This is a genomic window from Bartonella elizabethae F9251 = ATCC 49927 (genome assembly GCF_000518165.1).
In the GTDB taxonomy this organism is placed as follows: domain Bacteria; phylum Pseudomonadota; class Alphaproteobacteria; order Rhizobiales; family Rhizobiaceae; genus Bartonella; species Bartonella elizabethae.
This window is the reverse complement of sequence record NZ_JADB01000010.1, coordinates 1-52,939: the sequence shown is the minus strand read 5'-3', so window position 1 is coordinate 52,939 and position 52,939 is coordinate 1. Positions and strand designations below refer to the sequence as shown.

At 37.5% G+C, this 52,939-nt stretch carries 46 protein-coding genes, 1 tRNA gene and 1 pseudogene; 12 read left to right on the top strand and 36 right to left on the bottom strand.

What is annotated here, in order from left to right:
- From T429_RS0107115 to T429_RS0107105, 3 genes are all read left to right on the top strand, one after another.
- Window positions 1-311: YqaJ viral recombinase family protein (locus T429_RS0107115; protein ID WP_026500930.1), on the top strand; the 311-nt coding region annotated here is incomplete at its 5' end.
- Window positions 312-380: 69 nt separating this feature from the next.
- Entirely contained in the window at window positions 381-845 is a 465-nt protein-coding gene (locus T429_RS0107110; protein ID WP_005773348.1) for a DUF488 domain-containing protein, read from the top strand.
- Window positions 846-946: 101 nt separating this feature from the next.
- Window positions 947-1,222 carry a helix-turn-helix transcriptional regulator gene (locus T429_RS0107105; RefSeq protein WP_005775060.1) on the top strand — a complete coding sequence of 92 codons (276 nt, stop codon included), beginning with the start codon at window positions 947-949 and terminating at the stop codon, window positions 1,220-1,222.
- 3 nt (window positions 1,223-1,225) lie between these two features.
- Here the strand turns inward: T429_RS0107105 and T429_RS0107100 are convergent, their stop codons facing one another.
- On the bottom strand, window positions 1,226-2,398 hold the full coding sequence (locus tag T429_RS0107100) for a tyrosine-type recombinase/integrase (protein ID WP_005775059.1): 1,173 nt from the start codon (window positions 2,396-2,398) through the stop codon (window positions 1,226-1,228).
- Between the two features lie 161 nt (window positions 2,399-2,559).
- A tRNA-Leu gene (locus T429_RS0107095) sits at window positions 2,560-2,642 on the bottom strand.
- Between the two features lie 169 nt (window positions 2,643-2,811).
- Here T429_RS0107095 and trmFO point away from each other — a divergent pair.
- Window positions 2,812-4,224, top strand: a complete 1,413-nt coding sequence (gene trmFO / locus T429_RS0107090) for a methylenetetrahydrofolate--tRNA-(uracil(54)-C(5))-methyltransferase (FADH(2)-oxidizing) TrmFO (RefSeq protein ID WP_005773672.1) — start codon at window positions 2,812-2,814, stop codon at window positions 4,222-4,224.
- Between the two features lie 1,143 nt (window positions 4,225-5,367).
- Here trmFO and T429_RS0107085 read toward each other — a convergent pair.
- The 8 genes from T429_RS0107085 to T429_RS0107050 all read right to left on the bottom strand — a co-directional run bounded on the left by T429_RS0107085 (window position 5,368) and on the right by T429_RS0107050 (window position 16,555).
- Window positions 5,368-5,646 (bottom strand): HU family DNA-binding protein, encoded by a 279-nt coding sequence (locus T429_RS0107085; RefSeq protein ID WP_005773674.1) that lies wholly within the window; start codon window positions 5,644-5,646, stop codon window positions 5,368-5,370.
- A gap of 232 nt (window positions 5,647-5,878) precedes the next feature.
- Complete coding sequence (gene lon / locus T429_RS0107080) at window positions 5,879-8,305, bottom strand: endopeptidase La (RefSeq protein WP_005775057.1); 2,427 nt, start codon at window positions 8,303-8,305, stop codon at window positions 5,879-5,881.
- Window positions 8,306-8,489: 184 nt separating this feature from the next.
- Window positions 8,490-9,764 (bottom strand): ATP-dependent Clp protease ATP-binding subunit ClpX, encoded by a 1,275-nt coding sequence (gene clpX, locus T429_RS0107075; RefSeq protein WP_005775056.1) that lies wholly within the window; start codon window positions 9,762-9,764, stop codon window positions 8,490-8,492.
- A 185-nt stretch (window positions 9,765-9,949) separates the two neighbouring features.
- A complete protein-coding gene (gene clpP / locus T429_RS0107070; RefSeq protein ID WP_005773677.1) occupies window positions 9,950-10,582 on the bottom strand; it encodes an ATP-dependent Clp endopeptidase proteolytic subunit ClpP in 633 nt (210 codons plus the stop codon).
- Between the two features lie 147 nt (window positions 10,583-10,729).
- Window positions 10,730-11,539, bottom strand: a complete 810-nt coding sequence (locus T429_RS0107065; RefSeq protein ID WP_005773679.1) for a glycosyltransferase family 32 protein — start codon at window positions 11,537-11,539, stop codon at window positions 10,730-10,732.
- 10 nt (window positions 11,540-11,549) lie between these two features.
- Window positions 11,550-12,926, bottom strand: a complete 1,377-nt coding sequence (gene trkA / locus T429_RS0107060; protein WP_005775055.1) for a Trk system potassium transporter TrkA — start codon at window positions 12,924-12,926, stop codon at window positions 11,550-11,552.
- 4 nt (window positions 12,927-12,930) lie between these two features.
- Window positions 12,931-14,289 (bottom strand): nitrogen assimilation response regulator NtrX, encoded by a 1,359-nt coding sequence (gene ntrX / locus T429_RS0107055; protein ID WP_005773681.1) that lies wholly within the window; start codon window positions 14,287-14,289, stop codon window positions 12,931-12,933.
- A gap of 1 nt (window position 14,290) precedes the next feature.
- On the bottom strand, window positions 14,291-16,555 hold the full coding sequence (locus T429_RS0107050) for a sensor histidine kinase NtrY-like (RefSeq protein WP_026500929.1): 2,265 nt from the start codon (window positions 16,553-16,555) through the stop codon (window positions 14,291-14,293).
- Between the two features lie 169 nt (window positions 16,556-16,724).
- On the opposite strand from T429_RS0107050, the gene rirA reads away from it, so the two are divergent.
- From rirA to T429_RS0107035, 3 genes are read left to right on the top strand one after another with little or no spacing between them, the layout of a single operon-like run.
- Complete coding sequence (gene rirA, locus T429_RS0107045; protein WP_005773683.1) at window positions 16,725-17,156, top strand: iron-responsive transcriptional regulator RirA; 432 nt, start codon at window positions 16,725-16,727, stop codon at window positions 17,154-17,156.
- A 32-nt stretch (window positions 17,157-17,188) separates the two neighbouring features.
- Window positions 17,189-18,379 carry a bifunctional 2-C-methyl-D-erythritol 4-phosphate cytidylyltransferase/2-C-methyl-D-erythritol 2,4-cyclodiphosphate synthase gene (locus tag T429_RS0107040; RefSeq protein ID WP_180376396.1) on the top strand — a complete coding sequence of 397 codons (1,191 nt, stop codon included), beginning with the start codon at window positions 17,189-17,191 and terminating at the stop codon, window positions 18,377-18,379.
- Window positions 18,376-18,864, top strand: a complete 489-nt coding sequence (locus T429_RS0107035) for a CinA family protein (RefSeq protein ID WP_005773685.1) — start codon at window positions 18,376-18,378, stop codon at window positions 18,862-18,864. The genes T429_RS0107040 and T429_RS0107035 overlap by 4 nt, the downstream gene beginning before the upstream one ends.
- A gap of 365 nt (window positions 18,865-19,229) precedes the next feature.
- Here T429_RS0107035 and T429_RS0107030 read toward each other — a convergent pair whose 3' ends face one another.
- From T429_RS0107030 to tpiA, 15 genes are all read right to left on the bottom strand, one after another.
- Complete coding sequence (locus tag T429_RS0107030) at window positions 19,230-19,691, bottom strand: type II toxin-antitoxin system RatA family toxin (RefSeq protein ID WP_005775054.1); 462 nt, start codon at window positions 19,689-19,691, stop codon at window positions 19,230-19,232.
- Between the two features lie 2 nt (window positions 19,692-19,693).
- Window positions 19,694-20,656, bottom strand: coding sequence for a lipoyl synthase (lipA, locus tag T429_RS0107025; protein ID WP_005775053.1), 963 nt, complete (start codon window positions 20,654-20,656; stop codon window positions 19,694-19,696).
- A 68-nt stretch (window positions 20,657-20,724) separates the two neighbouring features.
- A complete protein-coding gene (gene lpdA, locus T429_RS0107020; RefSeq protein WP_005775052.1) occupies window positions 20,725-22,185 on the bottom strand; it encodes a dihydrolipoyl dehydrogenase in 1,461 nt (486 codons plus the stop codon).
- 215 nt (window positions 22,186-22,400) lie between these two features.
- The gene (locus T429_RS0107015) at window positions 22,401-23,744 is read right to left on the bottom strand and encodes a pyruvate dehydrogenase complex dihydrolipoamide acetyltransferase (protein ID WP_005773690.1); all 1,344 of its coding nucleotides are present in this window, start codon (window positions 23,742-23,744) and stop codon (window positions 22,401-22,403) included.
- 14 nt (window positions 23,745-23,758) lie between these two features.
- Window positions 23,759-25,123, bottom strand: coding sequence for a pyruvate dehydrogenase complex E1 component subunit beta (locus T429_RS0107010; RefSeq protein ID WP_005773691.1), 1,365 nt, complete (start codon window positions 25,121-25,123; stop codon window positions 23,759-23,761).
- Between the two features lie 16 nt (window positions 25,124-25,139).
- Window positions 25,140-26,180 carry a pyruvate dehydrogenase (acetyl-transferring) E1 component subunit alpha gene (gene pdhA, locus T429_RS0107005; RefSeq protein WP_005773692.1) on the bottom strand — a complete coding sequence of 347 codons (1,041 nt, stop codon included), beginning with the start codon at window positions 26,178-26,180 and terminating at the stop codon, window positions 25,140-25,142.
- Between the two features lie 135 nt (window positions 26,181-26,315).
- Complete coding sequence (locus T429_RS0107000; RefSeq protein WP_005773693.1) at window positions 26,316-26,627, bottom strand: FtsB family cell division protein; 312 nt, start codon at window positions 26,625-26,627, stop codon at window positions 26,316-26,318.
- A 187-nt stretch (window positions 26,628-26,814) separates the two neighbouring features.
- Window positions 26,815-27,255, bottom strand: coding sequence for a TM2 domain-containing protein (locus T429_RS0106995; protein ID WP_005773694.1), 441 nt, complete (start codon window positions 27,253-27,255; stop codon window positions 26,815-26,817).
- 383 nt (window positions 27,256-27,638) lie between these two features.
- Window positions 27,639-28,049 (bottom strand): TM2 domain-containing protein, encoded by a 411-nt coding sequence (locus tag T429_RS0106990; RefSeq protein ID WP_005773695.1) that lies wholly within the window; start codon window positions 28,047-28,049, stop codon window positions 27,639-27,641.
- A 370-nt stretch (window positions 28,050-28,419) separates the two neighbouring features.
- Complete coding sequence (locus T429_RS0106985) at window positions 28,420-28,827, bottom strand: TM2 domain-containing protein (RefSeq protein WP_005773697.1); 408 nt, start codon at window positions 28,825-28,827, stop codon at window positions 28,420-28,422.
- Between the two features lie 114 nt (window positions 28,828-28,941).
- Window positions 28,942-30,210 (bottom strand): phosphopyruvate hydratase, encoded by a 1,269-nt coding sequence (gene eno, locus T429_RS0106980; RefSeq protein ID WP_005773698.1) that lies wholly within the window; start codon window positions 30,208-30,210, stop codon window positions 28,942-28,944.
- A gap of 71 nt (window positions 30,211-30,281) precedes the next feature.
- The gene (gene kdsA, locus T429_RS0106975; RefSeq protein WP_005773699.1) at window positions 30,282-31,118 is read right to left on the bottom strand and encodes a 3-deoxy-8-phosphooctulonate synthase; all 837 of its coding nucleotides are present in this window, start codon (window positions 31,116-31,118) and stop codon (window positions 30,282-30,284) included.
- A 27-nt stretch (window positions 31,119-31,145) separates the two neighbouring features.
- Window positions 31,146-32,774, bottom strand: a complete 1,629-nt coding sequence (locus T429_RS0106970; protein WP_005773700.1) for a CTP synthase — start codon at window positions 32,772-32,774, stop codon at window positions 31,146-31,148.
- Between the two features lie 127 nt (window positions 32,775-32,901).
- Window positions 32,902-33,354, bottom strand: coding sequence for a preprotein translocase subunit SecG (gene secG, locus T429_RS0106965; RefSeq protein ID WP_005773701.1), 453 nt, complete (start codon window positions 33,352-33,354; stop codon window positions 32,902-32,904).
- An 82-nt stretch (window positions 33,355-33,436) separates the two neighbouring features.
- Entirely contained in the window at window positions 33,437-34,201 is a 765-nt protein-coding gene (gene tpiA / locus T429_RS0106960) for a triose-phosphate isomerase (RefSeq protein WP_005773702.1), read from the bottom strand.
- Window positions 34,202-34,355: 154 nt separating this feature from the next.
- Between tpiA and T429_RS0106955 the strand changes: the two genes are divergently transcribed.
- Complete coding sequence (locus T429_RS0106955; RefSeq protein ID WP_005773703.1) at window positions 34,356-36,245, top strand: peptidyl-prolyl cis-trans isomerase; 1,890 nt, start codon at window positions 34,356-34,358, stop codon at window positions 36,243-36,245.
- Window positions 36,246-37,071: 826 nt separating this feature from the next.
- On the opposite strand, the gene T429_RS0106950 is transcribed toward T429_RS0106955, so the two are convergent.
- The 3 genes from T429_RS0106950 to yajC all read right to left on the bottom strand — a co-directional run bounded on the left by T429_RS0106950 (window position 37,072) and on the right by yajC (window position 40,021).
- Entirely contained in the window at window positions 37,072-37,932 is an 861-nt protein-coding gene (locus T429_RS0106950; protein ID WP_005773705.1) for a phytoene/squalene synthase family protein, read from the bottom strand.
- A 782-nt stretch (window positions 37,933-38,714) separates the two neighbouring features.
- On the bottom strand, window positions 38,715-39,101 hold the full coding sequence (locus T429_RS0106945; RefSeq protein WP_005773706.1) for an Mth938-like domain-containing protein: 387 nt from the start codon (window positions 39,099-39,101) through the stop codon (window positions 38,715-38,717).
- A gap of 458 nt (window positions 39,102-39,559) precedes the next feature.
- Window positions 39,560-40,021: a preprotein translocase subunit YajC gene (gene yajC / locus T429_RS0106940; RefSeq protein ID WP_005773707.1), complete on the bottom strand. Its 462-nt coding sequence runs from the start codon at window positions 40,019-40,021 to the stop codon at window positions 39,560-39,562.
- Window positions 40,022-40,730: 709 nt separating this feature from the next.
- Between yajC and T429_RS11295 the strand changes: the two are divergent.
- Window positions 40,731-40,862 (top strand): annotated as a pseudogene (locus tag T429_RS11295) (antA/AntB antirepressor family protein); the annotation flags it as partial.
- 88 nt (window positions 40,863-40,950) lie between these two features.
- Here the strand turns inward: T429_RS11295 and T429_RS0106930 are convergent.
- From T429_RS0106930 to tatA, 6 genes are all read right to left on the bottom strand, one after another.
- A complete protein-coding gene (locus T429_RS0106930; RefSeq protein ID WP_005773708.1) occupies window positions 40,951-42,120 on the bottom strand; it encodes a M23 family metallopeptidase in 1,170 nt (389 codons plus the stop codon).
- A gap of 168 nt (window positions 42,121-42,288) precedes the next feature.
- Entirely contained in the window at window positions 42,289-42,948 is a 660-nt protein-coding gene (locus T429_RS0106925) for a protein-L-isoaspartate(D-aspartate) O-methyltransferase (RefSeq protein ID WP_005773709.1), read from the bottom strand.
- Between the two features lie 135 nt (window positions 42,949-43,083).
- Window positions 43,084-44,361: a serine--tRNA ligase gene (gene serS / locus T429_RS0106920; protein ID WP_005773710.1), complete on the bottom strand. Its 1,278-nt coding sequence runs from the start codon at window positions 44,359-44,361 to the stop codon at window positions 43,084-43,086.
- 76 nt (window positions 44,362-44,437) lie between these two features.
- Window positions 44,438-45,220: a twin-arginine translocase subunit TatC gene (tatC, locus tag T429_RS0106915; RefSeq protein ID WP_005773711.1), complete on the bottom strand. Its 783-nt coding sequence runs from the start codon at window positions 45,218-45,220 to the stop codon at window positions 44,438-44,440.
- Window positions 45,217-45,651, bottom strand: a complete 435-nt coding sequence (locus T429_RS0106910) for a Sec-independent protein translocase family protein (RefSeq protein WP_005773712.1) — start codon at window positions 45,649-45,651, stop codon at window positions 45,217-45,219. Before T429_RS0106910 ends, tatC begins: the two co-directional genes overlap by 4 nt.
- A gap of 71 nt (window positions 45,652-45,722) precedes the next feature.
- A complete protein-coding gene (gene tatA / locus T429_RS0106905; RefSeq protein ID WP_005773713.1) occupies window positions 45,723-46,034 on the bottom strand; it encodes a twin-arginine translocase TatA/TatE family subunit in 312 nt (103 codons plus the stop codon).
- A gap of 679 nt (window positions 46,035-46,713) precedes the next feature.
- On the opposite strand from tatA, the gene T429_RS0106900 reads away from it, so the two are divergent.
- From T429_RS0106900 to pgsA, 3 genes are all read left to right on the top strand, one after another.
- Window positions 46,714-47,574 carry a 23S rRNA (adenine(2030)-N(6))-methyltransferase RlmJ gene (locus T429_RS0106900; protein ID WP_005773715.1) on the top strand — a complete coding sequence of 287 codons (861 nt, stop codon included), beginning with the start codon at window positions 46,714-46,716 and terminating at the stop codon, window positions 47,572-47,574.
- Between the two features lie 699 nt (window positions 47,575-48,273).
- Window positions 48,274-50,259, top strand: coding sequence for an excinuclease ABC subunit UvrC (gene uvrC / locus T429_RS0106895; protein ID WP_005773716.1), 1,986 nt, complete (start codon window positions 48,274-48,276; stop codon window positions 50,257-50,259).
- A gap of 72 nt (window positions 50,260-50,331) precedes the next feature.
- A complete protein-coding gene (gene pgsA / locus T429_RS0106890) occupies window positions 50,332-50,913 on the top strand; it encodes a CDP-diacylglycerol--glycerol-3-phosphate 3-phosphatidyltransferase (RefSeq protein WP_005773717.1) in 582 nt (193 codons plus the stop codon).
- Window positions 50,914-51,229: 316 nt separating this feature from the next.
- On the opposite strand, the gene ndk is transcribed toward pgsA, so the two are convergent.
- Entirely contained in the window at window positions 51,230-51,652 is a 423-nt protein-coding gene (gene ndk / locus T429_RS0106885) for a nucleoside-diphosphate kinase (RefSeq protein ID WP_005773719.1), read from the bottom strand.
- A gap of 397 nt (window positions 51,653-52,049) precedes the next feature.
- Window positions 52,050-52,939, bottom strand: an 890-nt coding sequence (locus T429_RS0106880; RefSeq protein ID WP_026500928.1) for an autotransporter outer membrane beta-barrel domain-containing protein, incomplete at its 5' end; no start/stop codon positions are given.

Here is a 52,939-nt window from a genome sequence, read left to right as displayed (position 1 = left end):
TGATTGATGAAGATGGTCTAATCGAAATCAAATGCCCTAGATCAACTAATCATATGCGTTTCATTATCGATAACGAAATCAAACCTGAATATCTTGCACAAATGCAATTCCAAATGGCTTGTACAGAGCGCAAATGGTGTGATTTTATCAGTTATGACCCACGTTTTACGGGCGATTCATCTCTCTTTCGTATGAAAATCAAACGCATCCACCGTGATGAAAAGAAAATTGAAGAGATTAATCAAGCGGTTGAAAGCTTTTTAGCAGAAATAGAACGAGAGATACAAAGAATCTCAACTAAAGCCGCCTGAACTTTTGGGGGGCTTTGTTCTAGGTTCCAGCATATTTTCTAGCCCCCCACCCATATAAGGAAATTAAACATGTGTAATACCAAAGATGAGAAGCCTTGTTTTTTTACCATTGGTTATGAAGGAAAATCATTAGACCATTATCTGAATTGTCTTATAGAAAATAATATCAAAGTTTTGTGTGATGTTCGTAAAAATCCAATAAGTAGAAAACATGGTTTTTCAAAAAGACAATTAGAGAAAGCTGTAAGCAACATTGGCATTGAATATATACACTTGCCTGAACTTGGAATCGCCTCTGAAAAAAGACGCAATCTGAAAACACGAGAAGATTATGAACATCTTTTTAAAAATTACCAAAATACAACTCTTAGGGATAATCTTCATGCAATAGAAAAATTATACCAGCTTTTTTTAGATAAAAAATATGTTGCAATTACTTGCTTTGAATCTGATGTGTGCATGTGTCATCGGGGAGAAATTACGAAGGCTCTTACACAACTAACAAATTGGAAATATGAAATTAAACACATCTAATAAATAACTTACAACTTTAAAAAATGAAGGTGTTCTATAACACCTTTGTCCCCACCCATTTGTAATTATTCTCAACACTTAGATAATAAGGAAAGTTTTAAATGAAAGAAGAAAAATTAATAGATTCAATAAAAAAAGTAAGTTTATTTGAACAAGCTTTATTATCAATGCGCATACAAAGGCTGGTCAGTATACAAGATCTCTCAATTTATCTTGGAATGTCTATAACCTCTATTAGAGAGCTTGTAAAAGCTGGAGTTTTTCCTAAACCAATACAAGAAGGACGATACTTAAAATGGGATATCGTTGAAATCGACCGCTATATTGAAAGCAAAAAAGCCGAAAGAGACTCTATAGAATTACCATCACTATCGTAATAATCAACGCCCCGTTATAAAAGACGCCCACTGTTCTAAAAGAACACGGCGCTGCTCTAAAAAATCAGTCCTCATATAAGCTTTTGTGACTGAATTCCCCACTGAATGAGACAACGTAAATTCCGCAATTTCAAATGGTGTTGACGTTGTCTCTGCTATCCAATCACGAAGACTAGATCTGAAACCGTGTGGACGATAAGTAATCCCTCTATCTTTCATAAATTTAGAAAGCGTCATATCAGATATAGGCTTTCCAGAATTTCCAACAAATAAAAATCCATTTTTTTCGATTGTTTTTGCTTTTTCAATAATAGCAAGCGCTTCATCTGTAAGCGGTACGCGAAAATCAAAAACCTTTCCAACTATTCCCTTCATATTCTCTTTAGGAATCGTCCATATGGATTGATTAATTTCCTCCAACCGTATATGCCGAATTGGCATTGAACGAACACCGGTTAAAATTAAAAGCTTTAAGGCTAAGTTTGATACAATATTATCATTTAAAGATTGATAAAAAGCCGGAACTTCTTGCCATGGCATAGCGGGAATATTTTGAACATTTTGGATAAACTTTCCTAATAAAGCTTTTGCTTTTGGTACCAATTGCATATCCACATCTATACCACGTGCTGCCGCATGTTTTACAGCAATATTCAAACGCGATAAAGCTTTGCTTGCCGTTTCATTTTTTGTTTTCCAAATAGGCGATAAGCACTCTTTTATATCAATCTGCGTCAATTCAGTAATTGCTATATCTCCAAGCTTTGGAAAAACATGCAATGTAAGAGGCGTTAACCACCTTGCGGCTGTACCTTCATTTTTCAATTCGCTTTTTTTGGCTTCAAAGGCGCTTAAAACAATTTCTCGTAAAGAAATACTATCAATCGACCGCTGTAATTTTTCATTATTCCTTTTACGAATCGGGTCAATACCTTGGTGCAAAAGATCACGGCAAGCAGTAGCTTTAAGCCTTGCTTCTTTCAACGATACAACGCTACAAGAGCCTAATCCCATTTCACGACGTTTTTTATTGAAATCGAATCGAAAAACCCAACGTCCTTGATTTTGTGCTGTTTTGATAAGCCATAGCCCAGCTCCATCTGCATATTTACCTTTAGGCAAATTTTTTACAGATAAAGCAGATAATCTATCACGTGTTCTTGTTTTCCTAGTCACTTTTCAAACCACCTTTTGAACCACCTTTTGAATCGCGCTTTTGGCGGTTTCATCAGATATCAAAATCGTATGTAAAAAACAATTAAGGAAATAATAACAATCACTTATAAATGAAATGAGATAAACAACGATATCAAGTGATATTGTAGAGAATCTATAAGTGGTGCGGATGGAGGGACTCGAACCCCCACGGTCTCCCGCCAGAACCTAAATCTGGTGCGTCTACCAATTTCGCCACATCCGCTCAAACTTAGAAAGCTAATAACCTTATACAAGCGGCGTTTCTATACCATTAATTATAGAAAAAAAGCAAACAAATATATTAAAAAAAACTCAATACACCTCTTTCTTACAAAGAACAAAAACAAAATCTATGCTTTTCATACAAGGCGACTTACGTTAATAAGTCAACTATGTTAAAGACATTTGATACTCCAATTCATATTATCGGTGGCGGTCTTGCAGGGTGTGAAGCAAGCTGGCAAATCGCTCAATCAGGAATTCCTGTTATTTTGCATGAAATGCGTCCCGAAAAAAAATCAGATGCCCATAAAACCGATAAATTGGCAGAACTGGTTTGTTCAAATTCCTTTCGTTCTGATGATTCATCAACAAATGCCGTAGGACTTTTACATGCTGAAATGCGATTAGCAAAATCGTTAATTATGAAAGCAGCTGATGCCAACAAAGTCCCCGCTGGGAGTGCTCTTGCTGTTGACCGCAATGGATTTTCAAAAACCGTGACATCAGCCCTTGAAAACCATTCGCTTATAACGATCAAACGTGAGGAAGTTCAAGAGATTCCTAAAGATTGGCAACATGTTGTCATTGCAACGGGCCCCCTGACCTCGCCTGCACTTGCTCAAGAGTTACAAGCAATAACCGGTATAAAAGCCCTTTCTTTTTATGATGCTATTGCACCTATTATCCATACCGATAGTATTGATATGAATATTTGTTGGTATCAGTCTCGCTATGATAAAATTGGTCCTGAGGGAACAGGGAAAGATTATCTTAATTGTCCCCTTAATAAGGAACAATATGAAGCATTCGTTGAAGCATTAAAAAATGCTGAAAAAACAGAGTTTCGTGATTTTGAAAAAACACCTTATTTTGATGGATGCCTCCCTATTGAAATTATGGCTGAGCGCGGACTAGAAACTTTAAGACATGGACCTATGAAACCTATGGGCTTAACCAATGCCTATAATCCCACCGTTAAACCCTATGCTGTCGTTCAATTACGCCAAGATAATAAACTCGGAACACTTTACAATATGGTCGGTTTTCAAACAAAATTGAAATATGGTGAACAAGTTCGCATTTTTAGAATGATTCCCGGTCTTGAAAAAGCAGAATTTGCACGTCTTGGTGGTCTTCACCGCAATACCTATCTCAACTCTCCAATCATTCTTGATCAAACCCTTCGTTTAAAACAAAAAAAACAACTACGCTTTGCAGGGCAAATTACCGGATGTGAAGGTTATGTAGAATCAGCCGCTATAGGGCTTCTTGCTGGGCGTTTTTCTGCTGCCGAATATCATCACAACTGTCCTTGCCTCCCCCCACTAACCACGGCATTCGGAGCTCTTTTGAATCATATTACGGGGGGCCATATTATAGATGAAGAAGCAGAAAGACCGTCTTTTCAACCAATGAATATCAATTTTGGACTCTTTCCCCCTATTGCGTCTCTTAAAAACTCAGGAAAACGCTTGCCAAGTAAAGAAAAAAAATTAGCAAAAAAACAAGTTATAACAGCAAGGGCTCTCAATGATTGTATTCAGTGGTTAATGGATGAAAAATCAAAAAGCTCCTGTTTATAAAAAACACACGATTCGTCATTCATCCCATCTACTGAAAAATCTCTATAACTGTCGTGAAAAATCATTCTAAAGCCTTGTTAAAAATACTCTCTCAATCAATATAGGCTGCTTTACACTTCATCATTTATTTAATAATGTAGGAGTAAAATATTTTGTGTCTATAGAAAAAACTTTATTCTCATACACAGTTTAATATATTATCAACGATAAAAATGAAATAACAAGTAAACATATTATAAGAAACAATTAAATAATAATTTAATTTTTATTACTATTAATATTTTATACTCTATATATTATTTAATCATAAGATTTTTTAATTACTTAATATTTATAATAGTATCTTATTTTTAATTTTTGTATTATGAAGAAAAAATATTCTCTTGCATATCAGAAGTGAAATAAAGATATAAACCTAAAATATTTAAAACAGAACTGAATATATCTCTTCTATCTCAAATGCCACGAAAAATCACAATATTGAAATGACGAAGCCGCTTTATAACGTTACAATGCATTCATTCATCATAACAATTTATTGTCTTTCTATAGTGAATGAGAAACTTAAATATCGTAAAATTCTTTTATTTCAGACTTTATTATAGTCAATCAATAAAGGTGATTTGCTTAGTCAGTTAAGTACTGGCGCACACAAGCGAAGTTAGTGTTGTAAGTTAAGAGAATTATTAAAAAAGGAATAAAACTGTCCTTTATGCGCCTGCCTCACATGCCGCGAGCTGATCGAACCATTATAAAACTAAGAAAATAATATGATGGCGTTAATATGCACTTCTATCAAGCAAAAAAGGTGGTTTAGTAGGCTTTATACATTTTAGAGCATTTTTTTGTCTTATATTTATAAGTACTGTTTCTGAATAAAAGCTTTAGCCCTTCCACATAAAAAAAGCTAACGTCATATTTTATAAGCTATGTAATGACTTATTATTAAAGTGGAATATTTATTGAAATGGCTAAAAATATATATTTCACGCCTAGGGCATTTTATGTAATTTATGAAATGAGAAAAATGATACAAAGAATCAAAATTTTTATATGAAAAACGTGTATAATATCCCTGTCTAAAAAAATATCTGTAAAAAAACCCGCTTATAAATAAATCGGGTTTTTTTAATGTTGTTTAAATTATTTTTTATTAACTGCTTCTTTAAGGCTTTTTCCTGCAGAAAATTTTGGTACAGAACGTGCTGGGATATCAATTTCAGCGCCAGTTGAAGGATTACGCCCCTTTGTCGCAGCACGATGAGAAACTTCAAAAGTGCCAAAACCTGGAAGACGCACATCCCCCCCTGAAGCTAAAGCTTCTGTTACAGAAGCCATAAAAGCATCAACAACAGCACCAGCTTGCACTTTCGAAACACCTGCCTTTTCAGCAACGGAACTAACCAATTCACTTTTATTCATGAGATATTTCCTTTCCCTATATTAGCTGACAACATGAGTTAATCATGTTATTGGTCAGTTTATTGAAAAGTACAGCAAACAGAAGTCTTATTTTTATCCAATACATTGTTTTTTTAGCAATAATCACAGTTATTCACGGAATTTTTCACTTTTTTTCAATAAAAAACAAAATAATAACCGTCACATCACCTTCTACACCTAAAAAAATGCTGTTATAAGTGAAATGAGTGAATCAGTGCGCAATCTGTATTCCTTCACTATCGCTGTTCTCTGAACAGATAGGAACAGCCACTGTAGAAGGTTCTTTCCATTCAATAGTGTCAGGAAAACGAACTAAAGCGTGTTTCAAAACTTCACTCACATGATTTACCGGAATAATTTCCATGTTATTTTTGACATCGTCAGGAATATCAACCAGATCTTTTGCATTTTCTTCAGGAATAAGTACTTTTTTTATCCCTCCTCGAAGTGCAGCTAAGAGTTTCTCTTTTAATCCACCAATTGGTAAAACACGTCCACGTAAAGTAATTTCACCAGTCATTGCAATATCTTTATGTACAGCAATCCCTGTAAGGACCGAAACAATTGCTGTCACCATTGCAATCCCAGCAGATGGACCATCTTTTGGTGTCGCTCCCTCTGGAACATGAACATGGATATCGCGTTTTTCAAAAAGTGGAGGTTCAATCCCAAAATCAACAGCACGAGAACGCACATAAGATGCTGCCGCGGAAATAGACTCTTTCATAATATCACGCAAATTTCCAGTTACAGTCATCTTGCCTTTGCCGGGCATCATCACACCTTCAATGGTCAATAACTCTCCACCCACTTCTGTCCACGCAAGGCCTGTCACAACACCAATGTGATTTTCTCCTTCAATCTGATTATAGTGATAGCGTTTAACACCCAAGAAATCATCGAGATTATTTTCTGTAACTTTTACAGATTTTTGATGCGTTTTGAGAATTTTTGTAACAGATTTACGGGCAATTTTCATGAGTTCACGCTCAAGATTACGAACACCTGCTTCACGTGTGTAAAACTGAATAATCGATCTTAGTGCTCCATCAGAAATGCTGAGTTCTTTTTTAGACAAACAGTGGTCTTTGAGTGCTTTTGGTAAAAGATGCTGCTTAACAATTTCCATTTTTTCACATTCAGTATAACCAGCAATACGAATAATTTCCATTCGATCCATTAACGGACCTGGAATATTAAGCGTATTCGCAGTTGTGATAAACATGACATCAGAAAGATCATATTCAACTTCCAAATAGTGGTCGATGAATGTACCATTTTGTTCAGGATCAAGAACCTCTAATAAAGCAGAGGAAGGATCTCCACGAAAATCTTGTCCCATTTTATCAATTTCATCAAGCAAGAAAAGCGGATTAGATTTTTTTGCTTTTTTCATAGATTGAATAATTTTTCCAGGCATCGAACCAATATATGTTCGGCGATGTCCGCGAATTTCTGCTTCATCCCGCACACCTCCCAACGAGATACGAACATATTCACGCCCTGTTGCCTTTGCAATAGAGCGCGCTAATGATGTTTTTCCAACACCAGGAGGACCTAACAAACAAATAATGGGACCTTTTATCTTTGACGCACGACTTTGTACAGCCAAATACTCAATAATTCGTTCCTTAACTTTTTCAAGACCGAAATGTTCATTATTCATGATCTTTTCAGCAAAATCTAAATTGTTTTTAATCTTAGATTTTTTACCCCAAGGCATTGCTAATAACCAATCAAGATAGTTACGGACAACTGTCGCTTCCGCGGACATAGGAGACATATTCCGTAATTTTCTCAATTCTGCTCCAGCTTTTTCCTGTGCTTCCTTGGAAAGTTTTGTACTCTTAATACGGTCTTCTAGTTCAGAAAGCTCATCGCGGTTATCATCTCCTGCTCCTAACTCTTTTTGAATAGCTTTCATTTGCTCATTGAGATAATATTCCCGTTGGTTTTTTTCCATTTGCCGTTTAACGTGCGAACGAATACGTTTTTCAACCTGCAAAACAGAAATTTCTCCTTCCATGAAAGACAGAACACGTTCAAGACGGGCTCGTACAGGTAAGAGCTCTAATATTTCTTGCTTTTCTGCAAGTTTAATCATCAAATGAGAGGCAATCGTATCCGCAAGCTTAGATGGATTATCAATCTGCCCTCTTGCATTGACCACTTCAGGAGAGATTTTTTTGTTAAGCTTTACATAGTTTTCAAAATAAGCATTCACGGACCTTGAAAGAGCTTCAATCTCAACATCACCTTCTCTAGGCTCTTCTGTAACAGCTGCAAAAGCCTGATGATAACCATCACTTAAAGTAAATTGACTAATTTTTGCACGCGCAGTCCCTTCAACCAAAACCTTTACAGTGCCATCAGGAAGCTTTAAAAGTTGGAGAATATTTGCAAATGTACCAATATGATAAATATCCTCTGATTTTGGATCATCATCAGAAGCGTTTTTTTGTGTCACCAAGAGTATTTGCTTATCAACCGCCATCGTTTCTTCAAGAGCACGAATTGATTTTTCGCGGCCCACAAAGAGTGGAACAATCATATGGGGGAAGACAACAATATCACGAAGAGGTAAAACAGCATAAACCCCATCTCTTAACTCATCTGTCTTTTCATCAATATATTGCATAACTCTCCTTTCTGGAGCCTATGAGCTATCTATAACACCAAGCCCACCCTTAGAAAACCTCAGCTCTCCACAATACATGAAATGGCAATTGCTAACACATAAATCAAGCATTATAATGATATTATTAGAAATGCCTATTAAACACCGTTCGTTACCCACTTTTTATATTGTATATCGCACAATGTCATGCTGATACATTTTCTTTATCTTCTGTACGTTCTGAGTAAATATAAAGAGGACGCGCTTTCCCATCGACAACATCGCTCGAAATAACCACTTCTTGAACCCCTTCAAGAGCCGGTAATTCAAACATCGTCTCAAGAAGTATCTTCTCCATAATAGAACGTAAACCACGTGCACCCGTTTTACGTTCAATAGCCTTCTTCGCAATAGCGCGTAAAGCATCTTCGTGAAATGCTAACTCAACATTTTCCATTTCAAAAAGACGCTGATATTGCTTTACCAATGCATTTTTAGGTTGTGATAAAATTTGTACGAGAGCGTTAATGTCTAAATCCTCTAAGGTAGCCACTATAGGAAGACGCCCAATAAATTCTGGTATTAAACCAAACTTTATAAGATCTTCAGGCTCTAAATCACGAAAAATTTCACCAACACAACGTTCATCAGGAGCCTTAACAGTCGCAGAAAAACCAATAGAAGTTTTTTCACCACGCCCTGAAATAATCCGCTCTAAACCTGCAAAAGCTCCTCCACAAATGAATAAAATGTTTGTGGTATCAACCTGAAGAAACTCTTGTTGCGGATGTTTACGTCCACCTTGTGGAGGAACGGAAGCAATCGTTCCTTCCATAATTTTTAGCAATGCTTGCTGAACCCCTTCTCCAGAAACATCTCTTGTAATAGAAGGATTATCAGCCTTACGAGAAATCTTATCAACCTCATCAATATAAACAATACCACGCTGTGCACGCTCAACATTATAATCCGCCGCTTGAAGAAGCTTTAAAATAATATTCTCAACATCTTCACCCACATAACCTGCTTCAGTCAAAGTGGTCGCATCCGCCATCGTAAAAGGGACATCAATAATACGTGCTAATGTTTGTGCGAGATAAGTTTTACCGCAGCCCGTTGGACCAACAAGAAGAATATTTGATTTAGCCAACTCAATATCACTTCTTTTAGACTGATGCGCCAACCGTTTATAATGATTATGAACTGCGACAGAAAGAACACGCTTTGCATGCTGCTGACCAATAACATAATCATCAAGAACGGATATAATTTCCTGTGGAGTAGGGACTCCATCACGCACCTTAACACCAGAAGACTTATTTTCTTCCCGAATAATATCCATGCAAAGCTCTACACATTCATCACAGATAAATACAGTAGGCCCCGCAATGAGCTTACGCACCTCATGCTGACTCTTGCCGCAGAACGAGCAATAGAGAGTATTTTTTGATTCGTTCCCGCTATTGCTAATTTTGCTCATTTTTCTTTCCTTTCACCACGATATATGAATACTTCGCCTTTTCAAAGGAAGCTTTTCATCATGAAAACTAAAAGACATATAGAAAACCATGGATGTCTCAATATTTTTAGGTGTTTCTCTTAACTTTTTGCGATACTTTTTACAAAACTCTTTAATTAAAATAGCTGTTTTTTCTATAAAAATTCTTAATCTTTTTCTTCTTTTTCAGTTTCTGCACGATACTGTATAACATCATCAACTAAACCAAACGCTTTTGCTTCTTCTGCTGTCATAAAATGATCGCGATCAAGCGTTCTCTCAATAACCTCGTAATCTTGACCTGTATGTTGAACATAAATTTCATTTAAACGCCGTTTCATCTTTATAATATCTTGTGCATGTCGCTCAATATCTGAAGCTTGACCTTGAAAACCACCAGATGGCTGATGCACCATAATACGCGCATTTGGCAATGTAAAACGATGACCTTTTGCTCCAGCTGTGAGCAATAATGACCCCATAGATGCCGCCTGCCCCATGCAAAGCGTAGAAACAGGAGGGCGAATAAATTGCATAGTATCATAAATAGCCATACCAGATGTCACGACCCCCCCTGGCGAATTAATATAAAGACTAATTTCTTTTTTAGGATTTTCCGCTTCCAAGAAAAGTAATTGTGCACAAACAAGCATTGCCATACCATCTTCAACAGGACCATTAATAAAAATAATCCGCTCCTTTAAAAGACGGGAAAAAATATCATAAGCCCGTTCACCACGATTGGTTTGCTCAATAACCATAGGAACAAGGCTTAATGCTGTTTTCATTGGATCACTCATATTTTTACTTTCCTTGTCATATAACAATCGCTTTTTACACATTCAATATTTTTATCCATAGGCTAATATTACTCTCTTGTGCAAGCGACAATCAAGAGCCCTTTAGGATAGATTAAAATCCCAATGGTTAAAATAGCGATAATAACTCTACCTAAACAAATTATGAGCTTCAGGAATGCGGGAAACCGCCCAATGATAAAAACTTCCTTCCTGAGGTCTTTGCGTGGTCTTGGTCTTTCTGTGAATATGAAATCCTATCAAGCGTGAATCTGTAAGCGGTCTTACGCCAAAAGCTGGTTCAAAGATGTGCTCAGTTTTTCGCCCAGTCCAATAATAAAAAGTTTCCTTTTCCTTTGCCTCGTGAAAAAAACCATATTGTTTTGCTAACCGTGAAATACCGTCATTGCCAAATATCGTAACGCCAAGATTTCTCGGTAAAATTGGAATTTTTTTTCTCTTTAACCAGAATGGTCTCCAAACACGACGCTTAAACCCAAGCCAATGAGGAATCATTTCTGTGCCGGCCCAATAATCTTCAAACACTTTTATGATAGGGTTATCTGGAGGAAAATAAAGGGCAGAAACGCCTACTCTTCTCTTATTTTCTCTTGCCAACCAAACCTTATTCGCATCTGGATGAAACTGTCTAACGAGATAAACATCTGTATCTAACCACACACCTTGTTGATATTTCATCAGCATAACACGAAAAAAATCCGAGAACTGAACAATTGTACATCCTAGTTTATCATCAGAAAAATGGGGGTCAAGGCGATAAATTGCTGAACGTGGTAAAATTGATTCGGCTTTATGCAACTCAACACCAGCAGGGAGATTATCTATTTCTTTATCATAACTAAAAAGCTTAACGCGCTGTCCAGTTTTGACCATTGAGGACAAACAAAGCCTATCCACCAATCTTAACTGTCCACTATACCAAAAAGTACAAATATCCATCAATAATATATCAAAAATATTCCAAACTTACGCGAAAAAGTTGTTCAACATCACGAACTCTATCAGCAAGAGCAAAAATCACTATTCTATCACCAGACAAAATACGCGTCTCTGCAGAAAGCTGTATAATTGTCTTATTACGATAAATTGCTCCAATCCTCAAACCATCTGATAAATTGAGCTCTGATAATGATTTACCAACCAATGAAGATGTTTGCATCACTTCAGCTTCGATAATTTCTGCTCGACCATTAAAAACTGAATGAACAGAACGAATACGCCCACGGCGCATTTGTTGCAAAATTTTCGATATTGTAACGCTATGGGGATTAAGATAGGCATCCACACCAACGGCGCGGCTAAACTCTTGATAAGCAACATTATTAATCAACACCATATTAGCTTTACAGCCCAATCTTTTCGCAATGATAGCACTTAAGAGATTAACCTGATCCTGATTGGTCAATGTAATCATTAAATCGGCCTGATCAATTCCCGCATCTTGAAGAATGACTGGATCTAATACGTTACCATATAAAACAGTTGTTTTTTCAAGCTGATCAGCAATTGTGAGAGCTCTTTCTCTTTGCGATTCTATAATCTTTAATTTTAATTTATGGAGACGCTTTTCAATCGCCTGAGCAACATAAAGGCCAATGTGCCCGCCTCCTGCAATAATCATGCGGTGGGCGTCTTGTTCTTTATGACCAAAAAGCCCAACAGCACGACGCATCTGCTCACGAGCAACAACAAGATAGGTTATATCACCAACGCGTAATTGCGTTTCTGAATGTGCAATTAATAATTCCGAGCCACGTTTAATAGCGGTCACCGTCGTGTGAAGATCTGGAAAAAGCTCTGTTAATTGACGCAAAGGTGTATTAATAACGGGACAATCTTCCATACACTCCAAAGCGAGCGCAACAATATCATCATTACAAAAATAAAGAACATCTATTGCACCAGGCAGAGCAATACGACGTAAAACCATTTCCCCGACTTCAACTTCTGGCGAAATAACCACATCAATGGGAATATTCTCTCTGGAAAAAAGCGTCTTATAGCGGGGTTCTAAATAGGATTGTGAGCGAATACGAGCAATTTTTGTGGGAACATCAAATAATGAATGGGCGACCTGACAAGCGACCATATTCACTTCATCAAACAAAGTGACAGCAATCAACATATCAGCCTTGTCTGCATCTGCAGCCAAAAGAACTTCAGGACGAGAACCGTGACCAACAAAACATCTCACATCCAATGTATCGCGAATTTTTTCAATTAACCTGGTCTCAATATCAATAACAGTAACATCGTGATTTTCAGCAGCAAGACGCTCTGCTATTCCATAACCAACCTGTCCTGCACCGCAAATAATAACACGCATTGTTTTAAGAAACTCCAAGTGCTTTTAGCTTACGGTGTAAAGCGGAACGCTCCATACCTATAAATTCAGCGGTACGTGATATGTTTCCACCCAAACGCCCAATCTGCGCTACTAAGTATCTCTTTTCAAACAATTCTCGTGCTTCACGCAATGGTAAATCCATGATACTTTCATCCGAATCCATTTGAAGACGTGGCAAAGGATCACTCACTTCACTAGGAAGAAAGTCCGCTGTTATAGGACCATCACCATCCCGCACAAGAATAAGAAGACGCTCAATATTATTGCGTAATTGCCGTACATTACCCGGCCAAGCATGTGTTTGCAAAATAGCGATCACATCATCACTGATTTCACGTGGCTTAATTCCAACCTGCTGTGATATTGTTTTTACAAAATAATGCACAAGTTCTGGAATATCTTCACGACGGGCTGAAAGAGGCGGAACAGTGATAGGAACAACAGAAAGGCGGTGGAAAAGATCTTCTCTAAAGCGCCCGTCAGAAATAAGATTTTCAAGATTTTGCGCTGTTGAAGAAATGATACGAACATCCACCTTAACACGTTTTGTACCACCAACTCTCTCAAATGCCTGCCCCGTTAACACCCGCAGAATCTTACCTTGAGTTTCACGCGGCATATCAGCAATTTCATCAAGATAGAGTATCCCACCATGGGCTTCCTCTAAAGCACCGATCTTGCGCTCTCTTCCCTCCATTTCGCTGCCAAACAACTCTATTTCCATTCTGTCCGGCGTAATCGTTGCTGCATTTATTGTAACAAATGGCCCATTCGAACGTGTTGAGAGCGCATGAATCGTTCGGGCGACTGTCTCTTTTCCAGCCCCTGAAGGACCTGTTATCATGATTCGACTATTGGTTGGCGCTACTTTTTCTATGATGTGACGCAAATTTCTTATAACGGTTGATTTTCCCAGCAGCTCCAATGTCTCATTTGAACGTTTTCGCAACTCTGAAAGCTCACGTTTTAAATTTGAGTTTTCAAGTGTTCTTTCTGCAACCAATACAAGTCTATCAGCTTTAAAAGGTTTTTCAATGAAATCATAGGCCCCACGCTTTATAGCTGAAACAGCCGTCTCAATATTACCATGACCAGAGATCATAACCACCGGAAGAGCTGGATATTGTGTTTTAATTTCATCAAGCAGTGCTAAACCATCGAGGCGACTCCCCTGTAACCAAATATCTAAAAAAATGAGCTTTGGAATACGCTCACTAATTTGCGCTAAAGCTTCATCAGAGTTACAAGCAACACGCGTTTCATAACCTTCATCATCTAAAATACCAGCAACAAGCTCACGAATATCTGCTTCATCATCAACAATCAAGATATCTGATACCATACTATTCCCCTATCTTATGATTTATGGCTTGTATAACACTACCCTGCTTCCCTCCATCTGAGGGAAATATCAAACGGATCATCGCACCACGACCTTCATAAAAACTCTCCGGTGCATCATGGAGCTCCATGGAGCCTCCGTGATCTTCAACAACTTTGCGCACAATGGCTAGGCCTAGTCCTGTTCCTTTCTCCCGTGTTGTTATATAGGGTTCTAATAACTTTTGTCTTTGCTCTTTAGGAAGTCCTTTCCCGTTATCAACAACATCCACAACCACCCATTCTTCTTGCCGGTAAGAACGGACAAGAATATGACCGTGAATATTTTCCTCTCGCATGACCGAATCAATGGATTCGCTCGCATTTTTGATAACGTTGCAAAAAGCCTGGACAATAAGACGATTATCAAATGCACCCATAAGAGGGAGATTTCCTAAGTCTTGCTCAAATTGAATATCATGTCGCGTCACTTCTATCAAGAAACATGCTTCACGCAATAATTCACGTATATCTAAAACATGCATTTGTGGTTTTGGCATACGTGCAAAAGAAGAAAACTCATCAACCATACGCCCAATATCTCCAACTTGGCGAATGATTGTGTCAATACACCGCTCAAAAACCTCTCTATCTTGTATAATAACTTTGTTATAACGTTTGCGAATACGTTCAGCCGATAACTGAATAGGTGTGAGGGGATTTTTAATTTCGTGTGCAATCCGTCGTGCAATATCCGCCCACGCCGCTGTCCGTTGCGCTGCAACGAGGTCTGTAATATCATCAATTGTTAGCACCCAAGATTGTCCCTGTCCATCATCTTCTTCCATCGTAACTTGGACATTACAGACCCGCTCTTTTCCTGCAACGTTTAAAGTGACCTGCTCACGATGATTTTTACGGCCCAATGAACGCGCAAACTGAAAAACCTGCCAAATTTCAGCACTTAAAGATAAAAGACTTTGTCCAACAACCTGTTCAAAGCGAATATCAAACATCGTTTCAATAGATCGATTGATAATTGTAATATCACCATTATCATCGATACCTGCGACTCCCGCTGTTACACCCGATAACACAGCTTCAGAAAAACGCCGTCTCTCGTCAATTTGATCACGCACTGCAATCAACTCATTGCGCCGACTTTTCAATTCACTGACCATGTAATTAAAAGTTTTGGATAATTGCCCAATATCCCCATCTTTTGCTCGCACTGGCACAAAAATCTCCATATTCCCAGACGCAACATCATCAGCAGCACTAATGAGAAGACGAATAGGACGAACTAAGCGATCAGCAACAGCAATAGCTGCCCAAATAGCAGATAAGAATAAACTAAAAAAAAGACATAAATAAAGCATACCAAATGCAATTTGTGTCAACAGGCGATTTTCATTTAAATCACGGTAACGATCTGTATTAACTTCTGTCAAACGCAAAGCCGATAAAACACCTTTATCAACGTCACGCACCAAATATAAAAATGTGTTTGGAATATTGTTAAATTTTAAAATAATACCAAAATAATCGTGAACGCCTGGTTGAAAAGAAAAAGGCCTCGCACTGGTTGCACGCTCGATAAGGTGCGAAGGAGGAATTGGGAGTTTATCCTCATCCCCAAGAGCACTTGATACAAAAATCGTTCCGCTAGAACTTAACAAAAATGCACCACGCAAATTGCGTCCTAAAGCATGACGCGTTAATTGCATTCGATATTCAGCCGGATTACGCTCTAAAAGTTTTTTGTTATCAAGAGCAAATGCCATCGCGTAGGATAAATTTTTTAAATTTTGAAGCATTTCATCCGCATAAGCATTTGCTAAATCAATAGAAGAACCTACAATTTGCCGCGTTGTGGTATCAAACCATCGATCAAGTCCTAAATTTAAGGCTGGACCCGATACAAGAGCGACAGCAACAGCTGGCATGGTCGCAACAAGTGCAAACAATGAAATAAGGCGCACATGAAGACGCGAGCCTGCACGCCTTGAACGCCAAGCTCGAATGATGGGAATCATCTCATAAAAAACGATGACAACAAGCCCTAAAACCCAAAAACTATTGATCCCTATAAGAATAAGGGTGACTGTTCTACTCGGAACAACAGGGGTCAATCCAATAAGAATAATAAACGAAATAGAGGCTGTAAATAAAGCCAATACAATAATTGCAATCCCTAAAAAGATATATACCTTACTTAAACGATACAACTCATCATTATAAGCATTCTTATCAAGATCTTGAGGATTCGTCACAGATGTTACATTCATCATAAGCTTACAGACCCTTATCTTATTATTCTCATATAACCTTTTGTGACAAAAATTGACAATAATAATACTCCATTTAAAATAGAGCAAATAAATATAATCACTTCTGCATTTTGCAAAATATCTTTAAAATAAACTGCGCTCAATGATACGTTACAAAGGAAATGAGATGCGATTAACAAAACAAACAAATTATGCTCTTCGAATGCTCATGTATTGTGCAGATAATCAGGGATCACTCAGTCGCGTTCCAGAAATTGCTAAAACATATGCCGTTTCAGAACTTTTTTTATTTAAAATCCTTCAACCGCTTGTTCAAGCAGGTTTTATACAAACAGTGCGTGGACGCAATGGTGGTGTTAAATTGGCTAAACCCGCAGAAGAGATTTCTGTTGCTGATGTTTTGAAAGTAACAGAAGATAACTTTTCCCTCGCAGAATGTTTTGATAATGCAGAACCCAATTGTCCATTGATTGATTTTTGTGGTTTGAATACCGCCCTTCAAAAAGCATTAAATGCTTTTTTTGAGGTGTTATCCGTGATATCTCTTGCTGATCTACAACGACCATCCTTTCACAATCATTTTAAAATGAATAAATAATAAACTAAAGTTATAATATAAGGAGATTCAGTATTTCTATTGCAGCAATCATATTAGCCGCTGGACGTGGTGAAAGAGCAGGACCTCCTCATGAAATTCCAAAACAATATCGGCTTCTAGGACAAAAGCCGATTATTTATCATACCGTACATTGTTTTTTGCAACATCCAGCGCTCACAACAATTATTCTCGTTATTCATCCAGAAGATCATCAAATCTGTGAACAAGCACTCGCCGAATTTAAAGAACGTCTCATTATCGTTGAAGGAGGCAATACACGTCAAATCTCTACCTTACATGGACTTCAGGCACTTAAAAAATTCAATCCCCAATACGTGCATATTCATGATGGTGCACGTCCCTTTATAGAAAAGAAGCTTCTTGATAACATTCATAACACACTCACACCTCAAGAAGGCGTTCTTCCTGTTCTCCCCATTTCTGATACCCTTAAACGCGTTAATCATCAGCATGTTTTAGAAACAATTCCCCGTTCCCATCTTTATCGTGCACAAACACCACAGTGTTTTCCCTTTGAACATATCTTAGCGGCCCATAAACAAGCAAAAAAAGTTTGTAAAGAAGACTTCACTGATGACTGTGCAATTGCCGAATGGTTCGGGATTCCTATGCTTACTGTTCTAGGTGATCCTCATAATATAAAAATCACATGGAATGAAGATTTTGATACCGCCCATTTATATCTCCAGAAAAAAATGCAAATGTTTCCTGATATCCGTACTGGCAATGGTTATGATGTTCATTCTTTCGAAAAAGGAGATTGTCTTATATTATGTGGTATAAAAATTCCTTTTCATAAAAAATTAAATGGACATTCCGATGCAGATGTTGCTCTTCATGCATTAACAGATGCTATTCTTGCAACTCAAGGTGCAGGAGATATTGGTACACATTTTCCTCCCTCTGATCCTCAATGGAAAAATGTATCATCAGAAATCTTTCTTCGTCATGCTCTTGATCTTGTTACACAAGCAGGTGGTCGTATTGCTAATGTGGATATCACCTTAATCGCTGAAGAACCTAAAATCGGTCCTTATCGTCAAACAATGACGGAAAATCTTATGCGCATTCTCACAATTTCATCCAATCGAATTTCCATCAAAGCAACAACGAACGAAAAGCTTGGATTTATTGGTCGTGGTGAAGGCATTGCAGCTTTGGCAACAGCGAGTATTCTTTATCCAGGAGAAATTCCCAAATGACATATTTTTGTGAAAAACAAGCGCGTGAAGTTCTTAATACCTGTCGCCAAAAGGGTTTACTTTTAACAACTGTAGAGTCTTGTACAGGAGGACTCATCGCTGCAAGCCTTACAAATATTGCAGGTTCATCAGATGTTCTCGATTGTGGATTTGTTGTCTATTCAAATGAATCCAAAACACGCCTTGTTAGCGTGTGTGCTAAACTTATAAAAACCTATGGTGCCGTTTCAAAAGAAGTTGCTCTTGCAATGGCTGAGGGCGGATTAAAACATTCACAAGCTGATATTGCGGTTTCTGTAACAGGAATTGCAGGTCCAGGAGGTGCTAGTCTGAACAAACCTGTAGGACTTGTGCATTGTGCCGTTGCTTACAAAAATCACTCCCCCCTGCACAAAGAAATGCACTTTGGTCATCTTGATCGCGAAGCTATCCGCCATGCAACTGTTGAAAATGCTTTTCAAATGATTCTGAAACGACTTCACTGAATTCCCATACCAATTTCAAAACTCTCTATTTTACATTAGAGTTCATAATCATCAATATCTTGAAAAAATAATTTATTGTCTCCCAACTTAAGAATGAAAGACCTGAATATCATTAAATCATCTCCAGTTCTTTTTTATAATGGATCAAACGAATTTGGAACGAGAGAAACCTACATAAAAATTTTAATTCAATATAAATAACACTAAATTATGATTATAAATCAATATTTTGTCTAATAATATTTGTGATGCTCTGTTTAAAAGATGTGCCCCTAAAAAAGAAAAAAATCATAAAAACGGACATCAATTTTTATCTTTACACCTTTATAAGCAATATGGCTATTGTTCAAAAATAACGGAATAGATCATGTGACCGTAGAACCATAAATCTGATGGGCGCGCTTCTCAAAAGCATCGGTAAATTTACGAAATGCAATATCAAACATGGAGCCCATCAAACGTCCGAGTATTTTACTTTTAAATTCATAATCAATAAAAAACTCTACATTACAAGTATTGGTATTTTCAATATTATGAAAGACCCAACGATTTTCAAGATATTTAAATGGCCCATCAATATAGTTAACCTCTATCAAACCTTTCTTTGGCTGAAGAAAAACTTGGGTCGTAAATGTTTCTCGAATAACCTTATAGCCAACGGTCATATCTGCAAGAAGCAATGTCTTTTCCTCACATTCCTTGCGAGAACGTATTATTAAAGCCTCACACATGGGTAAAAACTCAGGATAACGTTCAATATCTGACACAAGGTCAAACATTTCACGAGCACTATGGGCAACTTGCCGATGTGTTGAAAAAGTTGGCATCATTATCTCTGTAAGGCAAATTTTTCTTCACGCGCTTTTTGCAAAATGGCAAAATCATCTCCTGCATGATGAGATGAACGCGTCAAAGGATTGGAAGCCATATGTAAAAATCCTTTTACTTTACCAATTTTGGCAAAAGATTCAAACTCTTCAGGAGGCACAAAACGAATAACGGGATGATGTTTTCGCGTAGGTTGCAAATATTGTCCAATTGTCATAAAGTCCACATCAGCAGAGCGTAAATCATCCATCAATTGCAGAATTTCATTTCGTTCTTCCCCAAGGCCAACCATAATTCCCGATTTTGTAAAAATTGTTGGATCCAGTTCTTTAACACGTTGTAATAAACGAATTGAATGAAAATAACGTGCTCCTGGACGGACCTTTAAATATTTAGAAGGAACTGTTTCTAAATTATGATTAAAAACATCAGGCTTAGCAGCAACAACAATTTCTAAAGCACCATCCTTATGACGAAAATCAGGTGTAAGAACTTCAATTGTTGTTTTAGGTGTTTTTCGACGAATCGCATAAATAACTTTTGCAAAATGCTCAGCGCCACCATCCGCAAGATCATCACGATCAACCGATGTAATGACGACATGTTTTAATTCCATCCGCGCAACAGCATCGGCGACACGTTCTGGCTCGTTATCATCAACAGCAAGCGGAATGCCTGTTGCAACGTTACAAAAAGCACACGCACGCGTACATATCTCCCCTAAAATCATAAAGCTGGCATGCCGCCTGCTCCAACATTCGCCAATATTAGGGCAACCTGCTTCTTCACAGACAGTCACTAATTTATGGGTGCGTACAATACCATGCGTTTCCTTATAGATCGGAGATGTTGGCGCTTTTACACGAATCCAATCTGGCTTTTTCTGAACGCTTGTATCCGGACGATAAGCCTTTTCAGGATGACGCAAACGTCTATTCGTAACTCTATCAACAACCGTAACCATTTAAGCCTTTGCCTTATCAATACGAAGGAGCAATGAAAAATTTAAGATTCCTCACGCAAACCCAATCATCAAGCATTTAAAACTTGACCATAAGCATCCAATACACTTTCTTTCATCATTTCCGATAAAGTCGGATGTGGAAAGACAGTATGCATCAATTCTTCCTCTGTTGTTTCAAGATTCATGGCAATAACAAAACCCTGTATCAGTTCTGTTACCTCTGCCCCTACCATATGGGCGCCAAGAAGCTGTCCTGTTTTTTTATCAAAAATGGTTTTTACTAATCCCTGATCTTCACCCAAAGCAATCGCCTTGCCATTGGCAGAAAAAGAATAACGACCAATACGTATATCATACCCTGCTTCTTTTGCTGCTGCTTCTGAAAGTCCTACAGAAGCAACTTGCGGTGTGCAATAAGTGCACCCTGGAATTTTTTTCTTATCAAGCGGATGAACACTCTTTAAACCAGCAAGACGTTCAATACATATCACGCCTTCTTCTTCTGCTTTATGAGCTAACATAGGAGGACCAGCCACATCACCGATAGCATAAATACCTGCAACTCCTGTCCAACTCCACTCATCAGTTACAATACATCCACGATCCGTTTTTATACCCAACGCTTCTAAACCAAGATTCTCAATATTACCCTGTACCCCAACAGCGGAAATCACCCGATCAACCGTCATTGTCTCTGTTTTTCCCTCAACATCAAGATGTACCGTCACGGAATTGGAAGCTTTTTCAACCTTTGTTACTTTTGCTTGGCAAAGAATACGTAAACCTTTTTTTTCCAACTGTTTACGAACAAATGTTGAAATTTCAATATCTTCAGCGGGCATGATATGGGGCATCATTTCAACGACAGTAACCTTTGCTCCCATATCACGATAAAAGGAAGCAAACTCAATACCAATTGCTCCAGACCCTATAACCAAAAGTGATTTCGGCATTTCTGTCGGTATCATCGCTTCAAAATAAGTCCAAATGAGCTTTCCATCTGGCTCAATACCAGGAAGGAGACGAGGACGTGCACCCGTTGCAATAATGATATGCTTTGCTTGATAAGTCCCCTTCCCTAATGTTCCTTTAGGAATTGGATTTTGCGGTTGCATAACCGGTTTGGAGGACGAAGAAACTATAATTTCCGCAGGTTGGTTTGCCTTCGCTTCCTTCGTAAGCTTTGCTTCACCCCAAATAATATCAATCTTGTTTTTTTTCATTAAAAAACCAACACCAGCATTTAAACGAGCTGAAACGCCGCGTGAACGTGTCACAACATCTTTGATGCTTGCTTCAATTGAACCATTAATTTTGAGTCCATACTCTTTCGCATGTTCAGCAAAATGTTTCATTTCTGCCGAACGTAAAAGAGCCTTTGTTGGAATACACCCCCAATTTAAACAAATCCCTCCCAAGTGTTCACGCTCAACAATTGCAGTCTTAAAGCCACACTGCGCGGCACGAATTGCGGTCACATATCCGCCTGGACCTGATCCAATTACAATTACATCATAAAGATTTGCCACAGTCATTCCTCCATGGATATATATAAAATGGATATGCACTTTTAAACTTAAGATTGAAAATCAACATCATAAAATCGGCTTATGTTTTTTATTCTACGCTTCACATCAATGCGTTATCCAAACCAGAAGCAGCAATAGCATTGCTCTTCAAACTTTTTAAATTTGCTTCCACTCTCTTAACATACCCTTTCATAATTTAAGTAAAGAGCGGTCATTCAAACCAACATTGCTAATGGATTTTCAATTATCTTCTTAAAGGTCCGCGCAAGCTCTGCCGCTAAAGCACCATCGACAGCGCGATGATCAACAGAAAGTGTAACCGACATAACTGTCGCAACAGCTAATGCACCATTTTTAACAACAGCGCGTTGCTCTCCTGCACCAATCGCAAAAATCGTCGCATGGGGTGGATTAAGGATAGCAGAAAAACTTTTCACACCATACATTCCCATATTTGATACAGCTGTTGTTCCTCCCTGATATTCTTCCATTTTCAATTTGCGTTCACGCGCACGCTTTGCAAAATCCTTCATCTCTTTGGAAATAAGCGATAACGGCTTTTCCTCTGCATGGCGAATAATCGGCGTAATTAATCCATTGGGAATAGAAACAGCAACCCCAACATCACAATGTTTATGATGAAGCATTCCACCTTCAAGCCAAGAGACATTCGCATCAGGAACCGCTTTCAAAGAAAGTGCAACCGCTTTGATCACCATATCATTAACAGAAAGCTTATAAGTAGGCTTAGCTTCTTCCAGTGTCTTAACCATTGGTGCTGCAGCATTCAATTGTGTCCGCAACGCTAATAGCGCATCAAGTTCACAATCTACGGTCACATAGAAATGTGGAACTTTTTGCTTTGATTCCACCAAACGTGTGGCGATCGTTTTACGCATATTATCATGGGGTGTGAAGAGATATTCATTCTCTTTGAAGAGTTGCAATATCTGTTTGTCAGAATCACCTGCTGCAATCAGCTCGCCGATTGATGACGAATAAGAAGCTTGAGAGATATCCCCGCTCATAGCTTTTTCTACATCGCGCTTGATAATACGTCCATGGGGACCACTTCCAGAAATAAGGGATAAGTCAAGACCTGCCTGAGAAGCTAACCGCCGCGCTAAGGGAGAGGCAAAAAGACGAGCTCCCTCTTTATCTTGCTGTATTAATTGCTGAGCGGATGATTCATGAGACATTTTTATCCCCTTTGTGTCCGTCTGCTTCAGAGAATCTGCTTGTTTTTCGCCCTCTGATTCTTGTTTTATAGAAGAAGAATTCTCTTCTGCAACTTTTGCAGCTTCAGCTAAATCTTCTCCCTCTTCTGCTAAAACAACAATCAAAGAATTCACTTTAACCCCTTGTGTTCCGGCAGGAACAACAATTTTAGCAACTGTCCCCTCATCGACGGCCTCGACCTCCATCGTCGCTTTATCCGTCTCAATTTCAGCAATAACATCCCCAGAGGAAACCTTATCGCCTTCCTTAATATTCCATTTTGTTAAATTTCCCTCTTCCATCGTAGGGGAAAGCGCTGGCATTGTAATTTTAATGGGCATTGTGCTTTCCTCCGTTATGCTCTGTATGTCACAGCCTTAACGGCCTCAATAATTTCAGCAGTATCAGGCAAAGCCAACTTCTCAAGATTAGCCGCATAAGGCATTGGAACATCTTTGCCGGAAATCGTCGCAATTGGTGCATCAAGATAATCAAAAGCCTGTTGCATAACACGCGTTGCTATTTCAGTTCCTACAGATGACTGAGGAAAACCCTCTTCAATTGTTACCAAACGGCCCGTCTTTTTAACGGAAGAAAGAATTGTCGGAAGATCCATCGGACGAATGGTTCGTAAATCAATTAACTCAACGTCAATACCAAGTTTTTCAATTTCTGGTAATGCTTGAACAGCGTAATGCATACCAATCCCACAGGCAACAATCGTCACATCTTGTCCAGACTTATGAAGTCGTGCCCGCCCAATAGGCAAAATAAAATCATCAAGTTGAGGGACCTCAAATTGATGCCCGTATAAAATTTCATTTTCAAGGAAAATAACAGGATTATCATCACGAATAGCCGCTTTTAGCAAACCCTTTGCATCTGCAGCATTATAAGGCATGACAACTTTCAACCCTGGAATATGACTATACCAAGCAGCATAACATTGAGAATGTTGAGCACCAACACGAGCAGCCGCGCCATTGGGACCACGGAAAACCATAGGAGCCGTCATTTGTCCACCAGACATATAACGTGTTTTTGCTGCTGAGTTAATAATTTGATCCATTGCCTGCATGGCAAAATTAAATGTCATAAACTCAACAATGGGACGTAGACCTCCAAAAGCAGCTCCAACAGCCAGTCCAGCAAAACCATGTTCTGTAATTGGCGTATCAATAACGCGCCGTTCCCCGAATTCTTCCAACAAACCTTGGCTAACCTTATAGGCTCCTTGATATTGCGCAACTTCTTCCCCCATGAGAAAAACCTTTTCATCACGCCGCATTTCTTCGGCCAAAGCCTGATTAAGCGCTTCACGAACTGTCATTGTCACCATTTCTGTTCCCGCTGGAATATCAAAATCAGGAGGCGGTGCAAAAGTAAGAGATTGCGGAACTGATGAAGGAAGAGAAGGAGAGGACACTTCAGTTTTTTGTGCTGTATTAGTAGGATGCGAAATATCTTCAACACGCTCACCTTCTTCTAACAAAACTGCAATAACACTATTAACCTTTACACCCTCAGAACCTTCAGAAACACAAATTTTTCCAAGCGTGCCTTCATCGACAGCCTCTACTTCCATTGTCGCCTTATCCGTTTCAATTTCAGCAATAATATCGCCAGAGCTAACCTTATCACCTTCTTTCTTGAGCCATTTAGACAGCTTACCTTCTTCCATGGTTGGTGAAAGCGCCGGCATCAAAATATCAATAGACATACTTGCTTCCCTCGCATCAAACTAAAATATCCGTATAGAGCTCAGAAGCATCTGGCTCTTGATCACTTTGTGCAAAATCTGCCGCATCAGCAACAATGGCACGAACCTCTTTCTCAATAGACTTTAAATCGTCTTCGTTCGCCCAATTTTGTTTAAGAATCCGACTTTTTACTTGATCAATCGGATCGTGTTCCTCTTTTATTTTTTGAACTTCTTCTTTAGAGCGATATTTTGCTGGATCAGACATGGAATGACCACGATAGCGATAGGTCTGCATATCAAGAATGATGGGCCCTTTCCCTGAGCGAGCCCAAGAAATTGCTTCATCAGCAGCTCCTTTTACGGAGCGAACATCCATACCATCAACAACAATACCTGGAATTTCAAAAGAAAGACCGCGGCGAGAAAAATCAGTTTCTGCAGATGCCCGTGAAACGGATGTTCCCATAGCATACTGATTGTTTTCAATAATATAAACAACGGGCAACTTCCAAAGTGAAGCCATATTAAAACTTTCGTAAACCTGCCCCTGATTTGCAGCGCCATCACCAAAATAAACCAATGTCACATTATCTTTACCAAGATATTGATTCGAAAATGCCAAACCTGAACCTATGGGAACCTGCGCACCAACAATACCATGGCCACCATAAAAATTCTTTTCTTTAGAGAACATATGCATCGAGCCACCTTTGCCTTTGGAAAATCCTCCTTGGCGTCCCGTTAATTCTGCCATGACGCCCCGCGGACTCATCCCAACAGCTAACATATGGCCATGATCTCGGTAAGATGTAATAACTTGATCACCTTCTTTTGTTGCCTTTAATGTTCCAATAACAACAGCTTCCTGTCCAATATAAAGATGACAAAATCCCCCAATAAGCCCCATACCATAAAGTTGTCCTGCTTTTTCTTCAAAACGGCGAATTAAAAGCATTTCACGATAGGCATCAAGTTCTTCCTCTTTTGTAAAATCTGCTATTGGTGCTTTCTTTGTGGTGCTTGATAATGCAGTGCGCGCCACCGACGCAGAATTTTTTTTAAGTCGTTCTGCCATATTAAACTCCCTTTTATGATTATTTAGGAATAACCTTTACGAACAAAAGTTACAAGCCTTATCAAACGGCGTAAACAATATCATTGCTGATTATCGTTTAAATTAAGCGATTTTTCATTTACCTTTGGTATCATTTTAAGGCATTAAGATTGTTAATTCATTTGGCTTAGAAAAATTTAAATTCTTTCGGACATATTCATCCAACATATCCTTTTCAATATGCCCATTGCGTAAAAGAGAAATACGCTTTTCAATGAATTCACGCTCAGCTTCTATTTTATGAAGCTCATTTTCTAATTCGCTAATCTGCTGATTAACTTCACTGCGTGAATATAATCCATACTCACCATGATAAATATGGTAACTGAAATAGCTCAAAACGCCCACCGTCATAAGAGGTAGTATAAAACGCACTTTGATTGATCGACGTTTCTGCTTTGTCCACATAAAATAGCACAGTCTCTACAGCAAAAATTTCTTCATATTCTGCCTAACTATGCACGATTTTGATTAACACCTCATTACTCAATCTACACACGCAAACAATTTGTTATCACCAATTTATCCCCCCCTTGAACACAATCAAAGTAAGCTGAATGACTCACTTTTTATATGTCAAATATTGGATATCTCACTAATTTGTGATTTTATGCCCATCTTTGTCCTTAAAATTTCCTGTTAAAATGACTATAAAATCAATCAATATCCAAGGTGTAACTATTAAAAAAAGCCCTAGAAGCCCTACAAAAAATGGTATAGTTATCCAACTTATTATATTTATAAGAAGCAGTGCAATGCCCGTTCCAACTTTACCAACCATAAAACGATGAATTCCTAGTCCACCTAGAAAAAAACAAACGACCGCTAACGTCACTTTTGATTGTTGTGACTGACCTTCAGTCAAGACAGGGAAAATAGATTTAACGGTATCCCCTTCACACACAAAATCAACAACATCACCAACCTTCGGCGGCTTTTTTCCTGACCAATCCCAATTCGCAAACTGATAGCGCTTACCATCAGCCCCTGAAATGAAATAATCTCCTTGATCCTCACCGATAATCTTACCTTTCATCTTCACCACCTATAAAATTGCTATTCATAAAGAAGTTTTTCTTCTAATATGATAATATGTTAGATAAACCTCACCGCATGAGTACGATCTGCACTCACCGTGATATATGACAATTTAAAAAGCTTAAAATCCCCCAACAACTTAAAATTCCCGCAATTATAAGTGGCAATACAAAGCACGCTGTTCGATTTGCACTTTTACTTTTTTCATATGAAATAGTACAGTCTTTTTCAATAGTTTTATTTAAATATTTATCATTTTCTTTAATATTTCACATTTAAAGACATAGATTAAAATAATTTACATTATTAAATTAATATATTAAAAACATTAAAAGTAAAGAAAGTCCCTCACTCTTTACATTTTATATTATTCTAAAATTTCTACCAATTTATAATTTTATCCCCATTTTCATCCCTAAAGTATCCGGATAAAATAACTATAAAATCAATAAATGCCCATGGTATAGTGACCAACAGTCCTATACCTGTTATAGTCATGAGAAGCATCACAATACCCGTTCCAACTTTACCTGCCATAAAGCGATGAATCCCCAACCATCCAAAAAACCAACAAACAAGTGCTATCGCCAATCTTGATTTTTCTGACTGAGATTCACTCAAAAGAGGGAAAACAGATTTAACAACATCATCTTCATATACAAAATCAACAGTATCCCCTACCTTTGGTGTTTTTTTCCCTAACCAATTCCAACTCGCAAATTGATAACGCTTACCATCAGCCCCTGAAACGAAATAATCTTCTTGATTTTGACCAATAATCTTACCCTTCATCTTTGATCACCTATAAAGCTGCTCCTCATGTGTTATTCATAAAGAGATTATTTCTAATTTGATAATATATCGATTAACCTCACGGCGTAAATAAAATTTGTAGCAACCGTGATAAACGTGAAATTAAAATCGTTCAGAGCCCCCCAATAACCTAACGCTTTCTGCTGCTATGAGCAGTAATACAAAACACACCTTAGTTGTTTTACCCATATAAAATAGCACAGTCTTTATTCAATACTTTATTTAACTGTGCATATTTTTCTTAATATCTCACATTAAAGAGCTAGAGTAAAATGATTCGGTATGATGAACTTAATATGTTTATAAAAATAAAAAGCGACCTCAATTATCTGCTCTTTATCATAAAAAATTACAGATCTGTAATCTGATTCCCATTTTTATCCGTAAATTTTCCAGCAAGAATGAGTATGAAATCAACAATTGCCCAAATACCTGTAATCATCAATCCAACAACCGATAAAGATAAAACAAGCATTAACACACCCGTCCGAACTCTCCCAACCATAAAACGATGGACACCAAAAATACCTGCACACCAACAAAGGAGCGCAAACATTGTCCTTGAGTTCTCTGTACCTGATCTCAACAATGGAAAAACAGAACTGACTACACCTCCTTCACAGACAAAATCAACGGTATCACCAATCCTCGGGGATTTCTTTCCCAACCAATCCCAAGTCGCAAACTGATAACGCTTACCATCATCACCCGAAACGAGATACGTTCCTTGATCTTGACTAATAATTATACCTCTCATCTTAATCCCTATAAATTTAAATGCCTATAAAATAATTGCTCTATATCTTTGATAAGACAGCTCAATTTTATACTCTAAATGATCTTATACTTTCATATTTTTTGCTCACAAAAATCAACGATATACATCACCAGCATAACGCGCTTGGTCCCCTAGCATTTCTTCAATACGAATAAGTTGATTGTATTTTGCTAATCTATCCGAACGTGCAAGAGAACCTGTTTTAATTTGTCCACAATTTGTTGCAACCGCAAGATCGGCAATGAAAGAATCCTCTGTTTCGCCTGAGCGATGAGATATAATGGCACGATAACCCGCTTTATGTGCTGTTGCTACAGCATCAAGTGTTTCACTCAATGTCCCAATTTGATTAACTTTTATGAGAATAGAATTGCCTACTCCCATCTTGATACCCTCACGCAAACGCGCTGAATTGGTTACAAATAAATCATCGCCCACAAGCTGACATTTTTCTCCAATTGTATCAGTAAGAAGCTTCCAACCTTCCCAATCATCCTCTGCCATTCCATCTTCAATGGTAACAATAGGATAACTTTTCACAAGGTGCGCCAAATAATCGACTTGTTCTTGGATGTCGCGACATTTTCCCTCACCTTTATAAAAATATGAACCATTTTTATAAAACTCAGTAGAAGCACAGTCTAAACCAATGGCAATTTGCTCACCTGGTTTATAGCCACATGTTATGATGGATTCCATAATAAAATCAATTGCTTGATCTGCACTTTTAAACTGAGGTGCAAAGCCACCTTCATCACCAACATTGGTATTATATCCCGCATTTTTTAAACGTTTTTTCAACGTATGGAAAACTTCAGCACCATAACGGATGGCCTCTCTCACGGTAGGGGCTCCTACTGGAATAATCATAAATTCTTGAAAATCAATCAAGTTATCAGCATGAACCCCACCATTAATAATATTCATCATAGGTGTTGGAAGAATATGCGCTTGCGGTCCACCAATATAACGATACAAGGGTAAATCTAATGAGTTTGCGGCGGCTCTTGCAACAGCCAATGAAACACCAAGAAGTGCATTAGCACCAAGACGGGCTTTGTTTGGCGTTCCATCCAAAGTAATCATGGCTTGATCAATAGCGATTTGGTCTCTTGCATCCCGCCCACCAAGTTCTTCAAGAATTTCGCCATTGACTGCAGCAACCGCTTTTTCAACACCTTTCCCTTGATAACGCGGACCACCATCACGAAGCTCTACAGCCTCATGTGCCCCCGTTGAAGCTCCTGAGGGAACCAACGCGCGACCAAAAGCGCCATTTTCCAAATGAACATCAACTTCTACCGTCGGATTACCACGGCTATCAAGAACCTCACGCCCCATGATATCGACAATGATCGTCATCTATGTTTCCTTATCCAATAAAAGTTGCGATTCATTTCTAATGTCCTATTTGCAAAATATTTTTTCTCTTCTTAATTCAATTTTTTTGACAAATGATCAAATTCCATTAAAGTCTCAAGCAATCTTTGTAAATCATCAATTTTAACCATATTGGGGCCATCAGAAGGGGCATGGTCTGGATCTTGATGTGTTTCTAAAAAAATACCGGCAACCCCAACAGAAACAGCCGCACGCGCTAATACTTCAACAAATTGACGCTGTCCACCAGATGAAGCCCCTTGCCCTCCAGGTTCTTGAACAGAGTGTGTTGCATCAAAAATAACAGGCGCCCCAAATGAACGCAAAATAGGCAACGAACGCATATCCGAAATAAGTCGGTTATAGCCAAATGATGTACCGCGCTCACAAAGCATAACATTGGGATTACCACTGTGAACAACTTTTTTTAAAACATTCTCCATATCCCACGGTGCTAAAAACTGCCCTTTTTTAATATTAATAACACACCCTGTTTTGGCGGCAGCAATCAAAAGATCTGTTTGACGACATAAAAAAGCGGGTATTTGCAAAATATCAACCGTAGAAGAAACAATGCTACATTGCTCTTCGGTATGCACATCAGTCAATATGGGACAATCAAACTCTTTTTTTAAATCAGAGAAAATGACCATTGCTTTTTCAAGACCAATGCCCCGTGCTGCACTCAAAGAGGTACGGTTGGCTTTATCATAACTTGATTTATAAACAAACCCGATACCAAGCTGATCGGCAATTGTTTTAATACAACCAGCCATTTCAAAAGCATGATCACGACTTTCCATCTGACACGGCCCTGCAATTAATGAAAGGGGCATTTCATTTGAAAAAATAACATTTCCAACTTTTACTTGGGCATTTGGTTTTGTCATTTTATCCCTCAAAAGAAAAATTATACCTTAAACTAATCGACTTTGTTCTACAGCAGCTTCAATAAAAGAAGCAAAAAGTGGATGGGGTTCGAAAGGGCGTGATTTTAGTTCTGGATGATATTGAACACCAATAAACCACGGATGATCTGCATATTCTATTGTTTCCGGCAAAATGCCATCGGGAGACATACCAGAAAAAATCAAACCACACTGCTCTAGCCTGTCTTTATAATCAATATTGACCTCATAACGATGACGATGTCGTTCAACAATCTTTGTCATCCCATAAATTTGAGCAATATGACTTTCTTCTTTTAATTCAGCAGCAAAAGCACCAAGGCGCATGGATCCACCAAGGTCGCCATTTCTTGCCCGTTTTTCAAGAACATCACCTTTGAGCCATTCGGTCATTAAACCTACAATTGGATTTTCTGTTTCGCAAAATTCACTTGATGATGCATTCTCAATCTGTGCAATATTGCGTGCAGCTTCTATACAAGCCAATTGCATACCAAAACAAATCCCTAAAAATGGAACTTTACGCTCTCGTGCAAATTGAATTGCTCGAATTTTTCCTTCTGCTCCTCGAGCACCAAAAGCCCCAGGAACCAAAATTCCATGCACTTTTTGTAAAGTTGAAATGGAATCTTCTTTTTCAAGAAGTTGCGAATCAATCCACTCAATATTAACTTTCACTTTATTCGCTAAACCACCATGTGCAATCGCTTCGATAAGAGATTTATAAGCATCCTTTAAGCCCGTATATTTTCCTACAACAGCAATCGTAACTTCTCCTTCAGGGTGGTGAATGCGATGTGTAATATCTTCCCACCGATCCATCTGAGGTGGAGGGGACGTATCGATTCCAAAAGCGCGAAGAACTTCAGAGTCTAAACCCTCTTTATGATAGGCCATGGGAACATCATAAATTGTTGGCATATCTAATGCCTGAATGACCGCTTTGGCGCGAACATTGCAAAAAAGTGATAATTTGCATCGCTCTGTTTCTGGAATAGGCCGATCTGCACGCACAAGCAAAATATCAGGAGAAATACCAATTGATTGCAATTCTTTGACAGAATGTTGTGTTGGCTTCGTTTTTAATTCACCTGCCGAGGGGATATAAGGCATTAATGTAAGATGGACATAAACAACATTTTGTCGAGAGAGCTCATTACCAAGCTGTCGAATCGCTTCAAGAAAAGGCATGGCTTCGATATCACCAACTGTTCCACCTATTTCACATAAAACAAAATCAAACTCTTCATTTCCCGTTGTAATGAATCGCTTAATTTCATCTGTAACATGCGGAATAACTTGAACTGTTGCCCCCAAATAATCACCCCGCCGTTCTCGTTCAATGATATTGCGATAAATACGCCCTGTTGTAATATTATCTTGGCTATTTGCAGAATGCCCCGTAAAGCGCTCATAATGACCAAGATCAAGATCCGTTTCCGCACCATCATCAGTCACAAATACTTCACCATGTTGATAAGGAGACATTGTCCCTGGATCAACATTTAAATAGGGATCAAGTTTGCGAAGGCGTACACGATAGCCACGAGCCTGTAATAACGCTGCTAACGCCGCCGCTGCGATGCCTTTTCCAAGGGAAGAAACCACACCACCAGTAATAAAAACATAACGTGCCATGGGCTTATGGTGATAAGCAATTTATTATGATTTTTCCAGCAAAAAATGAAAAAAGAAGCAATTTTTCCTCTAAAATAAAAAAGGTGAAAAAATCACCTTTTTAAAAATCTATATTTTCTTTAAAGAACTATTTTGTATTATGATCCGGAACTGTGTTTTCAAGAACCGGCGGAACTGGGGTTTCCGCTTCAGGATTTTTAAGCGATTTTTGTTCCTGCGGAGAATCGGAAGGACCTCCTAGCTGTTCAAGAATAGAAGGGGAAGATTTATCATCTGATGATGGGATTGATTCTGAACCTTTATTGGTAGAATTCTGCTCTGAATTAACCGGTATACGCTTTAAAATATCAGAGCTCGAATTTGATATACTTCCCACAACAGTAAGTCCAATGGACACAACAAAAAAGCAACAGGCTAAAATAGCTGTCAACCGTGTTAAAGGATTTCGAGATCCACGGGTTCTCATCAGCCCTGAGCTATTACTCACACCGAGCCCACCGCCTTCTGAAGGTTGGATTAAGATAACTCCAACCAAAGTAATCACAATCAATAAATGAATAACAATAAGTACTGTTTGCATAAACCCTGCTCTTCCAATAACTCTTTTATAGCTATTTACACATAAATAACACACAATCCAAGAGGGAACTCAAATTTCTCTGTTATAATTTACGACAAACATCGCAAATCGTTAAAAAATCAATGGCTTTTAAGCTAGCTCCGCCGATCAAGGCCCCATTAACATGAGGAATGCTTAAAAGCTCAAAAGCATTGGATGGCTTTACGGATCCACCATAAAGCAAACGTATCTTATTGCCTTGATCACCAAAACGAGAGCGCATCTCATCACGAATAAAATGATGCACTTTTGCAATATCTTCTGAAGTTGCCGTATTGCCAGTACCTATCGCCCAAACAGGTTCATAAGCGATAATGGTATTCTCTGCTGTTGTATCATCTGGTAAAGATCCTTCAAGCTGCTGCGTAAGGACATTTAGGACTTCATTATTGTTGCGCTCCTCCAATGTTTCACCAATACACACAAGCGCCACAAGACCTGCGCGCCATGCTGCTTGCACTTTGGCACAGACAATTGCATCATTTTCCTGATACACTGTACGACGCTCTGAATGCCCAAGAATAACGTGACTTGCTCCGGCTTCTTTAAGCATAAAAGCTGAAATATCTCCCGTATAAGGACCATGATCATCAAAATGACAATCTTGCCCTCCTAAAAGGAGATTTGCACCATCCAGCGTATCAGAAGCAGGCGATAAAAGCGTTGCTGGAAGACAAATAAGCGCTTCAAATAGATGATTGAGATCAGAGCTAACGCCTGTAGCAATAGCACGTAACTCTCCAAGCGATTCTCTCGTTCCATTCATTTTCCAATTTCCAGCAAGAAAAGGCCGAATATTTCGAGACATATCTTCACCTCAAGAGCTCTTATAATACTTCATTTATTTGTAGTATCAAATTATAAAACGAAAGCAAGTCTTTAAAAGCTTGCATCTTTCGTCTCTTTATTGCAAATTCCATTACTAATTTGATAATAACTTATGTTTAAAATGGAATTGAACAATGCTTGACGTCATAAGAAGTGCTACAAATTCTTGGATTTTCAGAGTTTTCCTTGCTATTTTACTCTTATGCTTCATTCTTTTATGGGGGATACCACACTTACACACAAAAAGCGAAAGAGATCTTATTACTTCTGGAAATTCTATCGTAACGATCGATGATTATCGTCTCGCACTTGCCGATCAAAGCGCACGTTTAGCACAGGCTGCTCATCTTGGGCGAATGTTTACCCCAAATGAAATGCAGCAATACCAAATTCCTGCTTTTGTGTTTAATCAATTGCAACAAAATGTACTGCTTGATGAACAAGTCCGTAAAATGAAAATAAGTCTTTCAAAAGATACCATCGCCCGTACGATTGGTTCTGATAAGATGTTCCAGATAAATGGTACATTTGATAAAAATTTATTTTATAACTATCTTCAGCATTTACGTATCAGTGAAAGTGCTTTTCTTAATTATTATACCAAACAAGAAAAGCGTAACCAACTTATTGCAGCTTTACTCTCTGACATGAAAACACCCGATCTCTTTTATAAAGCACTTGCTCTTTATCAAGGAGAAATGCGGAGTGCTGATTATCTCATTATTGATCTAAAAGAAAAGCAAACGATTGCTGATCCTGATCACGAAACACTACAAAAATGGTTTGAAACACATCAAAGTGAATTTCGCACTCCAGAATACCGTACTGTCTCTTTGCTATCTATGGAACTTAATGATTTCGTAAAACCTAAAGATATCTCAACAGATGAGGCAAAAGCCTACTATACCCAAAATGCTTCACGTTTTGTAACGCCTGAAAAGCGCACATTCGAAGAACTACGATTCCCCACCCGCGAAGAAGCCGATAAAGCAGCAAAAAAAATAGCCGATGGATTGAGTTTTGATGAACTGGTAAAAACTGAAAAAAAGACTCTTAATGATATAAAAAAAGGGCCTCTTACAGAAAATGAACTTCCTAATCATCTTGCATCTGAAGTTTTTGGACTCCCACAAGGACAAATCAGTCCTGTAATAAATGATTTACAGGGACCTGTTCTCGTTCGCGTCACACATATCGAACCTTCAAGCTCTCTTCCTTTTGAAAATGTAGAAGAAAATATTCGCCAAACTCTTGCTAAAAATCGTGCTGCTAATGAGATCCGGAGCAATTATGTATCCATTGAAAATGCTCGTTTTGAAGGCGCTTCTTTTAAAGAGCTTGCGGACCAGTACAAATTAACTCTGCGCACAATTACCCTTGATAAAACAGGCAAAACGCTTGAAGGTACAGTCCTCACGGATTTGCCTCAAAAAGATACTTTACTAAATGCTATCTATCAATCAAATGAAGGCGTCGATCTTGATCCTCTCTCTTTTCAAAATGGTGGGTATCTCTGGTATAAAGTCGATAAAATTATTCCTGCCCGCGATAAAACACTAGAAGAAGCTAAGATAGATGTTCTTTCTCAATGGAAAAATGAGGAGATCCAACGCCTTCTTGATGAAAAAGCCCAAAATGCTCTCAAACAGCTTATGGAAGGAAAAAGTTTTGTTGCCCTTGCTCAGACACTTGGTGTTACAAAACAAACAACGACCCTTCTCCGGCGTCAAGATCCCTCTGAAGTTCTTGGTGTTGAAGGGATTAAAACGTTATTTTCTGGTCCCCAAGGTCATTATGGCATCATAAAAGGTCCGGTTGCAACAAACCGTATCGTTTATCAAATAAAATCTGTAACGATGCCTAAAGATATCACGCCTCATACTCTTTCACCTGAGGTTCGGGCCAATATAGATATGATGATAAGAGAAGATCTTAAGCTAGAAATCCTACAAATTGCCAACCAAGAACATCCTTCGGAAATTAATAGCAAAAATTATAATCAGATCTTTAATACTCTCCAATAAAAAGGATTAAGAACGGCATTACAATTAACGCTCTCGCAAGTCAGTGCATTTATGGATTTGCGAGAAAATAGGTGATGGATATGTAGTGTCTGTTTTTTTCAACACATTTAGAAATAATATTATCTATCCAAAGGTTGTAAGGGGTGTCGCTAATTCAGCTATAAATGTCATGCTTCTTGTCATTACATTTACAGCTTGTCATATTGCTACTCTTAATATTCGTTCATAAGGTGCGTATTGCTTCTTTCTTCAATGATTTTCATTGACACACTCAACTTATGATATGAAAAAACTATTTTAATATTCATTATAAACGTGATTTAAAATGAGAAAATCTTTATTTATTCAACGCTCTCATTCAATATGGAAAAAATAAACTCTCATGATAAATTAATATTTTTATATATCATAGCAATCATCAATTACAGATTCATAACTTTAACTTTTCAAAAATGAGCGTTTTTTAAATGCTTGGAAGTTAAAATAACTTTTCTCATAAAAAATTATCTTTCATTTGCAAATAAGACCCGACCAATACCGTCAGAGTACTCAATATCAAAAGTTCTTCATCAAACAAAGAAATGGATTAAGCTTTATCTCATATTTTGTCTTATCGGTTTCTCACATATCCGATACACTAAATAAAACAATTTAGTGATGAGAAAACACGGCGTATTTTACAGATCGTAAAATTTCTTATTCTTTTGCGTTCATAGAAAGAATTATATCAACGTTTTTTATAACAAGGAAATGGTTTGATATTGCAGTATCTCTTTTTATCTTCAATATGAAAAAATCAGCTTAATTCTAATGTAGTCATATTATTTTATAATATCTTTGGAAAATGACCGCTTAGTGCCGCTCTTGTTATCAACCAATAGCGATGTATCAATGGCAAAGTTGCACTTTCTTGAAAAATTGCAGCCCCTAGCTGTAGAGCCTTTTGAAGAGAAGCGGGTATAATGACCAATGGAAGAAAAGCTGGTTTAAGAGCTCTAGGTATAGCATGAGAAGACGCGTAAAGTTTGCGATAATGATCACGTGATAATGCGACCATAGCTTCTACAATACGGTTCTTTTGTTGATCACTGAGACGATGAGAATCCAAATCCTTCCTATTCACCCCTACAGCCTGCAGCATATCAGTAGGTAAGTAATAGTGATAGTGTGATTGCATGAAAGATAAAAGGCGCAATACACCACTTAATCCTTGAGCAATTCCTCCATGTTTATAGGTATCTGTAAAATCTTGTGTGGCATCAGGATTTAATATCTGACAAGAAAGCTGTAAAATTATACTTGCCGTCTCACCACAATAATGCTCGAGATCATGAAGGGTTTCTAGTGGGGTGTGATAAAGATCTAAAATTTGTGCATCACAATACCGTAAAAAAGCTGTCTTAGGTAAATTAAAAAGAGTCATTGCTGTCAACAAATCATTCAAAATTGGATGATTTCCACTCGTTTGCATTTCACCGTGCGCGATAGAATCATACCACCAGCGTAATCGTATTTCTCCGATGAGAGGATCATGAACACTTTCGCGAATACGAGAAATCTCAGCATTAAATGCGTAGAGAGCAGCCAATGCTTTGCGCTTTTTTTTAGGTGCAAATAAAACCGATATATAGCGATCACGATCTATGGTACGTAAAATATCAAGACAATAAGGAAGAGAACTTATCATTCTATGAACCTATTAACGTCCCTTTTTTAGCCATTCAATTAATATTCTCTTTTTATTCATATTAAAAAATGAGAGATAAGGAAATACGGCTCAGAGAATAAGATTTTTAAAATTAAAAATTAAATTAATCATTTTTTTGATAAAATTTATCTTATAAGCTGAAACTTTCATTTGTCATAAAAACAGCTAAAAATGAACCGTAACATGCGTAATGAAACTTATGACAACAAACAACGCAAAACTCTCTTTAACTGAATAGATGACAATAAACTTTTATAGAAAATAACTGATTATAAAAACTTCATCAAATGATTGACCTCTTCTCTTTTATAAGAAGCAAAGATTTTGCTCCGCACCAGTCTGGCAAAAATCCAATTGTTTTTGATAAGTTGCTATTGCTCATAAGGAATTAGTTGATAATAATACTTTATCGTTTTGCCTGTTGAATTAGAAACCCTAAGATCATATCGTTCTCTCACTTCAAACCTATTCCCTTTCCCGTGACACACAGAGCGGATGTGTAGATGTTTTTTAAACAATCCCGCCTATAAATCGCTTCAAGTGCCAGAGGCTTATCACTTATGTGATATACTAGTCCCTATAAGCTAGGCCTGTTCTGAATAACTTGCTGCTGTATTAAAATACACTTAATGTATGAAGTTATGTATATTTTACGTTCCTTATATCACCGCCTTAAATGACGACGGCATTTTACGGTATAGAAAAATAATTACCTTTGTCCTCTATGCTAGACAAGGGCATTTATTTTATTAAACCATGCTTTATTCTACCGCAAATAATAATGCCGCAACAGCGCGATCTTCAGCCAATAAAACATTAAATGTACGCACCGCTGCTCCTGTACTCATTGTATCTGATGAAATACGCTTTTCCCATAAAAGAACTCGTAACTCTTCGGGTAATCGTAATAATTCATTTCCAGTCCCTATTAATAAAACTTCAATCTCATTTGCCTCTTCTAAAACACGAGATAGATTCCCTTGAGTGGGAAGAGGTCCTGCCATATCAATGCCATAAATTCCTGATGGGACACAAATAATAGAACCTCTATGTGACATATCAGCAAAACGAAATCCACCATTTCCATAAGCATCAATAGGCGCACGACTCGGAAAATGTGCTTCACGAATTTGTATGGCATCGGACATAAATAAGCACCTTTTATTTTTAAAACCCCTCTTGTCTTTTACTTCTCATCATAAAAGTTAACGGCAATACAAATAGTGATATGTTAACCCTAGCCCTTCAGAATATTGAGGTAGAGATTTTACTATAAAATTTTGATCGGATCATACAACAAATATATGAAAATTTAGCAATAAACTGCGATTAAATGCTATACTTATCTAGCTTTTAAGAATTCTTCTGATTAGTTACCACAAAGATAAAAAACTTCTCTTTGATGGAAATGATTGCATTGCTTAAAAGACAGGAAAACTTGTCGTGATATCCTATAAATAAAGCAACAATTTTAATAGTCTACAGAAAACAAAGACACCACTTTCTGTCGTGACTATAAAAAACATTCCTCCTAATGAAATTGCCTTTATATTTCGATATTTTTTATAAAAATACTTTTTAAAATGGTATAAATCGCACTTACACTTTAAGATGCATTTTCCTTATTTTCCTTTGATACAGTTTTTTCCTCTTTAGAGATACTCACATTTCCTCTCACAGTCTTTTTAGACTTAGACTTTTGTGGTGTTTTTGTTTTAGCATTAAGTTTTGATTTTTTTTCTGCAATCGGCTGACCTTTAACACATACATCCGCTAATGTTGAACGAACAACACGAATATTCATATTCTCACCAATTTCAACCTCTAGTTCACCACTCTCGTCGTGAACCTTCGTAACCTTGCCGATAATACCACCACCTGTTATAACTGTATCACCACGACGTACTGCATTAAGCATCTCCTGCCGTTTTTTCATTTGGGCGCGCTGTGGGCGAATGGCAAAAAAATACATAATTGCAAAAATTAAAATGAATGGGATAGCGTTAACAAATGAAATTCCACTGGAAACATCGCCTGCACTTTGAGCATAAGCGTTCGTAATAGACATTTTTATCTCCTATAGTTAAACTTCAGGTATTTCCCACTCTCTTAAAATAAAACTCCGATTCAGAAAAAATTCCTCAAGAATTTATTATAAAAAGTGATAATGATATAACGTAATACCAGCTTTATGAAAATGCAATAAATCCTTAAGAGACAGAATACAATAAGAAAAAATTTTAAAAAACAGATTTATTTTTCTCTATTATATATCCTCCACTAGAATCCTTTTCTCTTACTCAAGAGATGAGATAAAACAATTTTTCTAATGGAAAAACTTTAATTTAGAGAGATAATTCATTATTTTCTAATGTCGAATGATAGAGCTCAATACTAAAAAACGCTCTCATTTCAAACCCTTTGAATTCATCAAAAAATTTTCTTGCCCATCACACCTGTGAAATGAACATAAAGATAAAAACTCTTTATGATAAGAAGTCAAATATCTTTTCTCATGCCCCTCTCAAATGCAAGAGTATTGCGAATGCTGGGTGCTGGCAAATCGTATGATGCTCTTTGTCTTATGCTTCATAAACATAAAGATGATCATCTCTAATGCTCCCCAACAAACTGCTCTTCTAAACCAATGACTTTTTGCTAACTTATTACGTTAGACATGTGCTAATATCTTTCGATGATCGAGCGTAATGATAAATCCATGAAACACGTCAATACTTTATCAAATGAGATCGGCTTTAAAAAAAGAAGGAACATAACAGATTGATTATTCGACTCCTCAAACATTGCTTAGTGTCTTGAATCATCTACAAGAGCAAATTGAACAGAAATATCATGTTATTGCAGAATTAGCACCGAAAGTAGAAGCTTTAGAAAATTTAAAAGGTTCTTATGAGTGCTATTGATTTAAGAAAATAAATTGTTTTCATGAAATTTCTATAAATTATAAGATTATTTAAATTTAATGTCATCAATCCCTTAGTTTTCTAAATATTTAAGAGGATCAACTGGTAACGAATTTTTACGCATCTCAAAATAAACACGTGGCGTTTTAACATTTCCTGAAACACCCGACTTCGCAATCTCATCACCGCGTCTTATTCTTTGGCCTTTGTTAACAACAAGCTGACTATTACATCCATAAATAGTGATAATATTATTTTCATGTCGAATCATAACAACATTACCCAACTCTTTTAATCCATCTCCCGCGTAAATAACGACACCATTTTCCGCCGCCTTTACCGATGATCCTTCAGGTACAGCAATGTCTATTCCTCGATTCATTATGGTTCCTTTTTTTTGACCAAACTGGCTTAATAAACGCCCTCGTACCGGCCAACGCATCTTAGAAATCCCTGTGGCTTGCGGCGTCTTAATATTATCTGTACGTGTAACGGTACTTGATAAATCAGATTCATGATTCAATTGCATCATCTGTTTAGAAGAATTTTTTTCAGAATTTGATCTGTTCACCTGTGTAGAAGGTGGCGTTGTTACAGGAGCTTTATATATAGGTGAAGCCTTCTTATGCTTTGTAGAAGACGTCATTTGAGATTGGAATGAAGATTCTGCTTTTGACACTGCCAAATCGTTATAACTGGGCACTTTTGAAGTTGCTAATGCACGTCTGCTTGGAAGTACAAGAACCTGACCAATATAAATGGAATTGCTGTTTATACCATTTGCTGATTTTAACGCCTCAACACTAACCCCTACTTGTCGTGCAATACTGAGTAGTGTATCTCCACTCTGGACAATATAAGAGTTCTGCCGAAAAATAGGAGAGCTATCCATTTGTGAACGGGAAAGTGTTCCAAGGTTACGTGGAGGAGCCCCCATAACACGACCATTAGAAGGAGCTCCCCTATCTTGCTGTGGAGAATTATCATCAATCCACGAATCATCACTTGGTTCTACAGGGGGCAATTCAGTGCTTTGTATCATTTCTCCGCCATACGATAGCATTCCCGGATCTGAAGACATAGAGTTCGCTATATTTGATTGAGATGATACCCTATGATGAGAGACAATATTGGAAAAACGTTGTGAACCAGAACTACAACCAGCAACAATCGTTACCACCGCTAAAAAAGTTATTCTCTGAAAATTATGCCGGAAAATATTATCCAAAGCTTTTAAACACATCGTTTTGCTCACTCATCAATACTCAACTTACTCCATTAAAGCTTTTTTAAATTACCGAAGGGTTAAAATGTGATGCTTTATTCATAAATATCTTTAATTAAGATCAAAATGAATTTAATGGAAAATAAAAAAGTGAAATAATTTGCGCTATTTCTTAAACTTTAAAAATTAAAGTCTCTCCGCAATACCTTTAATAAAAGGTTGATAACGCACTTGAAACAGTTCTAGACACTCAAATCGACTCCCAATTTTTGTATAGCGCGTCACCGTTTGTACCCCTTCATCAGGTCCTATCGCCTGAATGAGAATTCCATTCTCAGCTAAAAGTTCTAAAAATTCCTTGGGTTCATCAGAACGTGATGGCCAAATAAGAATGCGATCAAATGATCCCAAACCTGCCACATTATGACTTCCATCACACTGGCGTATAACAATATTTTCAATATCCAAACTTTGGAATTTTTGGCGTGCTAAATCAACAAGCGTTTTATAACGATCAACCGTTGTCACACGATCACTCAAACATGCCATAAGAGCAGTACAAAAGCCAGAGCCTGTACCAATTTCTAAGACACGATGCTTTTTTTTCAATGATAGTGCTGAAAGAATCAAGAGCTGTTCTTCCAAACGTTCCATATATTCCCCACACTCTATAGGAATAACTTTATTATCATAAGCACTATTAAACCACGGAGCAGAAACAAATTGTTGACGTGGAATTTTCTCTAATGCCGAAAAAAATCGCACGTCATCAATGCCTTTGCTACGCATTTTCAGTACAAGAGCAGCCAACTCCTCACGAAATTGCAAAATACCCTTTTGCTCCATAGTATTATTCACTCTCTAATGGAGATGCACTTTTATTGTCCCTACAAACTACTTCTTTTAGAATGGCAAAACCTCTTGCGTTTGTATAGCATTCCCTCTTTGCAATAAACGCATATTGTTTTTCCTTTCCCCAAATTAAGCAATAATACAACGCATGCCTCCCATATAGGGTTGTAAAACATCTGGAACAATAATTGACCCATCAGCCTGTTGATAATTTTCAAGCACAGCAATAAGACAGCGGCCAACAGCCGTACCAGAACCATTAAGGCTATGAACAAAATGCAATTTCTTATCGCCTTCTTTACGATAGCGAGCGTTCATACGACGACCTTGAAAGTCCCCACAAACGGAACAACTAGAAATTTCACGATAACATTCTTGGCCAGGAAGCCAAACCTCGATGTCATAAGTTTTACGTGCTGCAAACCCCATATCCCCCGTAGAAAGAACCACTGTGCGAAAAGGCAGACCTAGTCGTTTTAAGATATCTTCTGCACATTCCGTCATACGTTCCAATTCAATAAGAGACTGCTCTTCACTGGTAATCGAAACCATTTCTACCTTCCAAAATTGGTGCTGACGCAACATACCGCGTGTATCACGACCAGCCGCTCCCGCTTCTGAACGAAAACAAGGAGATAAAGAAGAAAATCGCAGTGGCAAATCTGATATTTCAAGAATTTCATCGTTGACCAAGTTCGTTAATGGCACTTCTGCTGTGGAAATAAGCCATCGGCCATCTGTTGTTTGAAACAGATCTTCAGCAAACTTCGGCAATTGGGCTGCTCCGTAAACAATCTCATCACGAACAAGAAGAGGCACAGAAACTTCTGTATAACCATGCTCATTAACATGCACATCAAGCATAAATTGTCCCAATGCTCGTTCTAGCCGTGCTAACGCCCCTGAAAGCACTGTAAAACGTGTTCCAGATAAACGACTAGCTCGCTCAAAATTCATCTGCTTGAGATCTTGACCAAGATCAAAATGCTCCTTTGGTGTAAAATTAAAGGTTGGAGGTGTTCCAAAATGTCGAATGACGACATTATCACTTTCATCTTTACCTTCTGGAACATCATCTAATGGAATATTGGGAAGTGCTGAAAGAATTTTTTCAAGACTTTCCGTCAACTCTTTTTCTTCCGTTGTTGCAGAAGAAAGAAAGACTTTAAGCTCTTCAACTTCAGCTCTAAGCCGTTCAGCCATTTGCTGATCAGATGTAGCTAAAGCTTGTCCTATTTCCTTTGAAATCGCATTGCGACGTTCCTGTGCTAATTGTACCTTAGCAACATGGGATCGGCGTGCAAGATCAAGTTGTATTAACCTTTCGGCTTGTGGCTCAAGGCCTCTCCTTACAAGTGCTTTATCTAATTCTTCAGGATTTTCACGAATCCACTTAATATCAAGCATTAAAATTCCTCATTTATATTGTTTTTATTCTATATTGGTTTTATTCATTTCTCATCGCATAAAATATACACTTTTCTTAAGTGGATTTTCTTCTCTTTTCTATACCATAAGCCATTAAAATTGAGACCTCATAAAGCGCTATCGTTGGTAAAGCTACTGCAAACATCGTAAAAAAATCCGACGGCGTTATCATTGCTGCAATAATAAAAGAGAGCAGAATAGCCCATTTTCGTTTAGACACCAAATCATAAGACGTTAAAAGTCTAACTTTTGTTAAAAGACTGATGACAAGAGGCAATTGAAAAATCAAACCAAAAATGAGGATAAACGACGTCATAAAGCCCAAATAATCAGAAATACGCACGACAAACTCTATCTTTAATTGAGCATCTGGAAGAAATTGTTGAGAAAGGCTAAACCATAGTATTATTGGCGCCAATAGAGCATAAACAAACGCTCCTCCAATACAAAATAAAATAGGACCACCAATGAGAAAAGGCAAAAAAGCCCTGCGCTCATTTTTATAAAGCCCTGGTGCAATAAAACTATAGAATTGAAAAGCTGTATAGGGAAAAGATAAAATAATTCCTCCAAAAACAGCAAGTTTCATCTTTGTTAAAAAAGTTTCCCATACCTGCGTTGATTGCAAACGAATATTCTCAGGATACCCTCCTGCTATTTTCATTGCCCATTGATACGGCCATAGTAAAAAATTCAAGATATAATCTTTAACAAGAAAACACATCATAAAAGCGATCATAAATGCAACCAAAACCCAAATAATTCGCTGACGAAGTTCAATTAAATGTTCTAAAAGTGGTACCATATTGGCATCAACTTCATCTTTTTTTACATTCATGACACATCTTTTTTATCTTTAGAAGCAATAGAAACGCTTTCAAGGTGATGAGAAGCACGAGAGACTGTCCTATCTTTCTTGATTGCTTTTTGATCACATGCCAAAAGTTCTTTATCTTTTTCTGATTTATAGTGAATTGCCTTAATATCCAAATTATCGTGAATACCCTCTATTGTATTTTGAATGCAATCAAAAGTTTCTGCCAACTTCTCGCTTGAATCGTTCATATCCGAACATGTTTTTTGCAAATCATCGTGCTCAATTTGTTTTATTACATCATCAAACTGGTGACGAAGTTCATTTGCTGTTGAATGCATATAAGCTCTTACCCTTGCGATTGTCTTGAGTATTTTAGGTAAATCTTTCGGTCCAACGACAATGATGAGAACAAGTAAGATCACGACAAGCTCTGGTCCATCAATCCCAAACATTGCTTATACTCGACTTCCTCATAAAAAATAATGCACAATGATGATGACATTTTTGTTATTTAATACGTTTATTATTTGACACGCTGTTTTTTAGCAACAGATGCCTTTCCTCTTTTAGAGTGAGAGGGAGTCTTTCTGCGTGTTGCTACATGTTTTACTGATAACGGCTGAGATGGTTGAGATTCTCCATCAATGATTTGGGAAGAAGCAACCATTTCAACGTTATCCTCAATGCCTCCCTCTTCTTCCTTCATATTCTTTTTAAAGGCTTTAATTCCCTTAGCAACATCGCCCATTAATTCAGAAATTTTACCACGTCCGAAAAGCAAAAAAATAAGCAATAAAATTATAATTAAATGTGTTGGTGAAAAAATATTACCCATTAATCTCTACTCTATGCTTTTTATCTGACTTATTCATGCTACCTCTGAAGAATTTATCAAATATTGTATCCTATTTATATATTTTTTTCTCAACTTAAAAGAAATCACATGCTTTTTAATGGAAGAAGAGTGATCGTCGTCAATTAATCAGCCAAATTTTTAAAAGATACAACCGCACATTTTTCTAAATATTTAGGTGTAATATCGTAATATAGACTCACTCAAAATGTGTATGAGACAACATTTGTAGGCGTGATCATATCTGAGAATATGTTTTATTAACGCGTAAAATAATACATTAATTTATAAGAATTATTCATTTGCACATTACAAGCAAGGTTAGCATAGAGAGATAAAAACTCTTAAATGCTCTTCTAGACCAGCTTAATTGTCCTAGACCTAGAAAATAAGTCGCAATATATAGGAATATGATGATGCTCGCTTTCATCTTTATTCAATAAAGAGCTTCCATTGAAATGTTTGCCCTCTTCGTGTCCAACTTTCATATAAAAGGTTTAAAATCCCAATGAAATAAGGCTCCCGTGACATCCATATTTTATGTGTATCATTTTTTAATGAGGGGCTTATTTAATTTCCACAAGAAAATTTTTATGGATATCAATTCTATTATTCTATGCTAATAACCTGATACAGTTATCCATATGATAGAGTTTTTCCCATGAATTATCGGCATATTTACCATGCTGGCAATTTTGCTGATGTTTTTAAACACATTATTGTCATGCGTATTGTAGAGTATCTCAAACGCAAAGAAAAAGCTTTTCGCGTTATAGATACGCATGCTGGTATCGGTATTTATGACCTCTCTTCTTTAGAAGCCCATAAAACAGGAGAGTGGCGCGAAGGTGTGCAACGAATTTTTTCAACGCCAATCCCTGAAGATTTAAGAGCTCTCCTTTATCCATGGTGTGATATCATTGATGCCCTCAATAAAGGAGAAGAAGAAATTGTATTTTATCCTGGATCTCCTGTTCTTATTCGTCAATTATTACGCAAACAAGATCGCCTTACCGCAATAGAATTGCACAATGAAGATTATCATATTTTAGCAAAAAATTTTGCTGGCGATTATCAAACAAAAGTTCTGCATTTGGATGGTTGGCTTTCCTTAAATGCTCATTTACCACCAAAAGAAAAACGCGGGTTTATCCTTGTGGACCCTCCCTTTGAAAAAACTGGAGAATTTTCCCGCCTTATTGAGGGATTAATGAAAGCCTATCGCCGTTTTTCTGGAGGAATCTATGCTTTATGGTATCCTGTTAAACATGACAAAGAAATTGAAAGTTTTCTTGATGCGCTTTATCAAACAGGGATTCCTAAAATTTTACAGCTTGAAATGCGTATCCGAAAAAATTCAAGTTCACCGACAATGAATGGAAGTGGAATGATTATTATCAACCCTCCCTACCTTTTGGAAAACGAAATTAAAAAACTCAGTCCCTTTCTTATCAATCGTCTTGGACAAGATGAAAATGCTCAAATAACGCACAAGTGGCTTCAAAAAGAACATTTAAATTAGACTTTGCTCTTACGTTTTCCCTAAAAAATACCCTTTTGTAAAATACAAAGGTCGCAAGCCTTTATTATTTTTTAGATAATATCAGCATATAATATAATAATGGTAAGCTTATAACGATTTCATGAATTATAGAATAATAAAGCTATTGCACCAACCTCTTTAAGCCTTATATAAAGAGCAGGTTGGTACCTTCATACATTCTTCAGCCCTCAATGTTGCGGCAGCCCTTGGAACTTGAGATGGTTTACAAGAGGAATTTTTAGTCTTTTCTTGTACAGTTTCACACCACGTAGCTCTCCTCGCTTTTAACGTGCAAGAGATAGGGTTTTTAATATGCTATAGATTTGAAATGAAAGAATCATACGCTTTTTAGGCGTTTAATTCAATGTTGACAACGATAAATTATCTTTATAAATCAACATGTTAATTCTTTATTGTTTTTTCTTTTAGAAAATGTCTCCTCCTATCATTATGGATTTCCTCTTCTAATCATTTTTAATGAAACAATTGGCGCCTTCATAAAGCTGTCTTAAATAAACAACTCTCATATTTTTTTATGAAAGATAGGAACTCTAAAATCACACTTTTATGCTATAATATGTTATTGGTGGACGAAAATTATTAAAGACATAGATAATCGTTATTCAATAAAAAAGAATATTTCATACGTTAAACAAAAAGCATTTCTTGATAAACGGAATGATCCTAAAAAATAATACAAATTGTCTGAAAAATGAACGAGAAAAGCTTTCTTTTCTCTCTAACCTTACATGGAACAATGCCAATCAAAGCAATGAGAAAAATCAATTCCAAGGTGTTAAATTCATACAAGAATTTGTTAAACATCTTCCGCATAAGCCAGGAGTTTACCGAATGATTGGTGAAAATGGTGATATTCTCTACGTTGGCAAAGCTCGTAATCTTAAAAAACGTGTTTCAAACTATGCACGTGAAAAAGGACACAATAATCGTATTACCCGTATGATTCGTGCAACATATCATATGGAATTTATCGTTACCCATACAGAAACAGAAGCACTCCTTTTAGAAGCCAATCTCATCAAAAGATTGCATCCACATTTTAATGTATTACTCCGTGATGATAAAAGCTTCCCTTATATCATGATTACAGATGATCATCGAGCCCCTGCACTTTACAAACATCGCGGTGCTCGAACACAAAAAGCTCATTATTTTGGGCCTTTTGCTTCTGCTGGTGCCGTGACACAAACAATTCATGTTTTGCAACGCGCTTTTTTATTACGAACCTGTACCGATGCAATTTTTGAAAACCGTACGCGTCCCTGTTTGCTTTATCAAATTAAGCGATGTTCTGCACCTTGTACTTATGAAATTAGTGAGAGTGATTATAAAGAACTGGTGAAAGACGCAAAAGCGTTTCTTTCGGGAAAAGATCAATCAGTTAAAAATGATATGATTCAAGCTATGCATAAAGCAGCAGAAAATCTTGATTTTGAACAAGCCGCTTCCTATCGTGATCGCTTATCAGCCCTTTCTCACATACAAAGCCATCAAGGTATTAATCCTCAAACGATAAAAGAAGCAGATGTCTTTGCAATTGCTCAAAAGGAAGAAATGACTTGTATTCAAGTGTTCTTTTTTCGCATGGGGCAAAATTGGGGAAACCGTGCCTATTTTCCTAAAGCAGATCCCTCTTTTTCCCGTAATGAAATTTTAGCGAGTTTTCTTGCCCAATTTTACGATGATAAACCCTTACCCAAAAGCATCCTTTTATCTGAAGAAATTGAAGAAAAAACACTTCTTACAGAAGCATTGAGTCTCAAAGCAAATCATAAAGTGTCTCTCTCTTTACCCAAGCAAGGTGAACGAAAAACGCTTGTTAACCATGCCTCTCTCAATGCTCATGAAGCACTTGAACATAAGCTCGCTGAAACAGCTACCCATACAAAATTACTTCAGGGTCTTGCTGAAACATTCCAACTGCCTTTTCCTCCGCGCCGTATAGAAGTCTACGACAATTCTCATATTATGGGAACAAATTCTGTAGGGGCTATGATTGTTGCTGGTCAAATGGGATTTGTTAAAAATCAATATCGCAAATTCAACATTCGCTCAACAGATATCACGCCTGGTGATGATTTTGGCATGATGAAAGAAGTGATTAAACGAAGATTTTCACGTCTTATCAAAGAGCATGATTTGCCTAATAAAAGTCATGACAACCAAGATCAAGAGAATGATCTTTTTCCCATTTGGCCTGATCTTATCTTAATCGATGGGGGTGAAGGACAAATTAACAGTGTGCATACAATACTTGCTGAATTACAATTGAATAACCTAATCACCGTTGTTGGAATAGCCAAAGGTGTTGACCGTCATGCGGGACGTGAACGATTTTTTATAAAAGGTATTCCTCCTTTTACACTTCCCCCCCGTGATCCTATCCTCTATTTTTTGCAACGTCTGCGTGATGAAGCACATCGTTTTGCTATTGGAACGCATAGAATAAAACGAAAAAAAGCAACATTCAAAAATCCACTTGATGAAATCGAAAATATCGGTCCGTCAAGAAAACGTGCATTGCTTCATCATTTTGGAAGTGCCAAGGCTGTTGCTGGTGCCTCACTTGAAGACTTGAAAAAAGTGACAGGAATCTCTCTTACAATCGCACAAAAAATTCATAACCATTTTAATGAAAAATAGGCTTGTTTCATCACTTTAGCCTTGTTACTTTCAGAGAATATGTTCTCCTTCACAAGAATTGAAAATCACTCTATGAAAAATCATACTTTTTCTTTTCCGAATCTTTTAACTTATGCACGAATTGTTGCAGTCCCCATGGTTGTTGCATGCTTTTTTGTAGAAGGACGCCTCCAATCAAGTGATATCGCACGCTGGATTGCCGTGTCCATTTTTATCATTGCATCTATTACTGATTTTCTTGATGGTTATCTTGCCCGTATTTGGGAACAAACATCCAATATTGGTCGCATGTTAGATCCAATTGCCGATAAACTTCTCGTCTCTGCATGCTTACTCTTGCTTGCCGCAGACAGTACCATCGCTGGATGGACACTATGGGCAGCCATTATCATTCTTTGCCGAGAAATTCTTGTATCAGGATTACGTGAATATTTAGCTGAATTAAAAGTGAGCGTTCCAGTCTCTCGTCTTGCAAAGTGGAAAACTTTTGTCCAAATGATCGCTATTATCTTTCTTTTAGCAGGACCAGCAGGTAATAAAGTTTTTCCCTACACAGTAGAATTTGGCATTACTATGCTTTGGATTGCCGCCCTTCTTACATTGTGGACAGGGTGGGATTATTTTCGCGCAGGTTTAAAACATGTCATCTCATGAAATTGTCTCTTGATTTATAATGATCATTTATCTTTATGCACCTTAAACAAGAAAAGATACCCATAAATCTACTTATTTTAAATCTATCGATGATCAATCAATTAAAACATTGCTTTTGCCCATCACAAAAAAAGTTGGTGTCCAGATAAAAGACATTCAAGAAAAGAATAAAGAGGCTTTCTCTCCCCAAAAAAATAGTTGTAATATTAAAAGCGAAAAAAGCGATGTATCTCCATATCTATCAAAGAGATCTATTCTTGTAAGCAAAAACCCAAAACATACTGTTCTGGGTTTTTAATTCTTATTTATGCTTTTATTAACCAACAATTTCTCTCTCAGAAAACCAAAAAGCGATTTCTGTTTTTGCCGTTTCCGTACTATCAGATCCATGGACAGAATTTTCACCAATCGACAAAGCATGAACCTTACGAATTGTCCCCTCTTCTGCATCACTAGGATTTGTAGCACCCATCACTTCACGGTTTTTAGCTATTGCATTTTCTCCTTCCAAAACCTGTACAATTGTTGGACCAGAAGACATAAATTCAACCAATTCGCTAAAAAAAGGGCGTTCTTTATGAACAGCATAAAAATTTTCAGCCTCACGCTTGCTCATCCACACACGTTTAGAGGCAATAACACGCAAGCCGGCATCCTCAAGCATTTTGGTAATTGCGCCTGTCAAATTACGACGTGTTGCATCTGGTTTAATCATCGAAAAAGTACGCTCTAAAGCCATTTACTCACCTTTATTTTATTGATATTATTCTCTGACTGTTTCTATAGCGAGCAGGCAGTCCTTTGCCAAGTGACTTTGCAAAAATCTACACAAATTCGCAAATATATAGAATGAAGTGTAAAAAAGACTTCAATAAAATAGATACACCTATAATTGTCCCTCCCATCATAAGATGCACACCAAGCTCTCAGTAAATGTTGAACTCCTTATTGTACTCCTAAATGCTTCCCATCAAAATTACCATTTAAGCGATAAACATTATAAGAAAAAACCAACATGTAAAAATAAACACCTTTTATGAAAACCTTCTTCTTTAAAGAAGACAAACCAAGATAGTTCGTATCTAGGTTGGAAAACTTCCTCACACACTGAGATCAATTAAAAAACACCCCTATCATTAGAAATGATAGCGTACTCCTATAATTCCCTGAAGAGACTGTTTTGTTTTACGCCCTTTAACATAATGAGCCTCTCCATATAACTTTAACTTCTCACTCACAAAACTGCTCAAACCTATCCCTAATTTACCCGCATTACCTGATAAATCGCTCGTAAATGCATGGCGTTCATTAATCACCGTTTGATTGTCATCTTTATTCTCACGCATCCATGCTGCTGTAATATATGCCTGTGAGGAAGAAGCCATGCCAGAGCCAAATTCATACCCTAAAGACAGACCAACCTCACTGCGCAATGAAGTGAAGGGACGTATATCACCTCTCATGTCATTCGATAACTTGATTTCTTTTCCCTCAACTTGCAACCAAGTAAATTGTCCATAAGGCTGCAACCAACTGCTCTTAGACGTCTGAAGGCGATAACCTGCTTCAAAAGAGGTTCCAACCGCCCATTGCTTATAACTGCCTTCAATCCCCAAACCATTCGTGGAAACCGCCTTCAGCGTATTTTGATAATGATTATATTTTAAAAGAGCATCCAGATACCATCCACTGTGATCTAAATAAGTGACATAAGCCCCAATGCCATAACTATTGATACCGCTGGTGCCCCCCCGTGCATGTGCAATACGAGCATGGTCATAACTGCCAAATCCCCCTATATAAAACTCCCCATTCTCCCACTCGCTTAAGCCATTGATCCCTAAAACAATCCCTGTCTGATCAAGCTTAAAATCTATATGCCCTGTTGCAATGCTCTCTTTTGCTTTAATCGCATAGCTCCATAAAGCCGTATTCTTTTTACTGTGATCTAGAATTCCTCTTCCCGAACGCACGCTTTGCATTTCATTGTGAAACACCATCGCTGGAGCGACAGACATGGACAATA

Bases quoted from the DNA above. Each gene is read 5' to 3' on its own strand.
- ntrX (WP_005773681.1), bottom strand. From the start codon at position 14,289: ATGGTATCAGATATCTTGATTGTTGATGATGAAGCAGATATTCGTGAG.
- lipA (WP_005775053.1), bottom strand. From the start codon at position 20,656: ATGGTTACGGTTGTTGATAGAGTTACGAATAGACGTTTGCGTCATCCT.
- T429_RS0106900 (WP_005773715.1), top strand. From the start codon at position 46,714: ATGAATTATCGGCATATTTACCATGCTGGCAATTTTGCTGATGTTTTT.
- eno (WP_005773698.1), bottom strand. From the start codon at position 30,210: ATGACGATCATTGTCGATATCATGGGGCGTGAGGTTCTTGATAGCCGT.
- trmFO (WP_005773672.1), top strand. From the start codon at position 2,812: ATGTTAAAGACATTTGATACTCCAATTCATATTATCGGTGGCGGTCTT.
- T429_RS0107105 (WP_005775060.1), top strand. From the start codon at position 947: ATGAAAGAAGAAAAATTAATAGATTCAATAAAAAAAGTAAGTTTATTT.
- T429_RS0106945 (WP_005773706.1), bottom strand. From the start codon at position 39,101: ATGTCCGATGCCATACAAATTCGTGAAGCACATTTTCCGAGTCGTGCG.
- T429_RS0107065 (WP_005773679.1), bottom strand. From the start codon at position 11,539: ATGGATATTTGTACTTTTTGGTATAGTGGACAGTTAAGATTGGTGGAT.
- T429_RS0107000 (WP_005773693.1), bottom strand. From the start codon at position 26,627: ATGTGGACAAAGCAGAAACGTCGATCAATCAAAGTGCGTTTTATACTA.
- T429_RS0107085 (WP_005773674.1), bottom strand. From the start codon at position 5,646: ATGAATAAAAGTGAATTGGTTAGTTCCGTTGCTGAAAAGGCAGGTGTT.
- yajC (WP_005773707.1), bottom strand. From the start codon at position 40,021: ATGTCTATTACGAACGCTTATGCTCAAAGTGCAGGCGATGTTTCCAGT.
- T429_RS0107050 (WP_026500929.1), bottom strand. From the start codon at position 16,555: ATGAATGTAACATCTGTGACGAATCCTCAAGATCTTGATAAGAATGCT.
- T429_RS0107030 (WP_005775054.1), bottom strand. From the start codon at position 19,691: ATGCCAACTTTTTCAACACATCGGCAAGTTGCCCATAGTGCTCGTGAA.
- tatA (WP_005773713.1), bottom strand. From the start codon at position 46,034: ATGGGTAATATTTTTTCACCAACACATTTAATTATAATTTTATTGCTT.
- T429_RS0106970 (WP_005773700.1), bottom strand. From the start codon at position 32,774: ATGGCACGTTATGTTTTTATTACTGGTGGTGTGGTTTCTTCCCTTGGA.
- kdsA (WP_005773699.1), bottom strand. From the start codon at position 31,118: ATGACAAAACCAAATGCCCAAGTAAAAGTTGGAAATGTTATTTTTTCA.
- ndk (WP_005773719.1), bottom strand. From the start codon at position 51,652: ATGGCTTTAGAGCGTACTTTTTCGATGATTAAACCAGATGCAACACGT.
- T429_RS0107035 (WP_005773685.1), top strand. From the start codon at position 18,376: ATGACATATTTTTGTGAAAAACAAGCGCGTGAAGTTCTTAATACCTGT.
- rirA (WP_005773683.1), top strand. From the start codon at position 16,725: ATGCGATTAACAAAACAAACAAATTATGCTCTTCGAATGCTCATGTAT.
- T429_RS0106955 (WP_005773703.1), top strand. From the start codon at position 34,356: ATGCTTGACGTCATAAGAAGTGCTACAAATTCTTGGATTTTCAGAGTT.
- lon (WP_005775057.1), bottom strand. From the start codon at position 8,305: ATGCAATATATTGATGAAAAGACAGATGAGTTAAGAGATGGGGTTTAT.
- T429_RS0107010 (WP_005773691.1), bottom strand. From the start codon at position 25,123: ATGTCTATTGATATTTTGATGCCGGCGCTTTCACCAACCATGGAAGAA.
- T429_RS0106910 (WP_005773712.1), bottom strand. From the start codon at position 45,651: ATGTTTGGGATTGATGGACCAGAGCTTGTCGTGATCTTACTTGTTCTC.
- clpX (WP_005775056.1), bottom strand. From the start codon at position 9,764: ATGAGCAAAATTAGCAATAGCGGGAACGAATCAAAAAATACTCTCTAT.
- T429_RS0106925 (WP_005773709.1), bottom strand. From the start codon at position 42,948: ATGGAGCAAAAGGGTATTTTGCAATTTCGTGAGGAGTTGGCTGCTCTT.
- tpiA (WP_005773702.1), bottom strand. From the start codon at position 34,201: ATGTCTCGAAATATTCGGCCTTTTCTTGCTGGAAATTGGAAAATGAAT.
- T429_RS0106930 (WP_005773708.1), bottom strand. From the start codon at position 42,120: ATGTGTTTAAAAGCTTTGGATAATATTTTCCGGCATAATTTTCAGAGA.
- pgsA (WP_005773717.1), top strand. From the start codon at position 50,332: ATGAAAAATCATACTTTTTCTTTTCCGAATCTTTTAACTTATGCACGA.
- tatC (WP_005773711.1), bottom strand. From the start codon at position 45,220: ATGAATGTAAAAAAAGATGAAGTTGATGCCAATATGGTACCACTTTTA.
- T429_RS0106990 (WP_005773695.1), bottom strand. From the start codon at position 28,049: ATGAAGGGTAAGATTATTGGTCAAAATCAAGAAGATTATTTCGTTTCA.
- clpP (WP_005773677.1), bottom strand. From the start codon at position 10,582: ATGAGTGATCCAATGAAAACAGCATTAAGCCTTGTTCCTATGGTTATT.
- secG (WP_005773701.1), bottom strand. From the start codon at position 33,354: ATGCAAACAGTACTTATTGTTATTCATTTATTGATTGTGATTACTTTG.
- trkA (WP_005775055.1), bottom strand. From the start codon at position 12,926: ATGCGTGTTATTATTTGCGGTGCAGGACAGGTTGGTTATGGAATAGCA.
- T429_RS0106995 (WP_005773694.1), bottom strand. From the start codon at position 27,255: ATGAAAGGTAAGATTATCGGTGAGGATCAAGGAGATTATTTCATTTCA.
- pdhA (WP_005773692.1), bottom strand. From the start codon at position 26,180: ATGGCAGAACGACTTAAAAAAAATTCTGCGTCGGTGGCGCGCACTGCA.
- T429_RS0106985 (WP_005773697.1), bottom strand. From the start codon at position 28,827: ATGAGAGGTATAATTATTAGTCAAGATCAAGGAACGTATCTCGTTTCG.
- uvrC (WP_005773716.1), top strand. From the start codon at position 48,274: ATGATCCTAAAAAATAATACAAATTGTCTGAAAAATGAACGAGAAAAG.
- T429_RS0107110 (WP_005773348.1), top strand. From the start codon at position 381: ATGTGTAATACCAAAGATGAGAAGCCTTGTTTTTTTACCATTGGTTAT.
- serS (WP_005773710.1), bottom strand. From the start codon at position 44,361: ATGCTTGATATTAAGTGGATTCGTGAAAATCCTGAAGAATTAGATAAA.
- T429_RS0107015 (WP_005773690.1), bottom strand. From the start codon at position 23,744: ATGCCCATTAAAATTACAATGCCAGCGCTTTCCCCTACGATGGAAGAG.
- T429_RS0106950 (WP_005773705.1), bottom strand. From the start codon at position 37,932: ATGATAAGTTCTCTTCCTTATTGTCTTGATATTTTACGTACCATAGAT.